This window comes from Allosphingosinicella deserti, from assembly GCF_003012735.1.
GTDB lineage: Bacteria > Pseudomonadota > Alphaproteobacteria > Sphingomonadales > Sphingomonadaceae > Allosphingosinicella > Allosphingosinicella deserti.
Genome location: NZ_PXYI01000008.1, coordinates 168,481 through 224,429, shown reverse-complemented (window position 1 = coordinate 224,429; position 55,949 = coordinate 168,481). Strand labels below are relative to the sequence as shown.

Here is a 55,949-nt window from a genome sequence, read left to right as displayed (position 1 = left end):
TTCAGGCGCTGCCCTACATCCAGCGTTACTACGGCAAATCCGTCGTGGTGAAGCTTGGCGGCGCCGCGATCGATGCCGAACTCGATCGCGCCCTCGCGCAGGACGTGCTGCTGCTGCGCAGCGTCGGCGTGCGCTGCGTGCTCGTCCATGGCGGCGGCCCGCAGGTCGACGCGATGATGCGCCGCGTCGGGAAGGAGCCGGAATTCCGCGACGGGCTCCGCGTCACCGACGAGGAGACGCTGGAGATCGTCCGCATGGTCCTGGTCGGGAAGATCAATCGCGACCTGGTCGGCACGATCAACCGCGAGTCGCTCGACGATCCGGTCGCGGTCGGAGTCTCGGGCGAGGATGGCGGCCTGCTCCAAGTCGTCGCCCGCGAATCCTCGCTCGGCTTCGTCGGCGACGTCGATCTGGTGCGCGCCTCGGTGCTTCACCGCCTGCTCGACGAGGGCTTGGTTCCGGTCGTCTCGACGATCGGGGCCGACGTCAACGGCCAGCCCTACAATATCAACGCGGACGAGGCGGCACGCGCCATCGCGGTTGCGATGGCAGCGGAGAAGATCGTTTATCTCACCGCCGCCCCCGGGCTGCTCGAGGACGTCAACGACGAAAGCTCGCTGGTCCCGCGACTGACCTCGGCCGAACTGCGCGAGCGCATGGGCCACAGCAGCGTCAGCCGCGGCATGATCCCGAAACTGCAGGCCTGCGCCGACGCGGTCGATGCCGGAGTCGGCACCGCCCACATCATCGACGGCCGTGAACCCCACGCCCTGCTCGTCGAACTGCTCACCGACGAAGGCATCGGTACGATGGTCAGCCGGGAGAAAAGCTGGTGAGGGACCTTCTGACCATTGCCGAGCTCGGCCGCGACGGGCTGCTCGAGGTGCTCGCCCTGGCCGAACGCACCGATCTCGGCACGCCGCTCGCCGGCAAGGGCGTCGCACTCGTCTTCCAGAAGCCGAGCGCCCGCACCCGCAATTCGATGGAGATGGCGGTCGTCCAGCTTGGCGGCCACCCGGTCTACATCCAAAAGGACGAAGTCGGGCTCGGCACGCGCGAAAGCGCCGAGGATGTCGCCCGCACGCTTGCCTGCTATCACCAGATCATCGCCGCGCGGGTGATGGACCATGAGGATCTGCTGCGCATGGCGGCGGCGACCGAGCGGCCCGTGCTCAACATGCTCTCGGACAAGTCGCACCCGCTCCAGGCCCTGGCCGATCTGCTCACCGTCAGGCAGCTGACCGGCAAGCTCGAAGGCGCGAAGCTCGCTTATGTCGGCGACGGCGACAACAATGTCTGCCGCTCGCTCGCCGAGGCCGCCTCGCTGGTCGGAGCCGAACTCGTCGTCGCATCGCCCGAAGGCTATGGCCTGCCCGACACGCTCGACAATGTCCGTCAGGTGGTCGATCCGGCCGAAGCGGTGGAGGGTGCTGAGATCGTCTACACCGACGTCTGGGTGTCGATGGGTCAGGACGACGAGACCGAGACCCGGCTCAAGGCCTTCGCACCCTATCAGGTCGACGAGGCGCTGATCGGCCGCTGCCCCGAAGCCTGGTTCCTTCATTGCCTGCCGGCGCGCCGCGGCGAGGAAGTCACCGACGCGGTGATGGAGTGCGGGAAGAGCGCCGTGTGGCGCCAGGCCGAGAACCGCATGCACACCGCACGCGGCGCGCTCGCATGGATGCTCGAGGGCTGAACGGGATCGCGATGACCGACGCACGCGCCAAGCGCCAGAAGGCCATCGCCGAACTGATCCGGGCCGAGCCGCTCGCCAGCCAGGAGGACGTGACCGGGCGGCTGCGTGAACACGGCTTCGCCGTGACCCAGGCGACCGTCTCCCGCGATCTCGATCGCATGGGCGCCGTCAAGGTGAAGCGCGGCGGCGTCATGACCTATGCGCTGCCCGATCAGCTTTCGGACAGCGACTGGGCAGCCTCGCGCCTGCGCAAGATCGTCTCGGAGTGGGTGCAGTCGGTCGAGAGGGCCGGCAACCTCCTCGTCCTCAAGACCCCGCCGGGATCGGCGCACCTGGTCGGTCTTGCGCTCGATCAGGCGAAGCTGCCGGAGGTGGCGGGGACGATCTGCGGCGACGATACACTCTTCGTCGCGCTGCGCGACGGCAGTGATCCTGCCGAGATGGAAAAGCGCTTCCGTGCACTTGGCGAGGCACAGCGCAGCTGACAACCGGCGGACCAAAGCCGCCACGAACGCACCAACCAACCCGCCCGTCACGAGGCGGACAGAGAAGACAGGACATGTCATGACCCTTGCACCGCCTAAGAAAGTCGTCCTCGCTTATTCCGGCGGCCTCGACACTTCGATCATCCTCAAGTGGCTGCAAACCGAATATCGCGCGGAGGTGGTCACCTTCACCGCCGATCTCGGCCAAGGCGAGGAAGTCGAGCCGGCGCGGCGCAAGGCCGAACTGCTCGGCATCAAACCCGAGAACATCTTCATCGAAGACGTGCGCGAGGAGTTCGTGCGCGACTACGTGTTCCCGATGTTCCGCGCCAACACGGTCTATGAGGGCCTGTATCTGCTCGGCACCTCGATCGCCCGGCCGCTGATCGCCAAGAAGCAGATCGAGATTGCGCGCCGGGTCGGCGCCGACGCGGTCTGTCACGGCGCCACCGGCAAGGGCAACGACCAGGTCCGCTTCGAACTGGGCTATTATGCGCTTGAGCCGGACATCCGGGTGATCGCGCCGTGGCGCGAATGGGAGTTCGGCAGCCGCGAAGCCCTGATCCGCTTCGCCGAGGATCACCAGATCCCGATTTCCAAGGACAAGCGCGGCGAAAGCCCATTCTCGATCGACGCCAACCTTCTCCACTCCTCGTCCGAGGGCAAGGTGCTCGAGGATCCGGCGGTCGAGGCGCCGGAATATGTCCACCAGCGCACGATCGCGCCCGAGGATGCGCCTGACAAGGCGACGATCATCGAAATCGGCTTCGAAGCCGGCGATCCTGTATCGATCGACGGCGAGATCCTGTCGCCGGCGGCCCTGCTCACCCGCTTGAACCAGCTCGGACACGACAACGGCATCGGCCGCCTCGACCTGGTCGAGAACCGCTTCGTCGGCATGAAGTCGCGCGGCGTCTACGAGACCCCCGGGGGCACCATCCTGCTCGCTGCCCATCGCGGCATCGAATCGATCACGCTCGATCGCGGGGCGATGCATCTCAAGGACGAGATCATGCCGCGCTACGCAAGCCTGATCTACAACGGCTTCTGGTTCTCGCCCGAGCGCGAGATGCTGCAGGCGCTGATCGACAAGAGCCAGGAGCATGTCAGCGGCAAGGTGCGGGTGAAGCTCTACAAGGGCAACACCACGGTGATCGGCCGCGAGAGCCCGCTTGCCCTCTACGACCAGGATCTGGTGACGTTCGAGGAAGGCTCGGGCAGCTACGACCAGCGCGACGCCGCCGGCTTCATCAAGCTGAACGCTCTCCGCCTTCGCATCGCGGCGAAGCGCGCCCAGCGAGGCTGACGCGTCCGTACGCGCGCTCTCGGCAGGGAGGCCTTTCGATCGGCCCGGCGGCTCTCCACCGCCGGGCCGACCTTCTTTGGGGCGCATGATTGTGACGTAGCGGATCTGTATTCACCCGGCGACGACCTGCTGGTGGGACCGTCGTGCGGGGAAGACGAAAGGAAGAGCCACCCCTTACGCCGTCCACGAAGTCGTGGATGCGATGTGATCCACGACGGACACGTCCCGCAGTGCCCGCTTGCAGCGGTGGCCGGACTGTAGTTCTATTCGGATCACCGACCCGTTCATCGTACCTGCTTGCAGGAGTGACGTGATGACGATCCGAAGCCCGATGGTGTTTATCGCCCTGACCGTGCTTGTCCTGGCGCCGGCGGCCGAGGCTCAGTTCATTCCAGGCACGTCGCCGATGGACATGAGCGTGCAGAGCCGGGCGCTGACGAGTTCCGTGATCAACCGGAATGCATTGCGCGGGACGGCGCGCTCGAGCACCGACCGGCGCTCGCAATCGACGGGACGACGCGCTGCCGGGATTCCGTCCGAAACCCTGTCGGATGCGCGCTTTCCGTTCGAGGCGAGTCCCGCGCTGCGCAAGCAGGTGATATCCGAGTTCGTCGACAGGGTGAGGAGCATGGGTCCCGAAGCCGCCAGGGCCGTCGAGACGGAGCTCAGCAGCGCGGCCTTCCACCAGTCGTTCGCGAACACGATGCGCGCCAATGGTCTTGCAGCCGACGACGCAGCCGATGTGCTGACGGTCTATCTGATCGTGGGCTGGGAGATCGTTCGCGGGACCGATGCCGATCCAACCGCCTTGCGCGCGGTGCGCCGGCAGGTCGCTGGGCAGATGGCCGGCAACGCGGCTCTACGCGATCCAACCACCCGCGCGAGGTTCGCCGAGGAGCTCAAGATCATCGCGGCGCTGCTCGGCGGCAGTGCTGAAAATGCCAAGCGCGAGGGCAATGGCACGCAATTCGTCGCCCGCGTGGCCGCGCATTACCAACGGGCGATGAACCGTGATTTCCGCGCAATGCGGCTGACCGCGCAAGGCTTTTCCGACGGCTGACCAGCGCCGCCCTAGGGCATAGCGTCTCTCGGGAGAAACAGGCGTAAACGCAACACTTAGCTGATCTGGAAAGTTTTGCTTGCCTCGCCGCGCGCGATCGGACACTTAGTCACCACGGAAACTAAGGATATCCGATGGCGCTGACGCTCTACTCGCACCCGCTCTCCTCCTGCTGCTGGAAGGTGCTGATCGCCTTGTACGAGCAAGGCACGCCGTTCGAGGCCCGGATGGTCAATCTCGGCGATCCCGACGCGCGACAGGCATTCGAAGCCTTGTGGCCGACGGCGAAGATCCCGCTGCTGGAGGATGACGGCACCGTCTATCCCGAGACCTCGATCATCATCGAGCATCTTCACACGCGCTATTCCGGCACCGGTCCGCTGCTGCCCGAAGACGACGATCTGCGCCTGCATGCGCGCCTATGGGATCGTCTGTTCGATCTCTACGTCATGACTCCGATGCAGCGCTTCATCGCAGAGCTGCTTCGTCCGGAGGCGGAGCGCCACCTGCGCACCCAGGAGGAGGCCCGCGCGGATCTCACGTCCGCCTACGCTCTGATCGAGCAGCGGCTCGGCAGCGGCCCGTGGATCGCGGGAGCGGACTTCACCATTGCCGACTGTGCGGCGGCACCGGCCTTGTTCTACGCCGCCATCGTCCAGCCCCTTCCCGCCGGGCATGCGGCATTGTCCGGCTATTTCGAGCGGTTGATGGCCCGCCCGTCGGTGCGGCGCGTGATCGGCGAGGCGCAACCCTGGTTCCAATATTTCCCCCTGTCCGGTTCGATCCCGGCGCGCTTCCTCGCCGACGATGCCTGAAGCTGGGCACGAGGCCCCGCTCGACCGGATGTTCGTCGCGCTTGCCGACGGCAGCCGCCGCGCGATGATCGATCAATTGAGCCGCGGCCCGGCCTCGGTCTCCGATCTTGCCCGCCCGCTCGGCATTGCCCTTCCGTCCGCGCTCAAGCACCTCGCGGTGCTGGAGGCCGGCGGGATCGTCCGATCGGACAAGTCCGGCCGGGTCCGCACATACCGCATCACGCCCGATGCCTTCGCCGCGCTCGAGGCGTGGATCTCGGCCCGCAAGGCCCACTGGACGCGCGAGTTCGATCGGCTCGCCGATTATCTCGACGGAGAAGAGCAATGATCGAGCGCTCGGCAACCCATGGCAGCTTCGTCCTCGAGCGGCGGTTCACCGCATCGCGCGCCCGCGTGTTCCGCGCCTGGTCCGATCCGGTCGCCAAGAAGCGCTGGTCCGATTGCCATGCGGATGGCGGCACGACCGATTACAGCATGGATTTTCGTCCCGGCGGGCGCGAGATCCACCGTGCCATCCTGCCGGGCGGTGCAGTTCAGCAGATCGAGAAGGTGTTCCTCGAGATCGTCCCCGATGCCCGGATCATCTTCGCCTATGCGATGGAAGCGGGAGGCCGCTCGCTGTCCGCCTCGTTGGTCACCACCGAATTCCACGACGACGGCAGCGAACCCTGCTGAGGCTGACCGAACAGCTCGCCTATCTCGATGGCCATGACGACATCGAGGAACGGATTCGCGGGACCGCCGACGGGCTCGACCGGCTGCTGCTCGAAGTGGAGGATCTGCCGGCGGCCTGAGCTTCAGGCGCCGGAGCCGACCGGGGCCGGAATCAGGCGTCCTGGCCGCCCGGCTCGTGGCGGTGCTCGCCCTTCACCCAACGCACGGTGCCGGTCGAGGCGCGCATCACCACGCTCTCGGTGGTGATCGCGTCGCGGCCGCGCTTCACGCCGGCGAGCAGCGAACCATCGGTGACTCCGGTCGCCGCAAAGATCACGTCGCCGCGGGCGAGATCGTGGAGATCGTAGATCCGGTCCAGTTCCTCGACGCCCCAGCGGGCGGCACGCGCGCGCTCGGCATCGTTGCGGAAGACGAGGCGGCCCTTGAACTGTCCGCCGACGCAGCGCAGCGCCGCGGCCGCGAGCACGCCCTCGGGTGCGCCGCCCTGGCCCATATAGATATCGATCGTCGTCTCGGGATTGCTGACCGCGATCACGCCGGCGACGTCGCCGTCGGGGATCAGCTGGATGCCGCAGCCGAGCGCGCGCAATTCGGAGATCAAGGCCGTGTGGCGAGGGCGATCGAGAACGCAGACGATGATGTCGGCTGGATCGACGCCCTTGGCCGCCGCGATCGCGCGGACATTCTCCGTCGGCGACCTGTCGAGATCGATGACGCCCTCGGGGTAGCCCGGTCCGACGGCGAGCTTCTCCATGTAGACGTCCGGCGCGTTGAGCAGGCAGCCCTCCTCGGCGATGGCGAGGACTGCGAGGGCATTGGGGCCGGCCTTGGCTGTGATCGTGGTGCCCTCCAGCGGATCGAGCGCAATGTCGATCTTCGGACCGCTGCCCTGCGCGGCACCGACCTTCTCGCCGATGAACAGCATCGGGGCCTCGTCGCGCTCACCCTCGCCGATCACGACGGTGCCGTCGAATTCGAGCTGGTTCAGCGCCTCGCGCATGGCTTCGACCGCCGCATGGTCCGCCGCTTTCTCGTCGCCGCGTCCGACCAGCTTGGATGCGGCCACCGCCGCGGCCTCGGTCACGCGGACCATTTCGAGCACCAGAACCCGGTCGAGAACGTGGCTTGCAGTCACCATATAATCTGTCATCCTCTTTCAGGCCCCCGGGATCGCGATAGGCGAGGCACATGACAAAGTCGAGAATGGCGCTCGTCCTGTTCGCCTTCGCATCGGTGCCCGCCTGGTCGGCGCCGCTGCCCGGCGAACTGGCAGAAATTACCGCGGAGCAGGCGATCGAGAGGCAACGCCGCCTCCTTGTTCAAGGCACAGGTATCGACTGCCGAAGCGGCGACGGTGAAGAAATCGTCGTCTGCGGGCGCCGCGGCGCGGATCGAGAGCGCGAGGCGCTCGCCGACCAGCGCGTTCCCGGGGCCCGTACGAGCCTGCTTCCCGGCGAAGCACCGTCCGGATTTGCTGCGATGGGCGCCGGCGACCAGAGCTGTGCCGAGAGCCGCCGATGCGGCGCCTATGTCGATTTCCTCAAGGCCGGCAAGCTTCTCTACAAGATCGGCGAACACCTGCTCGGGCGGGATGACTGAGATCTGACCGCTTCCACCGGGCAGGGCGAATTCGACGATGTGCGGCCGACGACATCGCGGCTGGCACCTTTGCCGAGCTCGCGTGTATTGAAGCGCAGGAGAGGACCGCAATGGCCGACAAAGACGATGCTTCCCGGACTGGCGCGCCTGGCGCTGCCCCATCGCTTCCGACGTTGGAGGAAATGCAGCAATGGACCTGGGTGATGGGCCGCGCCCAGCAGCTGATGATGGAGTTCCTCGCCCAGCAGATGCGCGAGGTGAAGCCGCCCGAGCCGCAGGCGCTTGCCCAAGCGATGCCGTGGATGAACATGTTCCCCGATCCGGCGAAGCTGGCGGAGCAGCAGGTGACGCTGTGGACGGATGGGTTGTCGTTGTGGCAGCGGGCGCTCGGCTTCGACGGCGGCAAGAGCGAGCTCGCTGAGAAAGCCGATCGCGACAAGCGTTTCAATGCGCCGCAATGGCAGGACAATCCCATCTTCGACATGATCCGGCAGAGCTATCTGCTCGTCTCCGAACGCTTGCTCGGATCGGTCGACGCGATCGAAGGGCTCGACCCCAAGCAGCGCGAGAAGGCGCGTTTCCTGACCAAGAGCTTCGTCGACGCGATGGCGCCGTCCAACTTCGCGCTGACCAATCCGCTGGTGCTCGAACGGGCGATGGAGACCAAGGGCGAGAGTCTGCTCAGGGGGCTGGAGCACATGCTCCGCGATCTTTCGAAGGGCCAGCTCACCCACACCGATCCGACGGCGTTCGAGGTCGGACGCAATATCGCAATGACGCCCGGCAAGGTGGTCAAACGCACGCCGCTCTACGAGCTCGTCCAGTTTTCCCCGACGACGGAGAGCGTCTTCGAGACGCCGCTGGTGATCTTCCCACCCTGGATCAACCGCTATTATATTCTCGACCTCAACCCGAAGAAGAGCTTCATCCGCTGGGCGGTGGAGCAAGGCCTGACCGTCTTCGTGGTCTCTTGGAAATCGGCGGACGAGACGCTCGCCGAGACCGTCCTCGACGATTATGTGCTGCGCGGCCAGATCGACGCGATCGACACGATCCGCGACCTGCTCGGCGTCGAGAGCGTCCACGCCATCGGCTATTGCGTGGCCGGCACGACGCTCGCCTGCACCCTTGCCCTGCTTGCCGCGCGCGGCGAGGCGCAGAAGGTCGCCAGTGCCACCTTCTTCACCGCCCAGATCGACTTCTCTGAAGCCGGGGATCTGAAGCTGTTCATCGCCGACGAGACCCTGGACATGATCGAGCAGATGTCCGCGGAGAAAGGCTATCTGGACGGTCGCTACATGGCGGCGACGTTCAACATGCTGCGCGGGCGCGATCTGATCTGGAACTACGTTACCAGCAATTATCTGCTCGGTGAGGATTATCCCCCGTTCGACCTGCTCCACTGGAACGGCGACACGACCAACCTCCCCGCGAAGTGGCACCATTCCTATCTTCGGGATTTCTACCGGGACAACAAGTTGGTGACCGGCGGCATTGTCGTCGACGGAGAGCCGATCGATCTCGGCAAGGTTGAGACTCCGACCTATGTCCAGGCCGGACGCGAGGACCACATCGCGCCGGCGCACAGCGTTTGGAAGATCACCCATCACTTCAAGGGACCGCTGCGCTTCGTGCTTGCGGGATCCGGGCATATTGCCGGCGTGGTCAATCCCCCGGAGGCGCAGAAATACCAATATTGGACCAACGACGCGAAGGTCTCCACGCTCGAGGAGTTCGTCGCCGGTGCCACTGAGACCAAGGGCAGCTGGTGGCCGGACTGGATCGCCTGGATCGGCGCCCGCTCCGACAAGCGGGTGGCTGCGAAAGGTGCGCGCACGCCGGGCAAGGGCAAGCTCAAGGCGATCGAGGACGCCCCGGGGAGTTACGTGCGAGGCCGCTGAGTCCCACGACAAGCCCTTGCGCCGATTAAATAAAGTTGCTTTGCTGCACCGCACAAACTGCTTGATTTGAACCGGCGAATCACCTATGTTGCGATGCAGCAAAGGTTAGGTGATTGAAATGGCTGACGAAACCAGCACGACTGAAGCTCCTTCCATTGACGCGACTTCGGCTGCGGAGGCTTCGGCCACCGCGGTGAAGGCCGATGATCAGACCTCCGCGCCTGCGCCCACCGCAGCGCCGGCGGCTCCGATCGCCAAGGCGACGAAGTCTGTTCCGGCACTTCGCGTCCGCAAGGCCGCGGCAGCCGCTCCGGCGAAGACCGCTGCTCCGGCGCCAAGGTCCGCGCCGATCGCAGCCAAGCCGGTGAAGAAGGTGAGCAAGGTCCTGTCCAAGGCGGCACCGAAGGCCTCCGTCGCGCGCAAGCCTGCGCCGGCGCAGCCCACGGTCAAAGCCCTGCCGGCGCCGACAGCCATTTCACCCAAGACCTTGAATCTGAATGAAGGGATGAGGATCATGTTCAACGACACCAATGTTGCAGAGCGTTTCCAGGCCGTTTTCGGCGATGCCAATGAGCGCGCCAAGACCGTCATCGAGCGCAACACCCGTATCGCCGAAGAGCTGACCGAGCTCGGTCGCGGCAACGTCGAGGCGGTCGTCGCTTCGTCCAAGGTTGCCGCGCGCGGCTTCGAGACGCTCGGCCAGGAAGTTGCCGAATTCGGCCGCAAGAGCTTCGAGGACGCCTCCGCGACCCTGAAGAGCCTCGCCGAAGTGAAGACGCCGGCCGACTTCTTCCGCCTGCAGAGCGAGTTCGCCCGCACCCAGTTCGACGCGCTCGTCGCCGAGAGCTCGAAGCTGAGCGAGACCGTGCTCAAGCTCGCCGGTGAAGTCGCCGAGCCGATCACGAATCGCGCGACGGTTGCCGCCGAGCGCGTTCGCACCGCCGCTGCCCTCTAAGCAGCGTCGCACCGAGATCGAGAAGGCGGCTCGTCCAGCGGACGGGCCGCCTTTTTGCTTAGGCATCGCGGCGGCCTTGGGCCTTACCGGTGCCCATCCGATGGAAATTCGCCGAGACGTGTGCGTTTATCGCTTGCGGCAGGAGCGAATCTCTTGTCCCAGGTGCGTCCGGTGCAATATTTAGTGCATGCTTATGTCATCGAATGAACTGACGATCACCGCCGCGGGCGAACGCAAGGGCGACGACGAAGGGACGGGCCTTGGGGTCGCGACCCGAACGCGGACTCGCACCAAGACGCCCTCCCCCTACAAGGTGCTGATGCTGAACGACGATTACACGCCGATGGAGTTCGTCGTGCTCGTCTTGCAGCGCTTCTTCAAGATGGGCATCGAGGACGCGACCCGAGTCATGCTCCAGGTCCACCAGCGCGGCGTGGGCGTGTGCGGGGTGTTCAGCTACGAAGTGGCGGAAACCAAGGTCTCGCAGGTCATCGACTATGCCCGCGAGAACCAGCACCCGCTCCAGTGCACGCTCGAGAAAGCCTGATAGGGTTCCACTGACGCCGCGCCCGAACGGGTGCCTGGCTTCCTTCGATGGAGAGGCGCCAGCGTGCCGGACGCTGTCGACTCTGCGACGGTCGGGCCGGACGGGTGGGCCGTAGCGCATGCCTCGTTACGGGCTCGTCGCGCCTCTTGCACGGGGCTGCCAAACCACTAAGAACCCGACATGGATCGCATCATCATCCGGGGCGGGAAGCCCCTCAACGGCCGCATTCCCATCTCGGGCGCCAAGAACGCAGCACTCACTTTGCTGCCCTGCGCCTTGCTCACCGACGAGCCGCTGACGCTGCGCAACCTGCCGCGCCTGGCCGACGTCGACAGCTTCGGCCATCTGCTCAACCAGCTGGGCGTGTCGACGATGATCGAGGGCGCACGGCCCGACGAATTCGGTCGTGTCATGACCCTGCGCGCCTCCAACATCGCCTCGACGGTCGCGCCCTACGACATCGTCCGCAAGATGCGCGCCTCGATCCTGGTGCTGGGGCCGCTGGTCGCCCGCGCCGGTGAAGCGACCGTGTCGCTGCCCGGCGGCTGCGCGATCGGCATGCGCCCGGTGGATCTCCACCTCAAGGCGCTGGAAGCGCTCGGCGCGGAAATCGAGATCGCGTCCGGCTACGTGAAGGCGACCGCGCCCGGCGGACGCCTGCAGGGCGGCACGATCCGCTTCCCCTTCGTCTCGGTGGGCGCGACCGAGAATGCGCTGATGGCGGCGGTGCTCGCCAAGGGCACGACGGTGATCGAGAATGCGGCGCGCGAGCCGGAGATCACCGATCTTGCCAAGTGCCTGATCGCGATGGGCGCCGACATCGAGGGCCTGCGTACCGACACGTTGACCATCCAGGGCAAGGACCGACTGCACGGCGCCACCTATTCGGTGATGCCCGATCGCATCGAGGCGGGCAGCTATGCCTGTGCGGCCGGGATCACCGGGGGTTCGCTCGACCTGATCGGCGCCCGCAAGGAAACGATGCCCTCGATCCTCTCCAGCCTGACCGACGCCGGGCTGATCGTGGAGGATCTCGACGACGGCATTCGCGTCCGCGCCGATGGCGGCCTGAAGCCGCTTTCGATCTCGACCGCACCCTATCCCGCGTTCCCGACCGACATGCAGGCGCAGTTCATGGCCATGCTGACCCTGGCGGATGGCACCAGTCTGCTCACCGAGACGATCTTCGAGAATCGCTACATGCACGTGCCCGAGCTGCACCGCATGGGCGCCGACATCGAAGTGCGCGGCCGCTCGGCGGTGGTGAAGGGCGTCAAGGCACTGCACGGCGCGCCCGTCATGGCCACCGATCTGCGCGCCTCGATGAGCTTGGTGCTCGCCGGCCTTGCCGCCAGCGGCGAAACCCAGGTCAACCGCGTCTACCATCTCGACCGCGGCTACGAGCGGCTCGAGGAGAAGCTCCAAGCCGTGGGCGCAGACATCGAGCGCGCCAGCGACGGGTAAGGGGGACAGCTCCTTCTCTTCAGGTGAAGGGGCGGCAGTGCCCTTCTCCACGCAATCACAGCATGCTCCAAACGTGGCTACCTCGATCCCTCCCATGACGGTTAGAGCTTCAGGAGGTCCTCCTCGCTGGGGAGAAGGGGGACCAACCGGCGGATGGAGGAAGGGTTCTAGAGGCCCGTCGTGGGCTTGATGGTCTGACGTCTCGGGACACCCTCCACCACCTTTCAGGCGGTCCCCCTCCCCGGTCCGGGGAGGATCTTGAGGTCAGGCCAGCACTTCGATCGTGTGGATCAGCAGGCCGACGAGGCCGCCGACGAGGGTGCCGTTGATGCGGATATATTGGAGGTCGCGGCCGACCGCATTTTCCAGGCGTCCGGTGATCGTGCGGGCATCCCAGCCGCGGACGGTGTCCGAGACCAGGGTAACGATGCCGCTGCCGTAGGTGGCGACGACGCCGACGACGGCGCGCCGGGCGAAGCTGTTGATCGCGCCCTTCAGCCGCGGATCCTGCTGAACAGACTCGCCGAGCTGCCGAAGCGCTTCGCCGAACTTGCCGGCGAGCACCGCATCGGGATCACGTGCCGCCTTGAGCAGAGCCGCCCGGCTATTCTCCCACAGGCCGCCGACCCATTCCGTCACCGCCTTGTTGGCGAGGATCTCGGCCTTCCAGGCTTCGACCTTCTCCTGGGTCTCCGCGTCCCACTGCATGTCCCAGGCAAGGCCGGCGAGCCCCTCCTCCGCCTTGGCCCGAAGCGGGTGCTGGGGATCGACCGCCATGTCGATGGTCAGGCGCCTGAGCCCGTCGACGATCGCGTCGGCGAGCCGCTCGTCGAGGCCGGCAAGACGCACGATCCAGCCGGCCTTCTGGTGAACCATGGCGCGGATGATGTCTTCATTCGCATCGAGCGTGCGGCCTGCCCAGGTGACGATCGAATCGAGCATCGGCACGTGCCGTTCCTCGTTGATCGCCGCTTCCAAGGTCTTGCCGAGCAGCGGCGAGACGTCGAGCGTCTTCAGCCGCGCGGCCACGGCAGCCTTGACCATGCCGCCCAGCCGTTCCTCGTCCAAGCTCTCGAGCAGGCCGGCGAACAGCCGGGAGGCGCCTTCGCGCAGCCGGCCCTCGGGCGGAGGGTTGGCGAGGAAGCGGCCGATCGCGCCGGCGATGTCGACGTTGCGCATCCGCCGCGCGACCACCGAGGGGATCAGGAAATTGTCGCGCAAGAAGGAGGCAAGCGTCTCGCCGATGCGATCCTTGTTGCGCGGGATGATCGCGGTGTGCGGGATCGGCAGGCCTAGCGGGTGGCGAAACAAGGCGGTGACCGCGAACCAGTCGGCGAGGCCGCCGACCATCGCCGCCTCGGCGAAGGCGCGAACGAAGCCCCATGCGGGGTGCAGCGGCTGGAGGCGGGTTGCGGCAATGAAGAGGATCGCCATCGCCACCAGCATGAAGGTGGCGAGCATGCGCATCGCGCGAAGTCCGCTCTGCGGCTGGCCATTGGCCAAGGCAGGGACGCGAAACGGGGCAGAACGGCCGTGAGGAGTCATCACCCCTCCAATCGCTCTGCCCCCAAATGGTTCACTCGGCAGGCTGATGCGTGGTCGGTGCCGGCCCGTGATCCTGCTCGCCCTGATAGGTGACCAGCTTGCGGGCCCAGCGTCCGAGGAACTTCTCGGCGCCGAGCGCGAGCGAGAAGGAGCCCGGCACGATCACCAGGGTCAGCACGGTCGACAGGATCAGGCCGCCGATCACGGTGATGCCCATCGGCGCGCGCCACGCGCTGTCGCCCGACAGCGAAATTGCCGTCGGCACCATGCCGGCAACCATCGCGACCGTGGTCATCACGATCGGCTGGGCACGCTTGTGGCCCGCGTCGATGATCGCCGTGGTCTTGTCGACGCCCTTGTCCATCTCCTCGAGCGCGAAGTCGATCAGCAGGATCGAGTTCTTGGCGACGATCCCGATCAGCATCAGCATGCCGATATAGACCGGCATCGAGATCGGATGCCCGGTGGCCATCAGCGCCAGTGTGCCGCCGAGCGGTGCCACCAGCAGCGAGGCCATGTTGACGAAGGGCGGCACGAACCTCTTGTAGAGCAGCACCAGCACGGCAAGCACCAGCAGGATGCCGGCGATGACGGCGATGATGAAGTTCGCGATCATTTCGCCCTGCCACTTGCTCATTCCGGTTTCGATCCGGTTCACGCCGAGCGGCAGATTGACGAGAGTGGGCAGCGCGTCGATCTTCTTCATCGCGTCGCCGGTGACCTTGCCGGGGGCGAGATCGGCACCGACGGTGACGCGGCGCACCTGATTGATCCGTTCGATCCGGGTCGGGCCGGCGCCGAAGCCGATTTCGGCGACCAGGCGGAGCGGCACGGAGCCGCCGGTGGTGGTCGGCACCGGCAGGTTCTGGATGGTCGAAAGGCGCTGGCGCGCATCCTGGTCGAGCGCCACCCGGATCGGGATCTGGCGGTCGGAGAGCGAGAAGCGGGCGCTGTTCTGATCGATGTCACCAAGCGTGGCGATGCGGATCGCGGAGCTCAATGCCCCGGTGGTGACGCCGAGATTGGCAGCGAGATCGAGGCGCGGCCGGATCGTGATCTCCGGACGTTGGAGATCCCCCTGCACCCGCGGCGCGGTCACCTCAGGCACCTTCGACAGTTCCTCGACGACCTTGTTGGCCACTTCCTGCAGCTTGGCGGGATCGTCGCTGCCAAGGGTCAGCATGATGTCGCGGCCGCCGCCGAACTGCGAGCGGAAGGAAACGCGCGCGTCGGCGATCTGGGAAAGCTGCGGCGCCACCTCCCGCTCGAGCTCGGTGCTCTCGCGCTCGCGCTGATCCTTTTCCTTGAGCTTTGCGGTAACGCTGCCGCTGCCGACATTGACTCGGGTGTAGAGGGATTCGACCTCCGGCTGCTTGCGCAGGATCGCTTCCACCTCGCGTGCGACGGCGCCGGTCTGCGGCAAGGTGGTGCCGGGCGCCATTTCGATATTGGCGGTGATGAGATCGGAATCGGTGGTCGGCTGGAAGGTCTGCGGAAGCATCATGAACGTGCCGATCGTCGCCGCGAAGGCGAGGACGCCGGACAGCACGGCGACCCAGCGATGGCGCATCGTCCAGCGCAGCACGGCCATGTAGATGTCCATCAGGAAGCCTTCGCCGTGCGAGGCATGCCCCTTCGACTTGAGGAAATAGGCGGCGATCATCGGCGTGATCATGCGCGCCACGGCAAGGCTCATCAGCACCGCGACGACGACGGTGAAGCCGAAATTCTTGAAGAACTGGCCGGCGACGCCCGGCATCAGGCCGACCGGCAGGAATACCGCCACGATCGACATCGTCGTCGCGAGCACGGCCAGACCGATCTCGTCGGCAGCGTCGATCGCAGCCTGATAGGCGGATTTGCCCATGCGCATGTGTCTGACGATATTCTCGATCTCGACGATCGCATCGTCGACGAGCACGCCGGCGACGAGGCTGAGCGCAAGCAGGGTCATGCTGTTGAGCGTGAAGCCCATCAGATCCATGAACCAGAAGGTCGGGATCGCCGACAGCGGAATGGCGAGCGCAGAGATTGCAGTTGCCCGCCAATCGCGCAGGAAGATGAAGACGACGACGACGGCGAGCAGCGCGCCTTCGAGCATCGCATCGCGCGCCGATTTATACTGTTCCTTGGTGTATTTGACCCAGTTGGTCAGCTGGACGAACTTGACGTCCGGATTGCGCTTTTCAAGCGCCTTCAGCTTCTCGTAGGCACCGTCATAGACGCTGACATCGGATTCGCCCTTGGCGCGCTGCATGCCGAAGCTCAGCACCTGCTGACCGTCCTGGGTCGCGTAGCCGCGGCGTTCGGCGTAGAGATCCTTGACCTGGGCGATCTCGGCCAGCTTCACGGTCCGGCCCCCACCGATCGCGATTTCGGTCTGGCCGAGTTCGTAGGCGTTCTTGGCGTTGCCGAGCACGCGCACCGATTGCTCGGATCCGGCGATCTCGGCGCGGCCGCCGGCCGCGTTGACGTTGACCGCGCGCAGCTGCTGGTTGACCTGGCTGGCCGTGATTCCGAGCGCCTGAAGCTTGTCGGAATCGACGATCACGCGGATCTCGCGAGAGACGCCGCCGCGGCGATCGATTCCGGCCATGCCCGGCACCGACAGCAATTCCTTCGACACGGTGTTGTCGACGTACCAGCTCAGTTCCTCCAGCGTCATCGCGGTCGAGACCACGGCGAAGCTGGCAAGATCGTTGCCGCTGGTATCCTCGCGGCGCACCTGCGGCTCGAGGATGCCTTCCGGAAGATCGCTGCGGATCTGCTGGACAGCGTCACGAATATCGTTGACCGAGCGATCGATCGGCGTGCCGATGTCGAGCTGGACGACCGTCGTGGAATTGCCCTCGCTGACATAGGAGGTGATCTCGTCGACTCCGGAGATCGAGCGCACCGCGGCTTCGACGCGCTGCGCGACCTGGGTCTCGAGTTCGGTCGGCGCGGCGCCCGGCTGCGAGATCGAGATGATCGCGACCGGGAAATCGATGTCCGGATCATTCTGCACCTCCATGCGGAGGAAGCTGACCAGGCCGGCAATGCTCAGCGCGACGAAGATGACGAGCGGTGAGACCGGATTGCGGATCGACCACGCGGAGATGTTGCGGAAGTTCATGCGTAGCGCTCCTTAACGCGCGGTCGCGCGAACCGGCTGGACCTTCTGTCCGGGATTGAGGAAGGCGCCGGCCGACTGCACGACACGCTCGTTGCCGTTCAGGCCCGACATGATCGCGACACCCTGATCGGAGACTTCGCCGGTGGTGACATCGCGGCGGACAACGGCATTGTTCTGGTCGATGAGGTAGACGAAATTGCCCTTGTCGTCGCTCTGCACGGCGCTTTCCGGAAGCAGCGGTGCATCGACCGCGCCCGCTCGGATCATCGCGCTGGCGAAACCGCCCGGACGGAGCATCTGATGATAGGGCACCGCGATCCGGGCATTGCCCTGGCGGGTCTGCGGATCGATGATCGGAGACACCTGCCACACCCGGCCCTGGAAGCTCTGGCTCGAGCCGACCGGGGTCACCGTCGCCGGGATACCCGGGGTGATCCCCGAAAGGTCTTCCTGGCTGAGCCGGGCGAGCAACTCCATCTCGCCGCCCTGGGCCATGCGGAACAAGGCGCCGGAGCCGCTGCTCACCACCTGACCGGCTTCGACGTTGCGGCCGAGAATGAGGCCGGCGGCCGGGGCACGGACGTCGAGGCGGCCGATGCGCGCCTGGGCGGCGCCGAGCTGGGCCTGGGCGACACGGACGCGCGCATTCGCGGCATCGCGGGTGGCGATCCGGCGCTCGACGTCGGCCTTGGAGATGAAACCGCGTCCGACCAGCGACTGGGCACGATCGAGCTCCTGCTGGGCAAGCCGGGCATCGGCGCGGGCGACCTCGATCGAGGCGGCGAGCTGCCGGGCTTCCTGCGTCTGCACGGCACGCTCGATGACCGCCAGCGTCTGGCCGGCGCCGACCCACTGGCCCGGCTCGACGAGAACGCGGACGACCTTGCCGCCTTCGCCGGCGACGCCGACCGGCATGTCGCGGCGGGCGGCGAGCGTCCCGGTGGCGGAAATGGTGCGGACGACCTGCTGGCGGCCGGGAACGATGACGCTGACTCGCGGCGTCTGCCCGCCCGCCCCGCCGGCAGCTTCGCCGGCCTTCGCCGCTGCGGCTGGATCGTCGCCGCTCTTGCCGCTGCCGAACACCAGCACCGCGGCGACAAGGGCGACCAGGACGACCGCGGCAGCAAGGATGATGTTGCGGCGCTTGCGCCGGCGGGCCAGCGCCGCGTCGTCAAGCGTTTCGACTTCGAGCGCGTCGCTGCTCCACTTTCCCTGCTGCACGTTCATGACTTTCATTATCCCCACACCGCATGCGGCCCGGTCAGTTCCGGCTTACTGTGTTAGCCGAATAAATCACCTGCCTCAAGTCCAAAGTGCCGCAGCTGCCCCCGCTGCAACGGAACCGGTCTGTACAGTTTTTGTTGGAGCAAGGCCATTGCGGATATATCCACGCTGGGTGCCGCGCAAAAACGGGCAAGGGAGGAACAGATGAATCTGATGGCTGATTATGGCTGGCTGTTGTGGATAGTCATCGGCGGTCTCGCGGGCGTGATCGCGAAAGCCATCGTGCCCGGCAAGGAACCGGGCGGCTGCATCGTCACCATATTGCTGGGCGTCGCGGGTGCGCTGCTCGCCGGCTTCCTCGGCAACGCGCTCGGCTGGTACCGGCCGGGCGAAGGGGCAGGCTTCATCGCGGCAGTCGTCGGCGCGATCATCATCCTCTTCATCTGGAAGCTGATTTCCGGCCGACGCGTTCGATAGAAAGCTGGATTCCGGGTTCGTTCCGAACCGGGATCATGTGGTGGACCGGCTGGGTGCGCCCCGGCCGGTCCATCTGACTTTAGCGGCGGGTGGCCGCCTTCATGTCGGCGACGAAGCCGCGCACCGCATCGGCCTCCTCGCCCGGATTGTCGGCGATCAGCCGGACAATCGCCGAACCGGAAATCACGCCGGCCGCTCCGGCATCGAGCGCCGCCGCGACATGGTCCGGCCGCGAGATGCCGAAGCCGAACACCGGCGGCGGCGCGCCGAACGCCTTCAGGGTCCCGAGCAGCTGCGAATGGCCGAAGCGCACCTCCTCGTCGGCCCCGGTGACGCCCGCGCGGGCGACGCAATAGGTGTAGCCCTCCCCTTCCGCAGCGAGGCGGCGGAGCGTCGATTCGGGCGTGTTCGGCGCCGCGATCAGCACGGGCGCGATCGCGGAGGCGCGGGACGCCGCGAGATACGGTGCGGCTTCGAACACCGGCACGTCGGCGACGAGCACGCTGTCGACGCCGGCCGACCTGGCGGCTTGGTAAAATGCCTCGCGGCCGCGCGCGACGACGATGTTCGCGTAGGTGAGCAGCCCGACGGGAATGTCGGGATGACGGCTGCGGAAGTGGGTGAGCAGGGCGAAGCAGTCGGCCGGGGTCACCCCCTTCGCCAATGCGCGCACTGACGCCGCCTGGATGACCGGGCCGTCGGCGACCGGATCGGAAAAGGGAATGCCCACTTCGAGCATGTCGGCGCCGCCTTCCACCAAGGCGTCGAGGATATCCGAGCTGGTCGCGAGATCGGGATCGCCGAGCGTCACGAAGGCGCCGAACGCGCCCTCATTGCGGGCGCCGAGGCGGCGGAACATCGCATCGTAGCGGTTCATGCCGCGTCTCCCGAAAGCAGGCGCTGGGCCTGTTCCATATCCTTGTCGCCGCGGCCGGACAGGTTGACGACCAGGACGGTGTCCTCGGTCGCCGCCTCCGCCATCTTCAGCGCATGCGACAGCGCGTGGGCGGATTCGAAGGCGCAGACGATGCCCTCGGAGCGCGCGAGCAGGGCAAAGGCATCGAGCGCCTCACGATCGGTCGCGCCGACATATTCGCCGCGGCCGCTGTCCTTGAGATGGGCATGTTCCGGACCGACGGCCGGGTAATCGAGCCCGGCCGATACCGACCAGGTGTCGGCGATCTGACCGTCGACATCCTGCAGCACATAGGTCTCGGCGCCGTGAAGGATGCCGGGGCGCCCGCGCAGCAGGGTCGCGCCATGCTCGTCCCCTTCGATGCCGCGGCCCGCCGCCTCGACACCGATCAGCCGCACAGCCTCGTCCTCGACGAAATCGGCGAACATCCCCATCGCGTTGGAGCCGCCGCCGACACAGGCGATCACCGCATCGGGAAGTCGTCCCTCTTCTTCCAGGATCTGGGCGCGCGCTTCCTTGCCGATGATCCGCTGGAATTCGCGCACCATCAGCGGGAAGGGATGCGGGCCGGCAACGGTGCCAAGCAGATAATGGGTGTCCTCGAAGCTCGCCGTCCAGTCGCGCAGCGCCTCGTTGACCGCGTCCTTCAACGTCTGGCCGCCGCTGGTCACAGGGATCACCTCGGCGCCCATCAACTGCATGCGGAAGACGTTGAGCTTCTGCCGCTCGACATCGTGCGCGCCCATGTAGATCCGGGTCTCGAGGCCGAACAGGGCGCCGGTCAGCGCGGTGGCGACGCCATGCTGGCCCGCGCCGGTCTCGGCGATGATCCGGGTCTTGCCCATACGTTTGGCGAGCAGGCCCTGAGCGAGCACCTGGTTGGTCTTGTGGGCACCGCCGTGGAGCAGATCCTCGCGCTTCAGATAGATACGCGCGCGATCGTTGCCGAGATTGCGGCAGCGGGTCAGCGGGGTCGGCCGCCCGGCATATTTGAGCAGGAGATCGCCGAGCTCCTTACGGAACGCCTCATCCTGCTGGGCATCGAGAAATGCTTTCTCGAGCATCTCCAGCGCGGGCATCAGAATCTCGGGAACATAGGCGCCGCCAAAGGCGCCGAACCGGCCGTCCATCAACACGAGGCAATTTCCTTCCTGACCGGCAGCCGCAGGCCTTCGAAGAAGGCATGGAGCTTGGCCGCATCTTTCCTTCCCGGCGCCGATTCGACGCCGGAACTCACGTCCAGGGCATAGGCACCGACCCTGGCGGCGGCGGCGGCGGTATCGGGCGAGAGGCCGCCGGCGAGAATGCCGCCGGCAAGATCCTCCCGCCCGGCGAGCAGCGACCAGTCGAAGGCGCTGCCGGTTCCGCCGGACGTCCCGTTCTTCGCCGTGTCGAACAGGGTGCGATCGGCGCCAGCGCGGGCGGCGGGCACATCGCCCTCCACCGCAGCCGCCGCCCAGATTTCGACGGCGTCGGGCAGATGGGCGCGCAGCGCGCGGATATAGGCGGCATCCTCCTGGCCGTGGAGCTGGACCGCGTGCAGCCCCAGAGCATGCGCGGCCTGGGCGACCTGGAGCAATTTCTCGTTGCGGAACACGCCGACGGCGGGAAGGCCGGAGGCGGCGGCGATCCGCTGCGCCCGCTCGACCGTGACAGCGCGCGGCGTGCCGGGGACCATGATCAGCCCGGCGAAGGACGCGCCTTCCCGCGCCGCCGCCACGGCATCGTCTTCGTCGGTGAGACCGCACACCTTGACCCGCCCGAAGGCGAGCGCGCGCGCGGCAAGGCGCGGATCGGGCGCGGACATCAGCGAGGATCCGACCAGGAAGGCGTCGGCGTGCGGGGCAAGGCGCTCGACGTCGGCGCGGCTCTCGATCCCCGATTCCGCAACGAGGATCCGATCCGCCGGCACCAGATGGGCGAGCTGCTCGGTCACCGCGAGATCGATTTCGAGCGTCTTCAACTGGCGGTTGTTGATTCCGATGATCTCTGCGCCGAGCGAAATCGCGCGGTGCACCTCCTCCTCGGTGTGAGTCTCGACCAGCGCATCCATCCCCAGCCGATGCGCCTCGGCGACGACCGCGGCGGCCTCGTCGTCCTCGAGCACCGACAGCATCACCAGCACCGCGTCTGCGCCGTGCAGCCGCGCCTCGGGAACCTGGCGCGGATCGACGACGAAATCCTTGGCCAGGATCGGGCCTTCGAACACCCCGCGCACCGCCTTGAGATCGGCATAGGAGCCGCCGAAATAGGGCGTGTCGACCAAGACGCTGATCGCATCGGCGGCCCCCGCATAGCCGCGCGCGATCTCGATCGGATCGGCGCCGGCGCGCAGCACGCCCTTGGACGGCGAGGTCCGTTTCACCTCCATGACGAAGCGCGCGCCGGGCGCACCGAGCGCCGCCTTGAGGCTGCGCCGGGTCGGCTCGGCGCGTGCGCGCAGGTCGTCGAGGCTGATCCCGGCGAGCCGTTCGGCCACGTCGATGCGCTTGCGGGCGACGATCTCGCCAAGCACGCCGCCGGGATCAATCATTTCGCGGATCCGTCATTGGTCGCCTCTACATACAGTTGGAGCCGGCGATGCGCCGCGCCCGATTGCAGCGCCTCCAGCGCCATGCCGACGCCGTCGCGGAGCGCGGTGGCGAGCCCGGCGGTGAACAGCAACGCGCCGGCGTTGAGCGCCACCACTTCGCGTTCGGCGGGTTCGCCGCACCCTTCGAGCAGCGCCTTGAAACGCGAAGCATTTTCCTCGGGATCGCCGCCGGTCAAAGCGTCGAGCGGCCGGCGCTTCAGACCGGCATCCTCAGGCCCGAAGGTGAGGTGCTCGATCTGGCGGCCGGTCACCCGCACCGCCTGGGTGCGGCCGTGCAGGGCGACCTCGTCGAGCCCGGCGCCGTGCACCACCAGAGCGCGTTCGACGCCGAGCGCGCGCAGGGTCCGCGCCACCGGCTCGATCAGCCTGGGATCGGCGACCCCGAGCAATTGCACCTTGGGTTCGGCCGGATTGAGGCACGGCCCGAGGATGTTCATGATCGTGCGCACCTTGAGCGCGCGGCGCACCGGGCCGGCATGGCGCAGCCCGGGATGATAATGCGGCGCGAACAGGAAGCAGAAGCCGGTCGCGTCGAGTGCCCGGCGCGAAACGTCCGCCGAGACGTCGATACGGGCGCCCAATTGTTCGAGCACGTCGGCCGATCCGCAGCGCGAGGTGATCGAGCGATTGCCGTGCTTGGCGACCGGCAGCCCGGCGGCGGCGGCAACGAAGGCGGCCGCGGTCGAGACGTTGATCGATCCGGAGCCGTCGCCGCCGGTGCCGCAGCTGTCGGCGAACAGATAATCGGGGCGCTCGAACGGCATGTCGGCGGCCCGCAGCGCGCGGGCGGCGCCGGTCAGCTCCTCGGCCGTCTCGCCCTTCATCTTGAGCGCGATCAGCATGGCAGCGATCGACGGGTCGCCGAGACTGCCCTCGACCAGCGCCGCGAACAGCTGCTCGGCGGCGCCTTCGGTCAGCGACTGCCCCCCATAAAGGGCGGCAAGCGACGTCTCGACACTTTGTTCGGCGGTGTCTTCGACCGGTTCTGCAAGCGAGAGCGGGGTGGGGCGAAGCATGGATTTCGTTCCTGGATCTGGCGCGTAAAAAGAAAGGCCCGCCGGGTGGGCGGGCCTTGCTTCAGGAGATTCGGACTGTCAGATCCGTTTCACCATCGATGCACGCGCGCCGCCGCCGAGGGAATATCCCACCACCAGCGCCAGGCAAAGGAGATCGTCTGCATCGACATGGTCTCCCAAGTCGCGTCTAAACGGCGTTTCGTCAATCGCCTTTTTCACCTCATGGGCCAAATGCCGGGTGCAAGGCTCCTCCGGCCGCCGACGTTCAGAAACGATGCAGGCGCAGTGTCGTTAGGGATGGTTCGGGTCCGAAACGGCGGACCGTCAATCTTTGGGAGTATGGGATGCGGCAGATGATGATGGCTTCGGCACTGGCATTCGCGACCGTCGCGACAACGGCGCCGATTGCGGCTGCCCAGGCGCAGACGATGATGCCGGTGCAGACGATCAACGGCACGAGGCTCGACGTCGTCGCCACCGGCGAGGTCACCCGCGTACCGGATATCGCCCGGATCAGCACCGGCGTGATCACCACTGCGACGACGGCGAGCGCGGCGCTGGAGCAGAATGCGGTGCAGATGCGCAAGGTCCGCGATGCGTTGCGCAGGGCGGGGATCGCCGACAACGACATCCAGACCAGCTCCATCAACCTCTATCCGGACTATCGGCAGGACGAGCGCGGTGGCGGCAATCCGCAGCTGATCGGCTATCGCGCCCAGAACGAGGTCACGGTCAAGTTCCGCGACATCGCCAACACCGGCAAGATCCTCGATGCCCTGGTCGCGCAGGGGGCGAACCAGATCAATGGCCCGATGCTGTCGATCGACAAGCCCGAGGCGGCGCTGGACGAAGCCCGGACTCGGGCGCTCGCCAATGCGCGCTCGCGCGCCGAGCTCTACGCCCGCGCCACGGGCAAGAAGGTCGGCCGGATCGTCGCGATCAGCGAGAGCGGCGGCGGCATGCCCGGCCCGGTCTATGGCCGCGCCGCGATGATGGCGGAATCGAGCAAGATCGATCCGGGCGAGCAAAGTCTGGGCGTGACGCTCAACGTCACCTTCGAACTGGAATGAGCGCGCGCGGGTGGACGTGCCGGCACGCCGCGCGTCCACCCGCAATACCGTGCAGATCTGCAGCGACATGACGCGAAGTCGTGAGGCGCCCGTTCGGGGCCGCGAGGCGCAGACGCCAAAAGGGCCGCCCGGATCGCTCCGGACGGCCCTTTTGCGTCAGCGTCGCTGCGCGTGCGCTTAGCGCAGGCTGCGACGGGTGAAGAGGTTGACGATCGCGAGCAGGATGATCGCGCCGAGAAGCGAAACGATGAACGAGGTGACGCTCAGACCGTTGTTGATGTCGCCACGGCCGAACAGCAGCCCGCCGAGGAAAGCGCCGACGATACCGACGACGACATTGAGCAGGATACCTTGCTGGGCATCGCGACGCATGATGATGCTTGCGAGCCAGCCGATCACGCCGCCGATGACGAGCCAAACGATAATTGAAATGGGATCCATGACTTCCCTCCTGATACTAGCCGGATGAACTGGGCTGTTCATCCGACGGACTGAAGCTAAGACGCTTGATTGCGCGTCTTGTTCCTACTTAATTGTTTTGGAGGCGGCACAATTTGGCACAGTTTGGCGGAGCGGCAGCCGTTTCCGTTGAGGCTCAAGGGCTTGGCGCGACGGCGCAGCCGCATCCTGTACTTCCCGGCGCCGATCCCTAGATTGAGCCTCCCTGTCCGGAGTGCCCGATGCGTCACCTTGCTTCCCTCGCGGCCGTCGCCGCCTTCCTCTGTGCTTCCGCCGGCAGCGCCGCCGACAAGAAGGTGGGCCAGCGCACCGGCGCACCCGAGCAGCTTTTCTCAGGGATCGGCGAAGGCACGTCCGATGCCGAGCTCGCGCGGGAGATCGCGGCGGCCTCGGCGCATCCGCTCGGCACGCTTGAAAATCCGGTGCGGGTCGGCGGGCCCGAAGGCGAGCGTGCCTATCTCGGCCGGCTGCGCTGCGCCGACGGCAAGGCGCCGCAGGCGTTCGACCGCAAGAGCGGCGGGATCGGCGCGTTCGGGGCGATCGTCGGCGTCTACACGCTCGATTGCGGAAGCGCGGCGCCGGGCCGGGCCCAGATTGCGATGGACATGTATCACGAGGAGCATCGCGAGGACCGCGCGCCAGCGGGCTTCACGATCGCCCGCTGAGCCTGAACGCCCCGCGCTGGCGCGACCCGCCCAAGCCCCCTCTCGCCGGAAGATCTGATCATGCGGACATTGCTGCGCCGGGCGGGAACGGCCCTGTTCTTCCTGATCGTCGCGCTCTGCCTGGCGCCGAGCGTGATCCTGCCCTTTCTCGACCGCATCTATTATCGCGGTGATCCCGGGGAGCATTTCGACGGCGCCCGCTTCTTCAATCCCGGCGCGTCCGCCGCGGCGGCGCATGCGAGCCCTGCCCGCTTCATGAACCGCTGGGTCAAGGGTCAGGACCGCGCCGGCTGGCCGGAGCGCGTGGCCGTCACTCCGGGCCGGCCGCCGGCGCGGGTGGCGGATGGCCGCATGCTGGTGACCTGGGTCGGCCATGCCAGCGTGCTCGTCCAGGCCGACGGCCTCAACATCCTCACCGATCCGGTCTGGTCCGAGCGCACCTCGCCTTTCTCGTTCGTCGGCCCGAAGCGGGTGCGCGCGCCTGGAATCCGGTTCGAGGATCTGCCGAAGATCGATCTCGTCCTGATCAGCCACAATCATTACGACCATCTCGATCTTCCGACCCTCAAGCGGCTTTGGGACCGCGACCGGCCGAGGATCGTCACCAGCCTCGGCAACGACACGATCCTGCGCGACGCCGGGATCGACTCCGTCGCCGCGGACTGGCGCGCGGCGGTGCCGGTGCGCGCCGACGTCGCGGTCGAGATCCTGCGCAATCACCATTGGAGCTCGCGCTGGGGCGTCGACCGCAACCGCGCCTTGTGGTCCGCCTTTGCCGTCAAGCTGCCCGGTGGCGCGGTCTTCTTCGCCGGCGACACCGGCTGGGGCGATGGGCGCTGGGTCGACGAGGCCGCCGCGCGCGGCCCCTACCGGCTCGCGATCATCCCGATCGGTGCCTACGCGCCGCGCGACTTCATGAAGACCAATCACATCGATCCCGGGGAAGCGGTCGCCATTTTCGACCGCCTCCGCCCCCGCCGCGCGCTCGGCATCCACTGGGGCACGTTCCAGCTCACCTTCGAGCCGATCGACGAGCCGAGACAGCGGCTGGAAGCGCTCAAGCGGGCGCGAGGGATCGCCGGGGACAGGTTCGTGGCGACCGAGGCGGGGCGAACGTTCGAGGTGCCGCCATTGTAGCGGGAGCAGCCGCTCCCCGCACCGTGCCCCTTGGGCCGGCGTTCGATTATTCCTGCGCACCGCCGATGCAGAAGGCGCAGAGTTTGTTGCCGTCGAGATCGCGGAAATAAGCGCCGTAGAAGGCGCGCTCGCCTTCGGGGGTGCGCAGGCCAGGTGCGCCTTCGTCGGTGCCGCCGAGGGACAGCGCCGCGGCATGCACGCGGTCGACCTTGGCGCGGCTGTCGACGCCGATCGCGGCCATGGTGCCGTTGCCGGGCCGGGCCTCGCCGCCGTCATAAGGGCGGCAGACCGCGAGGCCCGGCTTGCGACCGCCGGTTCCGTAGAGGGTGAAGCCGGTCTCGGGGAACTCCATCACCCGCCGTGCGCCGATCTCGGCGAGCACGGCATCGTAGAAGGCACGGGCGCGATCGAGATCGTTGGTGCCGACGGTGGCGTAGCCGAGCACCCCACTAGGCCTTGGTGCCGGCGGGGCATTCGCCGATGCGGCGGCCGCTGGTCCTGGTCTCGACCGTCATCCCTTGCGCCGGGCCGCCCACCTTCATCTTCATGTCGAGATCGTAGCGCTCCGCCGCGAAGGTGCCGTTCATCGCCATCCACACGCCCGGCTGGCCGTTCTCGCCCTTGCAGGTCATCGTGCCGCTGATCCGCCCGCCGTTCGCCTCGAAGCCTTCGGCGGTGCAATTCGGATTCTGCTTGCCGGTGAAGGTGGTCGCATCGGAATTCTTTGCCTGCTCCTCGCTGATGCAGGTCGTGACCGTCGTGTTCTGCGCCTTCGCGGCGTCGGCCGCACCCGCCGGCACGCCCGGCCCGGTGATCGCCTTGACCTCGGTGCGCATCTCCCACTGACCGGGCCGGATCTGGGTCTTGGCGGTTGCGCCGCCCGCGCCGCCCACCCCGCCTTCGCCGTCAACCGACGCCGACGCCTGCTGGTTGCCGCCGTCGCCATTGCCGCCGCAGCCGCCCAGCGTCAGCGCGCCGAGTGCCGCCAATGCGATCCGAACCCTCATCTGCCTGCTCCTCATTATGCGTTCTGTTGTACGTTGGTGGTCAAAGCGATGGCGCGAGCTGAGCGACCAGCCGGTCGATATCGTCCGCGTCGTTATAGAGGTGGGGCGTGATCCGCATCGTTTCGCCGCGCAGGCTGACATGGACGTTCGCCGCCGCCAGCCTCGCCTCAATGCCGTCGGGCATGCCGGTGCGGTAGCGCACCGACAGGAAGTGCGGTGCCCGGCCGGGCAGCGCGTCGATGCCATGATCGGCAAGGCGGGCGGCGATCGCGTCGGTGGTCGCGCCAAGCGTTTCGGCGATCGCGGCGACGCCCCATTCGCGCAATTGCGCGATCGCTGCGCCGGCGACCGGCAGCAAGGCGAAATTGGACCGCTCGCCCATGTCGAAGCGCCGCGCGCTCGGCTCGAGCTCCTGCGAATAGCCGGCCAGCGACCGGAAATCGTCCGCGCCCTTGCGGGTAATCCAGCCTTCCTCGAGCGGACGCCCGCCATGGTGGCGCGGCGCCACATAGAGGAAGCCGAGCGAATAGGGGCCGAGCAGCCACTTGTACGAGGCCGCAATCATGTAATCCGGATCGACCGCGGCGAGATCGAGCGGCAGCGCGCCCATCGACTGGGTGGTGTCGAGCACCAGAGTCGCGCCGACCGAGCGGCAGCGCCGCGCCACCGCCTCGACGTCGATCCGGGTGCCGTGGATCCAGTGCGCATGCGGCGAGACGACGAGCGCGGTCGAACCGTCGATCGCCTCCAGCAAGGCGGCGGTCCAGTCGCCGTCCGCCTCCGGCCGCGCCACGGTCACGACCCTGGCTTCATTGTCGTTCGCGAGCGCCCGCGCGGCGTAGATGCCGGACGGGAAATCGTCGGCAAGGGTGACGATCGTCTGACCCGGCGCGATCCGCACGTTGCGCATCACCGTCGCCATTCCGTAGCTGACCGACGGGATGATGGCGATGTCGTCGGCGGTCGCGCCGATCAGCCCGGCATAAGATGTGCGCACCCGCTCCGCTTCATCGAAGAAGTGGCCGGCATGGACCTCCCACGGCCGCGACTTGCGCCTGAGGCCCCTCTCCCCCGCTTCCGCGGCGGTGCGCAGCAACGGTGCCATCTTCGCGCAATCGAAATAGGCGACGTCCGCCGGAATCTCGAACAGGGCGCGCTGGCAGGGGATGAGAGGCATATCGGGGTTGGCCGTTCAGCCGGCGTTGGCGTTGGCGCTGGCGCTGGCGCTGGCGTCGGTGCTGTTGCCGTCGGCCGCTGCCGGTGCCTGGCAGGTCGGACCAGTGCGCTTGGCGAGGATCTTCTGCTTCATCGTGAAATCGCCGTCGCCGGCGAGGAAGCTCGTCGTCTCGGCGGTCGCGTCGAGCGTATCGGCGGTCGAGGTGCCTGACAGGCTGATGTTGATCGGCCCCTTGCCGTCGCGGGTGCAGTTGAGCTGCGCGTTCAAACGGCCGGACTTGATATAGCTGCCGGGCTGGTAGGTGCATTTGTAAGCGGGCCCGACCAGCACCGCCGGCTCCGGCTTGCTCTCGCTTCCCGCCGCCAGGCAGGCGCTCGACGTCGCCTTCTCGCCGACCGCAGCCTTGATCAGCGGAGTCTTGCCGTCGGTGGAACGAAAGGCGGTGGTCTCGAAGCTGGTTTCCCACTGCCCGGCGCCCATCGACGCGGCGGCGGCCGGCGCGTCGGCAGCCTTTTCCTCGGCGGCGCCGCAGCCTGCGGCCAGGCACACGGATGCGAGTATCAGAATGCGCATAGGATCCCCCCTCTTTCTCATTGTCGTCGAGGAACGGTAGCGCGGGACCGATCGAATGACCATATACAAGCCATGGGCATCATCATCAGGACCGGCCTCGACGAGCCGGAGACCGGAAGCGAATTCGTTCCCCACCGACCGCAGCGGCCGGAGAAAGCGGAAGGCGGACGGGCGTTCAAGCTCGTTTCCGAATATTCGCCGTCGGGCGACCAGCCGACCGCGATCGCCGAGCTGACCGGTGCCGCGCGCGAGGGCGAGCAGACCCAGGTGCTGCTCGGCGTCACCGGATCGGGCAAGACCTTCACCATGGCCAAGGTGATCGAGGAGTTGCAGCGGCCCGCGCTGATCCTCGCCCCCAACAAGATCCTGGCGGCGCAGCTCTATGGCGAGTTCAAGAGCTTCTTTCCCGACAATGCGGTCGAGTTCTTCGTCAGCTACTACGATTATTACCAGCCGGAAGCCTATGTGCCGCGCTCCGACACCTACATCGAGAAGGAAAGCTCGGTGAACGAGGGTATCGACCGGATGCGCCACTCGGCGACTCGGGCGCTGCTCGAGCGCGACGACGTGATCATCGTCGCATCGGTATCGTGCCTCTACGGCATCGGCTCGGTCGAGACCTATTCGGCGATGACCTTCAGCCTCAAGAAGGGCTCCACGGTCGATCAGCGCGAGGTCGTGCGCAAGCTCGTCGCGCTGCAGTACAAGCGCAACGACCAGGCCTTCGGCCGCGGCAATTTCCGCGTGCGCGGCGACAATCTCGAGATCTTCCCGTCGCATTATGAGGACATGGCCTGGCGGGTCGTGTTCTTCGGCGACGATATCGAGGAGATCGTCGAGTTCGATCCGCTGACCGGCAAGAAGATCGCTTCGCTGGAAACGGTGAAGGTCTATGCCAACAGCCACTATGTGACTCCGGGGCCGACTCTCAAGCAGGCGACCGAGGCGATCAAGCACGAGCTTGCCGAGCGGCTGAAGGAGCTCGTCGCCGAGGGCAAGTTGCTCGAGGCGCAGCGGCTGGAGCAGCGCACCAATTTCGATCTCGAGATGATCGCCGCCACCGGATCGTGCGCGGGCATCGAGAATTACAGCCGCTTCCTGACCGGCCGCCTGCCCGGCGAGCCGCCGCCGACTTTGTTCGAATATCTGCCGGAAAACGCGCTGCTGTTCGTCGACGAGAGCCACCAGACGGTTCCGCAGATCGGCGCGATGGCGCGGGGCGATCACCGCCGCAAGATCACGCTCGCCGAATATGGCTTCCGCCTGCCCTCGTGCATCGACAACCGCCCGCTGCGCTTCAACGAATGGGATGCGATGCGGCCGCAGACGGTGGCGGTGTCGGCGACTCCGGGCGGCTGGGAGATGGAGCAGACCGGCGGCGTGTTCGCCGAACAGGTCATCCGCCCGACCGGGCTGATCGACCCGCCGGTCGAGATCAAGCCGGTCGAGGACCAGGTCGACGACCTCATCCACGAGGCGAAGGAGACGGCGAAGAAGGGCTATCGCAGCCTCGTCACCACGCTCACCAAGCGCATGGCAGAGGATTTGACCGAATTCCTTCACGAAGCGGGGCTTCGGGTCCGCTATATGCATTCGGACGTCGAGACGCTCGAGCGCATCGAGCTGATCCGGGATCTTCGCCTCGGCGTCTACGACGTGCTGGTCGGCATCAACCTGCTGCGCGAGGGCCTGGACATTCCCGAGTGCGGGCTTGTCGCGATCCTCGATGCAGACAAGGAGGGCTTCCTGCGCTCCGAGACCTCGCTGATCCAGACGATCGGCCGCGCCGCCCGCAACGTCGAGGGCAAAGTGATTCTCTATGCCGACCGGATGACCGGGTCGATGGAGCGCGCGCTCAACGAGACGACCCGCCGGCGCGAGAAGCAGCAGGCCTATAATGCCGAGCACGGCATCACCCCGACGACGATCAAGCGCAACATCGCCGACATCATCGCCCACGTCTCCAGCCGCGACGGCGTCGTGGTCGACACCGGCGACGACGAGCGCCCGCACCTCGTCGGCCACAATCTCAAGGCCTATATCGCCGATCTCGAGCAGCGGATGCGCAAGGCCGCATCCGATCTCGAATTCGAGGAAGCGGGCCGCCTGCGCGACGAGATCCGCAGGCTCGAGGCCGACGAGCTCGGAATCCCCGATCACGAGAAGCGCGCGCCTCTGGTCGGCAATTCGACCGAGGGCAAGCCCGGCACGCGCAAGACTCGTTACGGCAAGCAGCAGCAGATGCGGATGAACAAGCGGGCCGGCGGGCGGCGGTAAGCGGCCGAGCCGCACCCCGCCTCGACCTGGGCGGGCACCAGCCAATATCGGTGAAATAATGGTCCACGAGCGCGCGGACCAAGACGCGTGTGCGGGACGTTCCAGCTCGCTGCAAGGAGGAATTGCGTGGCACGAATCTTCATTACCGGAAGCGCAGACGGGCTCGGGCGCGCGGCGGCGCAGACGCTGATCGCGGACGGGCATGACGTTTTCCTGCACGCCCGCTCCCGCCAGCGCGCGGCCGATCTCGGCGATCTCGGCGAGAGGGCGGCCGGCGTGGCGGTCGGCGATCTCGCCAGCGCCGCCGAGACCCGGGAAATTGCGGAGCAGGTCAATGCGCTCGGGCCGATGGACGCCATCATCCACAATGCCGGGATCTACACCGAGCCGGTGCGGGGATCGACTCCGGAGGGCCACGCCACCACCCTGGCCGTCAACAGCCTCGCCCCCTATTTGCTGACCGCGCTGATCGCGCGCCCGCACCGCCTGATCTATCTCAGCAGCGGCCTCCACCATGGCGGCGAGGGATCGCTTGATGATCTCGACTGGACTCGCCGCCGGTGGGATGCCGCGCAGGCTTATGCCGAGAGCAAGCTACACGTCGCCGCCTTGGCTGCCGCATTGGCGCGGCGCTGGCCGGACGTGATGTCCAACGCCGTCGACCCGGGCTGGGTGCGCACCCGGATGGGCGGCGCGGCGGCGCCGGTCGACCTCGACACCGGCCAGCGCACCCAGACCTGGCTCGCGACCAGCAACGATCCGGCGGCGCTGGTGTCCGGTGGCTATTGGCACGCCATGCGCCGGGCGGAACCGGCCGGAGAGGTCAAGGATGCGGCGTTTCAAGACGCGCTTCTGCAGGCGTTGGAAACGTTGACCGGCGTGGCGATTCCACAGGCCGGCTAATACCGCGGGATTGTCGGCCACGGAAGCGGCCCGGCCAGTGCGACAGCTCCCCAAAGACCGGATCGGAAACAATGTGCGGGAGCGTCAAACCTGTATTCGCGTCGATGCGGACCGCCGGCCAGAGTTCGGCGTGCGTCGCCCGGACCTTCTTGGTCACACCGCATTCTGAACGCTCCTCACGCCCGGACGCGCTGCACGATCCGTCCGGCTGCATCCGGGGCCCTGGTGAGATCGGTATCGATGGACATGTCGGGCGCCGGCATTTCTGCCATTGCCGCCTCGAAGTCGCTCCTCAGCGCGCGGAAAAGCGCGATGTCCCGGAGCTTCCCTCCGGTCCTGGACGGCGCGAGAAGCCGCCGCTCCTGCTCTTGCTCGGAGACATTCAGTCGTATGAACAAGACGGTTCCTCCGGCCTGTTGCACCGACGACTTCAGTCTTTCCGGAAGACGTCGATCGACGGTCGGCTCGGGACAGAAGGTGAAGATCAGCGATCGACCAGTTCGGGCGGCGGCTTCGATCGTCTCGGCCCAGAATGTCTCCCGAAGTCTGACGAACTCGGGTGACCCGAAAGGAAAGACCGCCAGCAGAGCATCCACGATCAGGTGGTTGTGAAACAATGCGAAGCCTGTTTGCTCCGCGACATGCTCGCTTATGGTGAGCTTCCCGGCAGCCGGCGCTCCATAGATGAACAACATCTGCATATCGGGGCCTTAGCGGCTTCGGCGATGGCTCGACAACTGCCCGGAACGTCCGGATTTCACCTCACTGTCTTTGTCGACGCGAACTCCCGCGCGGCTCCGAATGTCGGCTCTTTCGCGGCAGCCAGGTGTTCGGCACCGGTACGCTGGTTCACCCGTTCCGGGCGGCATCGCTCCCGGCGTGGCGGGCGTCCGGTGCGGCCGTTGTCGGTCTTGTCCCAGGCTGGGCTTGCGAACGTCTGGCAGCGACACGACTTGTTGACCAGCATCGCGGACGGCTTTCCTCGACTCCGCAACCGAGGCGCCGCGGCTGCACTGCAATCCGGAGAGCAACGATCTTTCACCTCTTTTTCGCGACACCGTGCCTGCTGGTCCTCGCCCGTTGGCTCTGGCCGCTTGCCATCCCGCTGTGGGGAAAAGCCGGCATCGCCTTGCTCTTTCTGGCGGCCTCGCAATATCATCTGTGGAGCAAGCTCTCGTCAGGCTCCGTTTTCGCGCCGGAATTCCCGCGGCCGATCGTGATCCTGTTCAATTGGGCCTTCGGCGCGATCCTGCTGCTCGCCGCGCTGCAGATCCTCGTCGACATCGGCGGCCTGGTGGTCGCTCTGGTGCGGCGCGCTCCGCCCGGAGTCAGCGACAACGTTCGCTACGTCATCGCGGTGGTCGCGGCACTGCTTTCCGGGATCGCCGTTGCGAACGCCCTGCGCGTGCCCCCCGTCAAGGATCTCGAGATCGGCGTGCGAGGCCTGTCGCCGCAGTTCGACGGCTATCGCGTGCTTCAGCTCACCGACCTTCACATCAGCCGCCTGTTTCCGGCCAGCTGGGCCCGCCAAGTGGTCGATCGGGCGAACGGCTTGGGCGCCGACCTGATCGTCGTCACCGGCGACTTCATCGACGGCAGCGTCGCCATGCGCCGCGCCGATGTCGAACCGCTGCGGGATCTTCGTGCACCGGACGGCGTCTACGGGGTACCGGGAAATCACGAATATTTCTTTGGCTACCAAGAATGGATGCGCCATCTCGCCGGTCTCGGCATCCGCATGCTGCCCAATGCGCATGCCCCGCTCGCACGCGGCGAGGCGCGCCTGGTTCTCGCCGGAGTCACGGACCTGTCGGCCCCCCGCCACGGCGAGGCGGGTCCCGACCTCGACGCAGCGCTCGCCGGCGCACCCGCCGGCGCGCCAGTGCTCCTGCTCGATCATCAGCCGAAGAATGCGAACCTTGCCGCCAGGCGCGGCGTTTCCCTTCAGCTCTCCGGACATACGCACGGCGGCATGATCGCCGGCCTGGATCGTGCCCTGGGCCCGCCGAACAACGGCTTCGTCACAGGACGCTACGAGGTCGGCGACATGACGCTCTACGTCAGCAACGGCACCGCTTTGTGGCCGGGCTTCGCGCTGCGCCTCGGCCGGCCGCCGGAACTGGCGCGTATCACGTTGCGCGTTGCCCCCTGATCCGAGACCTCGGATATCTCGTCACCGCTGGGGATCTTCAAAGGTCCAAGTCGCGGAAGACGGCTTCGACATTGTTGCCATCCGGATCGAAGACGAACGCCGCGTAATAGCCGCCGGTCCTCGGCCCGGGAGCGCCGTTGTCAGTTCCTCCAGCTTCCAGAGCAGCCTTGTGGAAGGAATCCACCTGTTTGCGGGTTTCCGCTCTGAAGGCGGTGTGCTGTCGCACGCCGTGGGGGTGGAAAACGTCGATCCAGAAGACCGGATAGTCCACGCCGAAGCCTACGCCGCCGAGGTTTGGGCCGTCGAGGGATGACGGGCCCATCTCGCGCGAGATGCACATGATCGGCTTTGCGCCGAGTGGCCTGAGTGCACCCTGGTAGAAGGCCAGAGACGCTTGGATGTTTGCGACGCCGATGCCGGTGTGATCAAGGAGCCAGTTCCGGATGCTTGCCATGGAGCCACGCTAACCGGGTGAACGTGCGCCTTCCACCCTGCTCCGGTCTCCCCCTGGCGCTTGTGTGGCAGCGTAGCGAGTGCTCGCCCATCGCAGTGCCGGCGGCTTTGGACCTGGGCCGCTTCGCCTGGGTCCTGCGGCAGCGCCGGGCAGCAAGTTCCGACAGTGGGGACCCTCGCTAAGGTCTGCAAGCCACGTGTACCCTCGCGCATTGCCGACGCGACCCATCGTGCACTCTTCCCCCTCATCTTCGTCGGCGACCGCCTCGGCTGCCGGACCGCCTGCTACGCCCGTCGCTGACCCTCCTGAACGGCGTCACAGGTTTGACCAAATTGGTCCATAGACAATGTCTATGCACGACTCTCCCCGGCTTGATCGTCGCGCGTTCGCGCTCGGACTCACCTCGCTCGCTTTTTCCGGTCTCGCGCTCAGCGCGTGCGCAACCTCGATGGCGCCCCGCTCCTCGGCGGCGACTGCGGGCTTTGGGCCGCTCGAGCCTGATCCGAACCAGTTGCTCGATCTGCCCCGCGGCTTTTCGTACCGGGTGATCTCCGCCTTCGGCGACCCGATGGACGACGGCTTTCGCGTGCCCGATCGCGCCGATGGGATGGGCGCATTCCGGCTCGACCAGGATCGGGTCGCCCTCGTCCGTAATCACGAATTGCAGCCCAAACATGCTGCGGACGGTCCGTTCGCGACCCCCGTCGGCAGCGGTGCCGGGTTCGACCGGGGACGCGACGGCGGCTGGATGCCGGGCGGGACGACCACGCTCGTCTACGATCAGCGCAGCGGGCGAGTCGAGCGCCAGCATCTCAGCCTGATCGGCACGATCCGCAATTGCGCGGGCGGAACCACGCCATGGGGGAGCTGGCTGACCTGCGAAGAGGATGTGTCGCGCGCCGGCGACGGCCAATCGCAGGATCATGGCTGGGTCTTCGAAGTTCCTGCATCCCACCCCGGCCGGGTGGATGCGGTGCCGCTGAGGGCGATGGGCCGCTTCAATCACGAGGCGGCCGCGGTCGATCCGCGGACCGGGATCGTCTATCTGACGGAAGATCGCGACGACAGTTTGTTCTACCGTTTTCTGCCGGCACGGCGCGGCCAGCTCGCCCAGGGCGGCCGCCTGCAGGCACTCGCCTTCGCCGACCCGGCCCTCGGCACCGACAGCCGCAACTGGAACGCCGCCACGCTGAACGTCGGCCAATGGGCGGCCGCGCGCTGGATCGATCTCGACGGTGTCGACAGTACCAACGACGATTTGCGCAAGCGCGGCAACCGGTCCGGAGCCGCCCTCTTCGCGCGTGGCGAAGGCATCCATTTCGGCGCGAACGAACTCTATTTCTGCTGCACGTCCGGCGGCGCGGCCAAGCTCAGCCAGGTGATGCGCTACCGCCCCTCCCGCAACGAAGGCCAGCCGGGCGAAGCGGACGCACCGGGCCGGCTCCAGCTCTTCGTCGAATCGACGAGCGAGGCGATGCTAAATTTCGGGGACAACATCACGGTGGCGCCGAACGGTCACCTGATCGTATGCGAGGACCAGTATACGGCGGTCGTCGACAATCACCTGCGCGGCATCACGCCCGCGGGCGATGTGTATGCGTTCGCCCGGCTTCATGCCCAGACCGAGCTTGCCGGGGCGTGCTTCTCCCCGGATGGGCGGACGATGTTCGTTAACGTCTACAGCCCCGGAAAGACGCTCGCCATCACGGGTCCGTGGATGGCGTGATCCGCAGCCGACGCGATCGCCATCGGGACGTGCCGCGAGAATCAGAAGCTCGATCGCAGCGGAGGCAGGCCTTATCCTCGCCGTTCGTCCGATGAATTTTGCGGCGATATTATCGGGTTAGGGCCTTTATTTACCCGGCGGCACGTGATGCAAACCGGCCGACAATTCCCATATCCGATCCATGCAAATTCTCCTCTTCATCCTCCTCGCCGCGGCGGCGGCGGCCACCCTGTTCGTGCTCGTGAAGGGCGTGATCGGCATGGCCAACGGCGCCACCAACCTCAATGTCGAGCGATCCCAGGCGCTCATGCAGAAGCGGGTCACTTACCAGGCCGTGGCGATCGTCTTCGCGATCCTCTTCATACTGGTCGGCCGGGCAGCCTGAGCCGGCCGCGCCCGTGACCATCGGCCGGCTAGCGCATGGCGGCCGGCCCCTGCGGAAGCGCGTGGTTCAATCGCAGCGACCTCCATCCGGCTGATCCCGGTCCGCACTCGTGCAGGGCTTTCCTCGGCGCGGAGCGTAGTTCGTCGCCCCGCCTCTGCCGCTGCTAACGCGAAGGTCCTACCGGCCGGTTGCATTGCTCTGTAATCGATGTCCGCAAGCAACTGCCGAGCCTTGGCGAAGCCCGGCGGGTGGTTCACTGTGGCCGGAGAGCTGACCGTCCAGAACCTGGTACGCCTGAACGCGTGGCCGTCGTAAAGGGGAACGCATGATCAAGCCTGTCATCAACCTGGACGAGATCGCCTTCGATGACGTCGAGGCGAACGGCCTCTACACGTCCAGCCGCGCCACGATCAGCGACCTCATCGGCGCACGCCAGCTTGGCTACAACCTTACGGTGCTTCCTCCCGGCAAGGCACAATGCCCGTTTCACTGCCATCATGGCGAGGAGGAGATGTTCTTCATCCTGGAGGGCGAAGGTGAGCTCCGCTTCGGAAATCAACGCTTCCCCATTCGCCGCCACGATGTGATCGCCTGCCCCACCGGCGGGCCCGAGGTCGCTCACCAGATCATCAACACGGGGCCCACGGAGATGCGATATCTTGCGCTGTCGACGGTGGTGGAGGTGGAGGCCTGCGAATATCCGGATTCGGCCAAGGTGCTCGTCGTCGCCGGCAAGCGTGGCGAGCGATCCCTCCGCGGCATGTTCCGGGCGACCAGCGAGGTCGATTATTATGACGGAGAGACCGGAGGCGGCTGATCCTTCTTCAGTCACGCTCCCGCGATGGCACGCGTTCCGGACAGCTCGGCGGCCGCCCACCTGGCAGCAAAGGTCGGCGGCGCGCCGCATGGCGCGTGTCGGCGGCGCAGGATCGCAAGATCGGGACCGCGCCGGCGGCATCTGCCGCCTAGACAAGGGACGAGAGCCGCGCGGTACGCAGAGGAGATCCAATGCCCGCAGATCAGACATCGACCCGCTGGACGGAGAGAATGGAAGGCGTTTCCCGGTTGATCGAGGCGGGCCGGATGGTCCTCCCTTCGTGACGGGACGCATTGCTGCGGCGTACGAAGAGCCCTCGCCCGTCATCCACCCGGTTCTGGTCGGCGCAGAAGCGACGTCGGCGGCGGATCGGGTCACCCACGTCCTCCTGCCGCCTGCGAAGCGAGGGCAGAAATGAGCCCAGTCGCTCTCCTAGCTGCGCTGCTCACGCTGCCGCAGTCCCCCGAGACCACGACCAGAGCCTTTTTCGCGGCGTTCAATGTCCGCGATCTCGCGCGGATGGAATCGCTCTACGCATCCGACGCCGTTTTGACCTCATCGGACTTTTGCGGGCCGCGCGGCAGACAGGACGTGAAGCGGACATACCGGGCCTTGTTCGAGGCGCATCCCGACGTGCAGGACATCGTAGATGTGATGGTGGCGCAGGGCGATCGGGTGGCGATCAAGTTCGACGCGGTCTCGAAAACCGGTCCCCGGCCGATGCGATTGTCATTGATGACCTTCCTGCGCTTTCGCGATGGCCTGATCGTCGAAGACCATACCCTGTTCGACACCGGCGGCAGGCCGTGCGAGCCATGATTTGCTCGATGCCGGGCGCCATTCAAAAGGCTCTCCACCCGTGACGACCCGGTCGACGCAAGACACGGGCGCGGAGCAGTTCGGAGCGTTCGCCATCAGCCGCTACGAAGGGGATGCCGCCCGCTGCGAACAAGAGCTCCTCGCCGCCTGCCAGCGCATCTTCCCCGGTTTCGATGGCGGCTATCTCGTGCCGCGGCTCCACACCGTCACCGATCCCGTGCTGTTCGTAGCGCGCGTCGGCCTGAGGCTCGCAGCCTTCAAACTCGCGTACCGACCGAGGCCGACGCTGCTTTACAGCTGGCTTGGTGGCGTCGACCCTGAATCGAAAAGAAGAGGAGTCGCGGCGCACCTGATGCGAAAGCAGCATGCGTTGACCAGACACGCCGGTTGCGCCGCGATCGAGACGCGCACGCGGGCCACCATCACGCCCATGATCATGCTCAATCTGCGACATGGCTTTGAAATCACGGGCTACGGAATCGATCATCAGGAGGCGCCCGCCGGAAGGGATGCGACGATGCGCTATGCCGCGCGGCTTGAGGAGGGTAAGTGGATCGAGACCGGTGATTTGGTCGCGCAGGGACGCACGCCGGAGCGCATGTTCGAGATGGAGCTCACCCGGATCGGCGACTGCAACTGGCCTGCGGCGCGCTGAACCAGGCAGAGCATAGCGCCGGTAATTGGGTTCGGTTACCCAGCCCCTAAACCTGATCCAGTTGATTGCTTTTGAGCCGAAGACGCTTACATGGACGGTATCGCTGACATGCATTTGCAGGCGTCGGCGGCTGAGAGAGACATGCTCCCGCCTGTTCCCCGAGGTAGAGCGGCATGTCGACTTCAGATGACGAAATCACAGCCGATCCGATCGATCCAAATCTTCTTTCAAGAGCAGGCGCGCGGGGCGTCGATTCACTCCTGCTCGAGGCGCTCGTCCACGTCCTGATCGAAAAAGGCGTCCTCACCAAGAACGATGCCCTGAGCGTCGTCGAGACCGTGGCGCAAATCGTCAAGGGGGAGGTCGACGATCGGGAAGCCGCAGATTCGCAGACCGCCGCTGCCGTCAGGATGCTCAAACGCATGTACGTGAGCTTCGAAGCTCTCGAGGATCGACCCGGCGTGGTCACCTTCGATGGAGAGAACGTGCACCGAATGCGCCGACCGGTTCACGGAGATCGTCCGAGTTTTCCGCTCGACGATTGAGCTATGATGTGCCCGCACGCCGCACTGCGGCATCGAGATGGAGGTAGCTGCGGTTGAAATCACCGGCAGTTGCCAGCTTCTTCCAGTCTCCGATCAGGATGGATTTCGACGTAACGCGCTGAATGAGGCCGTCCGCCGCAAGCGCCTGAAGCACACGATTAACATGGACGGAAGTGAGCCCGGTCGCGTCCGCCAGCTGTTCCTGGGTCATCGGAAGCTCATATTTCAGCTGGTCTCCAGGGTGGACCGCCTCCAGCTTCAGCGCAAACTCGCAAAGCAGATGCGCGACGCGCGTTTTCCCGGAGCGACGGCCGACGTTCGCGACCCACTCACGATGGATCGACCCGTCGACGAGCGTATCGAACCACAACGTGTCCTTGATGTTCGGCTCAACGTCCGTAAGCGTCTTGATCGCGGCGAGCGGAATGCGCGCCATCTCGCACTTGGTCAGCGTCTGGATCCCATGATCGGCCACTCCGAGGATCGCGTTCTGGAGATCAAGTAGATCGCCCATCATGTGGATCGACAGGATCTGCCGCCCACCGTCGCCTACGATCTTGAAGCGAACGCAGAACCCCGAAAGGATCAACCAGGCGTGCGAGACGACGTCTCCGTCGTTGACCAACGTCTGGAGGCGATCCGTGGATATGACGTGATGCGGAAGATTCAATAATGCTTCTTCCTCCCGCGCGGTCAGGTGCCTCCACAGTCGAAGCTTCCTGAGCATCGGGGTAAGAGCGTGCGATGCGATCGTCATGGAAGCTCCCCTGGCGGCGGGAGTCATCGTCTCGCGGCCACTGGAACGCCGTAAGGCCAGCGGATCACCCCTTTTAACCGCATTGTTCGCCCTACACCAGAGCTCAAGAATCATCGAATCGCCGTAATCCTCCGGCCCTTTTCGATAAAAGCTCACCTTGGTTAGGGACCGATCACCCGCTCTGGCCTAGAGCAAAGACCGTCGAAAGAGTTCGACAATCTGGCAGCTGGAAGACGTTCGTCGCGCTCCCGCTGAAAAGGAGCGCTCCAGATGTCCTACTATCGCTTCCACTTCTTCAGCCCCCGCACGCACCGGATCTTCACGTTCGAGGAATTCGATGCTTCATCCGACGAGGAGGCGCGGCGCAGAGTCGGGGCCCACGATGCGTGCCCGCGGGAACTTTGGGCCGGAAGTCGCCGTGTAGCTCGAGAGGAACCGGTGGTTACCTCGTCTTCGTACCCCGCCGCACGTGCTGAGGCTCATGCAGAGGCCCGAGGCGGCAATGCCCAGAGATTTCAGGCGAGGCGCCGTGTTCGAGCAGGCGCCGCGCGGTGCGGCGCAGGGCCGATGTGGCCCAGCGTCGGCAGTCATCCGCAAGTTCACACGTGAAAGCAACCCATCGGGCCAAGCGGAGGAGCAGAGACGAGCACCAACCCAAGGGCGGGTACCAGCAAGCTGTTTACCAGGGATCATCAGTCATGCCTCAACACGTTATCGTACGCGCGTTCGACTTGGCCCGCTCGGGTTCGTGCGCTTCGCTACCCGCTCTCAGGGCCCAGCTTCGCCTCGAGCGCTATGCCAATAATGAAGTCGAACCGCATCTCGCGGGGCCGTTGATCCAAAGGCAGCTGAAGAAGCTCATCGAGGAGGCCAACGGCCAGTCATCACTTGGCCACCCTGCCTGACGCCATATGCGCTAGTGCGCGACGTACTTAGCTGGCGAGAAGGATCGCTCGGGACTGGTTCTGCTGCGCGACTCCGCGAGTGCCAAGTTCACGACGGTTCCCGGCGGGAGGGCCCCTCCGCCCGGGCTCACGTGCTGAGCCGCACCCTGTTGAGCTGGACAGTGACAATGAGGCCCCCGTCGGACCAATCATGGTCGATGGTTCCGCCAAGTTGTCGCGAAACGCTTCGCTCCACCAGCTTGCTGCCGACGCCCGGACGCGCTCCGGAGCGTGAACCGGCGGACCGCCGCGCTCGGTCCATACCAGCGTGATATCGTCGCCGCCGGCGCGCGTGTAGGGGCCGAGCACGACGCGGGTCGCCGCGAAGGCCGCTCTCACTCGGCCCTGGTCAGCCGGGTATATGTGCGCAGAGTGCTGCTCGAACGTGACCGTCTCCTGCACGGGAAGCCCCACAGCCCGAAGCCGCGTTCGTCCATCGTGAAGCTGTCATTGTCGACGGCCACGCCCACAACCCCGCGCCGGCGGCCTCAATGGCGAGACGGAGGCGATCGGGGGTCCACGCCTGGGACTTCGCGTCGATCAGATCGGCGGTTGAAATGGCTTTTCCTTTCACTGAGGATCACGCAACCTCACGCCGCGAGCGATTCCTGCGGAAGATGCAGATAGATCGACCGGAAGTCGCCGACCTCCGCAAGGCGCGCCAGATCGTTGATCACGACGGAGCGTCTGCTGCGGGTCGTCAATCCTGCCGCATCGAGGCTCTTGAGGGTCCGGTTCACGTGGACCGGCGTGAGGCCGACCGTGTCGGCGATCTGCTCCTGAGTCATCGGTAATTCGTAATTGCACTGCTTTCCGATGCCGACGGCATCCAGCCGATAGGCGAACTCGCACAGCAGGTGCGCCACCCGGGTCAGGGAATTGCGGCGTCCGACATTGGCAATCCATTCGCGCGCGATCGAGCCTTCGACCAACGTCTCCAGCCAGAGCGCCTTCCCGACGGCCGGACGACTGAACGCAATGTCGAGGATCGCTGCGCGCGGGATGAAGGCAGCCTCCATCGCGGTGAGCGTCTGCACATTATGATCGGCCACCTTCAGCAGCGAGTTCTGAAGGTCGACCATGTCGCCCGCGACGTGCACGTTGACGATCTGCCGCGCTCCGTCGCCCATGATCTTGTGGCGAATGGCAAATCCCGAAACGACGAGGCACGAGTGCGTAGGGACATCTCCTTCTCGCACGATGTATTGGCCATGTTCGAGTTGACGCACTATACTCGGCAACGAGAGCACGGCCGCCCGATCCTCAGGACTCAGAGGGTGGATGTTCAAAAGCTTTCGCACCAGAGGCGCGAGCGGTTCCGAGGAAAATAACATAGGTTTTCCGATCGAGCGCAGCGCATGGGCAGGTAGGCTGCGCCGGGTCAATATTCGCAATACACGAATGTGATACGCATACCTACCTGAGTCTGGAACTTATTGACTCACATTTGTTAGGAAGGTTCGCGTGTCACCGGGGCGCTGTGCGGTCTGCTGCCATTATTGACTCCGGACTTGAACTGCCCCGCTGAAAGGAAGCCCCAATAGGATCGCGCCGTCCTCGTCGCGAACTTCTATGCTGCACCCAAGGCAGAGACGGCCCCGGGAGATCTCGGCGCACATGGTCGCGCGCGCCGCGGATCGCACCTGCGCGCACGGCCGCGAGACCGGGAAGCTCCGTGCCCTCCTCATCTTCGAAGAAGGCGCCGCATTCGTGCAGGTGGAAGTGATAGCCGGCCATGAAAGCCAATGCGCCCCGGCCGAGAAATTCCCGCCGAGGAACATGGGTTATGGAGTTCGGGCGCAACCATTGTGCACTGCAGCACGTTCGGTTGTTGAGTATCTCCAGGCTCGATCCTTCCGAAAGACATTCATGACCAATGCCCAGATTCGTGGCCACGGCCGCACGCCGACCTCAAAACCCAGCGCGGGTGCGCTTTGGAAATGGGGTGCCGGCGCCGCAGGTGCGGCGCTGGCGGCAGGCACTGCAGCGTACAACATGGCGCGCACGCGCCGCGCCGACGACGCGAATCCGCCGCTGGGCAGCTTCATCGAGGTCGACGGCGTGCGTCTCCACTATGTCGAGCAGGGCAGCGGCCCACTGATCGTGCTCCTGCACGGCAATGGCATGATGGTTCAGGATTGGCAGGCGTCCGGCGTGTTCGATGCCCTTGCACGGACCAACCGCGTGCTCGCCTTCGATCGCCCGGGTTTCGGCTGGAGCGAACGCCCGAGGAGCGTGATCTGGACGCCGGCGGCGCAAGCGCGCCTGATCGCGGCGGCCCTGTCGCAGCGGGGCGATCGGGACGCGACGATCGTCGGCCACAGTTTCGGGACTTTGGTCGCTCTGGAGCTTGGCTTGAACCATCCGGGGACGGCGCGTTCGCTGGTGCTGATCAGCGGCTATTATCATCCTTCCGTCCGCGCCGATGTCGCCTTTGCCGCTCCGCCGGCTATTCCCGTGCTCGGTGACGCCATCCGCTACACGGTGTCGCCGCTGCTCGGCGCAGCGATGCGGCGCGGCATGGAGACACAGATGTTCGCGCCCGGCGCGGTGACGCAGGGGTGGAAAACCGACTTCCCATTCGAGATGACGCTGCGGCCTTCGCAGATCCGCGCGGCCGCTGCCGACGCCGCGCTGATGATTCCGGCAGCGGCATCTTTCGCCTCGCGGCTCGGCAGCCTCGACCTGCCTGTCAGCCTCATTGCGGGTGACGGCGACAAGATCGTGAGCACCGCAGACCAGTCGGTACGCCTTGCGCGCGAGCTCGGCCCGGCGGAGCTTCTGATCGTCGAAGGGGCCGGGCACATGGTGCACCACACGGCTCCGGCGGAAGTGGTGGCTGCCATCCTGGCGGCGTCAACGCGTACGCCGTAACGGCTTCGCCCTTCTCGCTGAGGCCACAACGCTGGCGCCGAGCGCGGACAACGTGATCTCGGGGCTGGTTCGGAGCCGCTCCGATCGAGCGCCGGGCAACAGCCCTGAACCTTTAGCGAAGTGATCGACTGTTTCGAACCGTAACAAGCGTAATGCCCACGAAAGCCCGAACCGGCCTGCGCCCGATCCGCTGTCCCATCGGTCTTGATCGAGGGGCGTCCGTCAGCCGGCGCTGTCCTAAGGTTTTCGAGAATTGGACTGGCGTTTAGGCCGGGCTCCGCCCAAGACCTCGCTTTCGGTGCATGGCATAGGAGCCGCGACGTGTTCGCAGGAGACTCCCCGCTTCAGGTCTGGGGCCCTGATCATCTGCGGCTCGCGGTCGATGCAGCCTGCGTGTCCTTGTGGTCGTGGAACCTGGCGGACGACAGGTTTGCAATGGACGAGCGCGCTTTCGGTTTGTGGGGAATGCAATGGGCGGAGGCGGTGACCTTCGCCGACCTTTCCACGCACATCCATCCGGCCGATCGCGATCGCGTGCAGGCGGCCTTTACGGCCACACGATCCGTGCCCGGCCCGTACGAAATCGATTTTCGGATCATGGTCGGTGACGACATCCGCTGGATCTCGGCACGCGGGCAGGCCGCCGAACTGGACGCGCCGGAGGCTCCGATGTTCGGAATATTCCTGGACGTCACCGGCAGAAAGCAGGCCGAAGAGGGTAACGAATTGCTGGCGGGCGAGATGAGCCACCGGGTCAAGAACCTGCTGGCGATCGCAACCGGGCTCACCCAGATCACCTCTCGTTCGGCCGAATCCGTGGAAGAGATGACAGGGCAGCTTACCCGGCGGCTGATCTCGCTCGGGCGCGCCCATGATCTGGTCCGGCCATTGCCCGGCGAGCAGGGAAAGGCCGCTCTGCTCGGCGATCTGATGGCGGTGCTGCTGTCGCCCTACGAGGACACCGGAGCGTTTTCGGGCCGGATCCGAGTTGCCGTGCCGCGCATGGGCGTCGGTGAGGCGACCGCGACCACTCTTGCGATGGTCGTGCATGAGCTCGCCACCAATTCCGTCAAGCACGGCGCCTTGTCCGCTTCGACAGGATCGCTGGACGTCAGCGGCCGCACCGAGGACGGTGAGGTGCACGTCACATGGGCCGAGACGGGCGGCCCCGAACTCAAGCGCGAACCCGAAATGGCCGGGTTCGGCAGCAGGATGATCCAGCGGAGCGTCGCCTCGCAACTGGCGGGATCCCTGACCTACGATTGGCAGTCATCGGGCCTGGTTGCCACATTGGTGATGCGGCAAGACCGCATGGGGCGATAAGAAGCAGGTGCCGGATCGTCCCGTCACGCCATGGCCATGCGGCAAGGATTGCAAGCCGGCTTGCCTGGCCCGGCAAGAAGCCGGACGGGTTGGACGACGGATAGATGGAGCTTAGCGGTGGGCAGATGCATCATGGTGGTAGAGGACGAGCCGCTGGTGCGAATGCTGCTCGCCGACCATTTGCGGGAAGAACAGTTCGAAGTCGCCGAAGCGGCGGACGCGGACGAAGCGGTTCGCCTGTTGATGGAGTTGCCGGCGGTTGCCGCAGTCATCTCCGACGTCAGAATGCCGGGCAGCATGAACGGGTTGGAGCTTGCCGAGCGGATCGCCTCGACCTGGCCGCTCGTGAAAGTCATCCTCACATCCGGTTACCTGGCCACGGAAGACAATCGTCTGCCGGCGACGGCCACGTTCGTCCCCAAGCCCTACCAGGCGGAGCAGATTTCCGCCTTGCTCCGCAATCGGCTCGCAGACAGCCGGTGAGAACGCTTGGGGGAAGAGTCGACACGCCGGATGTGCCGCAAGTCGTTGGCGCCCCCGAGTCCACTCGCCGGTCGGTTCATCGAGCAGCCCGGCGCGGGCTAAGCTGGCTGCTGCTGCCGTTGATTCAAGAGCGTCGACAGTGCGGCGATCAGCTGCGACGACGCGAACGGTTTCTGGAGCATGATGCTGTCGGGGACCCCCTTGAGCTTATGGTCATGGGCATTGTCACCTGAAATATAAAGGATCGGGAGGGTCGGCATCCGCGCACGTGCATGGCGCGCGACGGCCCAGCCATCTGCGCCGCCGCCAAGCCTGATGTCGGTAATCAGCCCGGACAACTCGGCATGATCCGAGTCGAGCGCCGCGATCGCCTCCGCAGCGGCCAGTGCGTGGTGAACGGAAAAGCCGACCTCTTCCAGCGTGTCTTGCAGGATCATCGCAACGAGAGGCTCGTCTTCGGCCAATAAAAGTCGGTTCCGTTGATTCACGCGATGCTCCCGAAGGCTGGATTGGGAGCCGCCAAAACGATCTCTCAGCGCGGGCAAGCCTTGCAGGCGGGCGATAGAAGAGTGGTTAGCACAAATGGTAGGTGAACCCAGCATCATATCAGAAGGGACGGAGTGGTCGAAGCTCGACTCCGCGCAGAGGGTGTTTCCGTGGGCCGACAGCGGTGCGGAGTTGCAGATCCTATCTTCCTGCGCCTCGTGCGCAAATCGGATGCAACGCCACGATTGCCTTCCGTTGCGCCGACCGCGCCAGGCGGCGCAGTTACGCCGGCAAACCGGCCGACAGGCGATCCAAAATACTATGCAAAAACTACGGAGATCCCGCACTGCCAATCTCGATACCCAACGCCCTTCAAGCCTAATTGATAGCCCTCACCGCGCGCCGGCCTGTTGCAAGGCGCCGATCCGGGGGGATGTCAGATGCCTGTTGTGCGTGTTTCGTTCACTTTCCTGCTTGCCGCAATGGCCGCGCCTGCCTTCGCGCAGGGCGACGCGCCCGACGACCGGTTTGCCGTCACCGGATCGGCCGCGATCCTTTCCGATTATCGCCTGCGCGGCGTCTCTCAGACGGACAAGCAGATGGCGGTGCAGGGCGGAGTGACGCTCGCCCATGACAGCGGAATCTACGCGGGCGCCTGGGGCTCGAACCTTTCCGGCTGGGGTACGTTCGGCGGCGCCAACATGGAGTTCGATCTGATCGGCGGATACCGGCGTACGCTTGGCGCGAACGGCTCGATCGACGTCGGTGCGACCTGGTACATGTATCCGGGCGGGGCCGACGAGAGCGACTATGCCGAGCCCTATGCGAAGCTGTCGGGTACGCGCGGCCCGATCAGCCTGCTGGCCGGTATCGCCTATGCCCCGCCACAGCAGGCGCTCGGGCGCTGGTACAAGACCGGGGCATCCGCCGGTGCCGGCATGTATGACGATCCCGGCGACAAGGAAGACAATCTCTATCTCTGGGGCGACGGCACGCTGAAACTCGCCGGCACGCCGTTCATCGTCAAGGCGCATGTCGGCCGGTCCGAGGGCAATCCTGGCCTCGGCCCGAACGCGACCAGCGCCGCCCCGACAGGTACCTACTGGGACTGGTCGCTCGGGGTCGATGCGGGCTGGAAGAACCTTACGTTCACCCTCTCCTACGTCGATACCGACATCGGCCGGCGCGAGGCGGCCTTGCTCCAGCCGAGCTTCAGCCGCGATCAGGACGGGACAGGATCGATCGCCGATCCGACACTCGTCGCCTCCCTCACCGCAAACTTCTGAGGACACAATCATGGAAGATCTGTTCTGGCTCGCGGGCCTGCTTGGCCTCGCTGCGCTGACACTTGCCTACGTCCGCCTCGTCGATCAGGCCTGAGGTGACGCGATGACACTCGATCTCTGGCTTGCCGCGATCACCGCGATCGGGCTTCTCGCCTACCTGTTGGCGGTTCTCGTCCGCCCCGAACGCTTCTGAAAGGAGCGGACATCATGACCATTCAGGGCTGGATCCTGATCCTCGCCTTCACCGGCATCCTGCTGGCGCTGGCCAAGCCGATGGGGCTGTGGCTGTTCGCGCTCTACGAAGGCCGCCGCACCCCGGTCCACGCCGTTTTCGCCCCCGTCGAGCGCGGTTTCTATCGCCTGTCGGGAATCGATCCCGCGGCCGAGCAGGGGTGGCGACGCTACGCCGTTCACATGCTCGTGTTCAACATCGCCCTCGCCTTGTGCACTTATGCCTTGCTGCGCCTGCAGAACGTGCTGCCCGGCAATCCGCAGGCCTTTCGGGCGGTCGCGCCGCCTCTCGCGTTCAACACGGCGATCAGCTTCACGGCCAACACGAATTGGCAGAGCTATGCGGGGGAATCGACGATGTCGAACCTCAGCCAGATGCTTGCGCTTACGCTCCACAACTTCCTGTCGGCCGCGACGGGTATCGCCCTGGCTTTCGCGCTGTTCCGGGGCTTCGCCCGCCGCTCCGCCGGGACGATCGGCAATTTCTGGGCGGATGTCACCCGCATCACCCTCTATCTCCTGCTGCCGCTCTCCATCGCACTCGCCGTCTTCTACATGGCGAGCGGCGTGCCGCAGACGCTTGCCGGCAGCATCGACGCGGCGACACTCGAGGGCGGGCGGCAGACGATCGCCCTCGGCCCCGTCGCCTCGCAGGAGGCGATCAAGCTGCTCGGCACCAATGGCGGCGGCTTCTTCAACGCCAATTCGGCTCACCCGTTCGAAAATCCCACGGCGCTGACCAATTTCGTACAGATGGTCTCGATCCTGGTCATCGGGCTCGGGCTTGCCTTCGCATTCGGAAAGGCTGTCGGCAACACGCGGCAGGGCTGGGCGATCCTCGCCGCGATGACGATCCTGTTCCTGGCCGGTACGGGCCTCACCTATTGGGCGGAAGCGGCCGGCAATCCGATCCTCCACCAATTGGGTGTGCCGGGCGGCAACATGGAGGGCAAGGAGGTTCGCTTCGGCATTGCCGCGTCGGCGCTCTACGCCGTCGTCACCACCGCCGCCTCGTGCGGCGCGGTCAACGCGATGCACGACAGCTTCACCGCGCTCGGCGGGCTGGTGCCGTTGTTCAACATGCAACTGGGCGAGGTCGTGATCGGCGGCGTCGGCGCCGGCATATACGGCTTCCTGCTGTTCGCCATCCTGGCGGTGTTCGTCGCCGGGCTGATGGTCGGCCGCACGCCCGAATATGTCGGGAAGAAGATCGAAGCGCGGGAGGTGAAGCTGGCCGTGCTCGCGATCGCGATCCTGCCGCTGATCATCCTAAGTTTCACGGCTTTGGCGTCGGTCACCGCCGCCGGGCTCGCCGGGCCGCTCAACAAGGGCCCGCACGGCTTCTCCGAAATCCTCTACGCCTTCACCAGCGCGGTCGCCAACAACGGCTCGGCCTTCGCCGGCCTCTCCGCCAACACGCCCTTCTACAACGGCCTGCTCGGTATCGCGATGTGGATCGGGCGCTTCTTCATCATCGTGCCGATGCTAGCGATCGCCGGCAGCCTCGCGGCAAAGACATATACACCGGCCGGGGCGGGATCCTTTCCGACCACCGGCGGCCTCTGGATCGGCCTGCTGGTCGGGATCATCCTGATCCTGGGCGGCCTCACCTTCCTGCCGAGCCTCGCGCTCGGTCCCATCGCCGATCATCTCGCGATGATCCACGGCCAGCTTTCCTGAGGAGGGGCGATATGACGCGCGCCACCACGAAGTCCCTGTTCACCGCCGACCTGCTGCTTCCCGCGGTCGGCGGCGCCTTCCGCAAGCTCCATCCCCGGGCGCTGATCCGCAATCCGGTAATGTTCGTCACCGCCTGCGTCGCCTCGCTGCTCCTCGTCCTGCTCGTTGCGGGCAGCGATACGCTGGCCATCGGCTTCAAGCTCCAGCTCGTCCTGTGGCTGTGGCTGGCGGTGCTGTTCGGCACCTTTGCGGAGGCGTTGGCCGAAGGGCGCGGCAAGGCGCAGGCGGCGAGCCTGCGCGCGACCAAGGCGGAGCTCACCGCGCGCAGGATCCGCAACGGCGGCAGCGAGCAGGTCGCCGCCAGCCAGCTGCGCGCCGCCGATGTCGTGCTGGTCGGAACCGGCGAACTTATCCCCGCCGACGGCGAGGTGATCGAGGGCATCGCCAGCGTTAACGAAGCGGCGATCACCGGGGAGAGCGCGCCAGTCATACGGGAGGCCGGCGGCGATCGCTCGGCGGTCACCGCCGGCACGCGGGTGATCTCCGACGAGATCAAGGTCCGGATCACCGTCGATCCCGGCCAAGGCTTCCTCGACCGGATGATCGCGCTCGTCGAAGGCGCCGAGCGGCAGAAGACCCCGAACGAGATCGCGCTCACCATCCTGCTTGTCGGCCTGACCATCATCTTCCTGATCGCGGTCGCGACCGTTCCGGCCTTCGCCACTTATGCCGGCGGCACCATCCCGGTCGCGGTCCTTGCCGCGCTGCTGATCACCCTCATTCCAACCACGATCGCGGCCTTGCTATCGGCGATCGGGATTGCCGGCATGGACCGGCTGGTGCGCTTCAACGTCCTGGCCAAATCCGGACGTGCGGTGGAGGCGGCCGGCGATATCGACGTGCTGCTGCTCGACAAGACCGGCACGATCACCATCGGCGACCGCCAAGCGGCGGAGTTCCGCACCGTCTCCGGCATCGGCAGCGAGGAGCTGGCCGAAACCGCTTTGCTCGCCAGCCTCGCCGACGAGACTCCGGAAGGGCGCTCAATCGTCCTGCTCGCCCGCGAGCGCTTCGGGATTGCGCGGAACCGCCTGCCGGACGGCGCCGAGGTGATCCCGTTCACCGCCCAGACCCGGCTTTCGGGTGTCCGGATCGGCGATACGCTGATCCAGAAGGGGGCGGTCGATTCGGTGCTCAAGGCCAATCCGGCGGCAGCGCAAAGTGCCGCCGCGACGGAGCTGCGCCGGATCACCGTTGAGATCGCCCGCGCCGGCGGCACTCCGCTGGCGGTGGCCAAAGACGGTCGCCTGCTCGGCGCGATCCTGCTCAAGGACGTGGTCAAGGCCGGAATTCGCGAGCGGTTCGGTGCGCTGCGGGCGATGGGCATTCGCACGGTGATGATCACCGGCGACAATCCGCTCACCGCCGCCGCGATCGCGGCCGAGGCCGGGGTCGACGATTTCCTCGCCCAGGCGACGCCGGAGGACAAGCTGGCGCTGATCCGCACGGAGCAGCAGGAGGGACGGCTGGTGGCGATGTGCGGCGACGGCACCAACGATGCGCCGGCACTTGCCCAGGCCGATGTCGGGGTGGCGATGAACACCGGCACCCAGGCCGCGCGCGAGGCGGGCAACATGGTCGATCTCGACAGCGATCCGACCAAGCTGATCGAGGTCGTCGGGCTGGGCAAGCAATTGCTGATGACTCGCGGCGCACTCACCACCTTCTCGGTCGCGAACGATGTCGCCAAATATTTCGCGATCATCCCGGCGATGTTCGTCACCCTCTATCCCGGGCTCGGCCTGTTCAACGTCATGGGGCTGGCCACGCCGGAAAGCGCGATCCTCTCGGCGATCATCTTCAACGCACTGATCATTCCCTTGCTGGTGCCGCTGGCGCTGAAGGGCGTCGCCTACACGCCGATGGGCGCGGGGCCCCTGCTCGCCCGCAATCTCGCCCTCTACGGCCTCGGCGGCCTCGTCGCCCCCTTCGCCGGCATCAAGATCATCGACCTGGCCGTGAACGGCCTCGGTCTCGCCTGAGGAGCCTCCACATGGGCCAAGATTTCACCTCTTCGCTACGTCCCGCCTTCGCGATGACGATCCTGTTCGCGCTGCTGCTCGGAATCCTCTATCCGCTCGCCATGACCGGCGTAGGACAGACGATCTTTCCCGATCAGGCCAATGGCAGCCTGGTCCGCGATGCTGGCGGCCGTGTCGTCGGATCGGCCCTGATCGGCCAGGCATTTGCATCGCCCGGTTATTTCCATGGCCGGCCATCCGCGGCCGGGAAGGGATATGACGGGCTTGCATCGTCGGGCTCGAACCTCGGCCCGGCCTCGCAGGCGCTCGCGGATCGGGTTCGGGCCGATGTGGATGCGGGCCGAAGCCCGACACCGGCGGATCTCGTCACCGCCAGCGCCTCCGGCCTGGACCCGCACATCTCCCTGGAAGCGGCTCTCGTCCAGGTCGCGCGGGTCGCGGCGGCCCGCGGCATGCCCGAGGAGCAGGCGAGAGATCTGGTTGAACGCGCGGTGGAGCGCCCAATGCTCGGCTTTCTCGGTACGCCGCACGTGAACGTGCTCGCGGTCAATCGAGCGTTGGACGCCCTTCGCCCTTGAACGACCGCGAGCGCCCCGAGCCCGAAGCCTTTCTGCGCCAGGCCTATCAGGAGGGCCGGGGCCGTCTCAAGATCTTCCTCGGCGCCGCGCCCGGCGTCGGCAAGACCTACGAGATGCTGTCCGAGGGGGCGGCGCGGAAGCTTGCCGGGCTGGACGTGGTCATCGGCATCGTCGAGACTCATGGCCGTGCCGAGACCGAAGCACTAACCGGCACCATCGAGCGGCTGCCGCGCCGCCCGATCGAGTATCTGGGCCGCGTGCTCGACGAGATGGATCTCGACGCGCTGCTCGAGCGCCGCCCCGCTCTCGCTTTGATCGACGAGCTGGCGCACAGCAATGCCCCCGGAAGCCGCCACCCCAAGCGCTATCTGGATGTCGAGGAACTGCTCGCCGCCGGGATCGACGTCTACTCCACGCTCAACATTCAGCATGTCGAGAGCCTCAACGACGTCGTCGCCTCGTTCACGCGGGTGCGGGTGCGCGAAACGGTGCCGGACTCGGTGCTTGAGCAGGCCGAGATCGAAGTCGTGGACATTCCGCCGGACGAGCTGATCGAGCGGCTCCGCGACGGCAAGGTCTATCTGCCGCAAGAAGCGACTCGGGCGCTCGCGCACTTCTTCTCGAAATCGAACCTCTCCGCCTTGCGCGAACTGGCGCTGCGGCGTGCCGCACAGGCGGTCGACGCGCAGATGCTCGACCATTTGCGCGCACACGCGCTGGGTGGCACCTGGGCCGGCGGCGAGCGTATCCTCATCGCCGTCAGCGAGCTTGCCGGCGCCGAGGAACTGGTCCGCGCCGCCAAGCGCATTGCCGATTCGGTCCACGCGCCGTGGACGGCGATCCACGTCGAAACGCCGCGCACGCGCAGTCTGGCGCCGGCCGAGCATCAGCGCATTGCCGATGCGCTCAATCTTGCCGTTCGGCTTGGAGCCACTGTTGCCACGGTTCCCGCACTTTCGGTGATCGACGGCATCAAGCGCTACGCGGCCGACGAACGTGCAACCCAGATCGTCGTCGGCAAATCGGCCCGATCGCGCTGGTTCGAGCTCCGCCACGGCTCCGTCGTCGATCGCCTCGTCCGAGAGACGCCGGGGGTCGCAGTGCATGTCCTGCCAATGGAGCCGTCGCGCGATCGGCCGGCGCGCCGCATCGCGCCGGCCGGCGCTTGGGGCAGCCGCGCCGGCTATGCGTGGACCACTCTGATGATCGCGCTCGTGACCGGCGGCGCGTCGGCCCTGTTCCATATCCTCAGTCTCGGCAATGTCGCCTTGCTCTATCTGCTGCCGGTCATGGCGGCGGCGAGCCTGTTCGGACTTCGCACCGGCCTGTTTGCCGGCCTCGCATCGAGCCTTGCCTATAATTTCTTTTTCCTGCCGCCGACCGGGACGCTCACCGTCAACAATCCCGAGAATGTCGTCTCCATTTTCGTGCTGCTCGGGGTCGCCGTCCTGACCAGTCAACTGACCGCACGCGTGCGCGCCCAGGCGGATCTGGCAGCCGGCAGCGCGCGCACCAATGCGGCTCTGGCAGGGTATCTGCGTCAGCTCACCGCCCTTGCCGATGCCGAAGATCTCGCGAAGGCGGCATGCCTGGAGATCGCGCGCCTCTTCGACGCGCGGGTCGTCCTCCTCGAGCGGACCGCTGCGGGCCTGTCGGTCAAAGCCAGCAGCGCGCCTGGGGACCGGCTGGAGACGATGGAACTCGCCGCCGCGCAATGGGTGATCGACCGCGGCGAACCCGCCGGGCGCGGCACCGGAACGCTCGCGGCCTCGGACTGGCAATTCCAGCCGCTGCGCGCCGGTGACCGAGTGCTCGCGGTGATGGGGATCGCGCGTGACGACAATCGCGATCCGGTCCGTTCCGATCAATTGCCGCTGCTCGCCAGCCTGCTCGATCAAACATCGCTGGCGCTCGAACGGCTACGGCTCGAAGCCGAGATGCGCGACATCGACGCGGTGCGCGAGCGCGACCGGCTGCGGGCCGCCCTGCTGTCGTCGGTCAGCCACGATCTGCGCACTCCGCTGACCTCCATCCTCGCCGCGGCAACCGAGCTCCGCCGGCGACGAGACGATCCATTGCTTGAAACCGTGGAGAGCGAGGCGATGCGGCTGAACCGCTTCGTCGCCAATCTGCTCGACATGGCACGCGTGGAGGCCGGCGCAATCCGGTTGCGGCTGGAACCGGTGGATCTCACCGATGCCGTCGCGGGGGCAGTCCATGACGTGCGCCGATCGCTCGAGAACCATGACATCGTTCTCGATGTTCCACCGAACCTGCCGCTGGTCGAGGTCGATCCGCAGCTTTTCCACCAGATGCTCCTCAATTTGCTCGACAATGCAGGGCGCTACGCGGATCCGCGATCCCCGATCACGATCAGAGCAGCACGGCGTCACGGCACGCTCAGTCTTGCGGTCGTCGACGAGGGGCCGGGCCTGCCCGTAGGGCGCGAAGGCGAGATGTTCGAAACCTTCCGCCGGCTCCAAGGCTCGGATCGTTCGGCCGGCGGCACCGGGCTCGGCCTCGCCATCGTCAAAGGGTTCGCCGAGGCGATGGGCATGTCGGTAGAGGCCGCCAATCGCAGCGACCGCTCGGGAGCGCTGTTCAGCATCCACTTTCCCGAACGCCTGCTGGTGCGCGGATCCGATCAGGGATTGGACGAATGAGCGGACCACGAATCCTTATCGTCGATGACGAACTTCAGATCCGCCGGCTGCTCCAGGCGACCCTGGCGCGCGGAGGTTACCAAGCGCTCGAGGCGACCAATGCCGCAGAAGCGCTCGTTCAGGCGAGAACCTCCGCTCCGGACGCGGTGCTGCTCGATCTTGGGCTACCCGACAGGGACGGCCTCGAAATCGTGCCGTTGCTGCGGAAGGCGGGCAACGCACCTATCCTGGTCATTTCGGCTCGCGACGACACCGATCAGAAGGTCGCCGCGCTGGATCTCGGAGCCGTGGATTACGTGACGAAGCCGTTCGACAGCGAGGAAGTGCTGGCGCGCCTTCGCGCCGCGCTGCGGGAGCGGGTTCTGGCCCAGGGCGCGACAGCCAAGGTTCGC

At 66.2% G+C, this 55,949-nt stretch carries 56 protein-coding genes (2 of these 56 only partly in view); 36 read left to right on the top strand and 20 right to left on the bottom strand.

Annotated elements, in window-relative coordinates; all coding sequences use genetic code 11:
* From argB to C7I55_RS21905, 8 genes are all read left to right on the top strand, one after another.
* On the top strand, nt 1-836 hold the 3' portion of the coding sequence (gene argB, locus C7I55_RS21940; RefSeq protein WP_106515163.1) for an acetylglutamate kinase. 34 nt of this gene lie to the left of the window's left edge; 836 of the gene's 870 nt are visible here — the last part of the coding sequence; its start codon lies beyond the left edge, outside the window; it ends in the stop codon at nt 834-836.
* Nucleotides 833-1,696, top strand: a complete 864-nt coding sequence (gene argF / locus C7I55_RS21935) for an ornithine carbamoyltransferase (RefSeq protein ID WP_199193004.1) — start codon at nt 833-835, stop codon at nt 1,694-1,696. The genes argB and argF overlap by 4 nt, the downstream gene beginning before the upstream one ends.
* 11 nt (nt 1,697-1,707) lie before the next feature.
* Nucleotides 1,708-2,181 carry an arginine repressor gene (argR, locus tag C7I55_RS21930; protein ID WP_158266534.1) on the top strand — a complete coding sequence of 158 codons (474 nt, stop codon included), beginning with the start codon at nt 1,708-1,710 and terminating at the stop codon, nt 2,179-2,181.
* 79 nt (nt 2,182-2,260) lie between these two features.
* Nucleotides 2,261-3,487, top strand: a complete 1,227-nt coding sequence (locus C7I55_RS21925; protein ID WP_106515160.1) for an argininosuccinate synthase — start codon at nt 2,261-2,263, stop codon at nt 3,485-3,487.
* Nucleotides 3,488-3,800: 313 nt separating this feature from the next.
* Nucleotides 3,801-4,547: a DUF6683 family protein gene (locus tag C7I55_RS21920; protein WP_106515159.1), complete on the top strand. Its 747-nt coding sequence runs from the start codon at nt 3,801-3,803 to the stop codon at nt 4,545-4,547.
* A gap of 134 nt (nt 4,548-4,681) precedes the next feature.
* Nucleotides 4,682-5,362 (top strand): glutathione S-transferase family protein, encoded by a 681-nt coding sequence (locus tag C7I55_RS21915; RefSeq protein WP_106515158.1) that lies wholly within the window; start codon nt 4,682-4,684, stop codon nt 5,360-5,362.
* A complete protein-coding gene (locus tag C7I55_RS21910) occupies nt 5,355-5,690 on the top strand; it encodes an ArsR/SmtB family transcription factor (protein WP_106515157.1) in 336 nt (111 codons plus the stop codon). The genes C7I55_RS21915 and C7I55_RS21910 overlap by 8 nt, the downstream gene beginning before the upstream one ends.
* Complete coding sequence (locus C7I55_RS21905) at nt 5,687-6,037, top strand: SRPBCC domain-containing protein (RefSeq protein WP_106515156.1); 351 nt, start codon at nt 5,687-5,689, stop codon at nt 6,035-6,037. The genes C7I55_RS21910 and C7I55_RS21905 overlap by 4 nt, the downstream gene beginning before the upstream one ends.
* Nucleotides 6,038-6,188: 151 nt before the next feature.
* Here C7I55_RS21905 and glpX read toward each other — a convergent pair whose 3' ends face one another.
* A complete protein-coding gene (gene glpX / locus C7I55_RS21900) occupies nt 6,189-7,175 on the bottom strand; it encodes a class II fructose-bisphosphatase (RefSeq protein WP_106515155.1) in 987 nt (328 codons plus the stop codon).
* A 50-nt stretch (nt 7,176-7,225) separates the two neighbouring features.
* Between glpX and C7I55_RS21895 the strand changes: the two genes are divergently transcribed.
* Complete coding sequence (locus tag C7I55_RS21895) at nt 7,226-7,636, top strand: hypothetical protein (RefSeq protein ID WP_146151110.1); 411 nt, start codon at nt 7,226-7,228, stop codon at nt 7,634-7,636.
* 110 nt (nt 7,637-7,746) lie between these two features.
* On the top strand, nt 7,747-9,537 hold the full coding sequence (locus C7I55_RS21890) for a PHA/PHB synthase family protein (RefSeq protein WP_106515153.1): 1,791 nt from the start codon (nt 7,747-7,749) through the stop codon (nt 9,535-9,537).
* 207 nt (nt 9,538-9,744) lie between these two features.
* Here the strand turns inward: C7I55_RS21890 and C7I55_RS27845 are convergent, their stop codons facing one another.
* Complete coding sequence (locus C7I55_RS27845; protein WP_233222348.1) at nt 9,745-10,011, bottom strand: hypothetical protein; 267 nt, start codon at nt 10,009-10,011, stop codon at nt 9,745-9,747.
* A gap of 40 nt (nt 10,012-10,051) precedes the next feature.
* Here C7I55_RS27845 and C7I55_RS27840 point away from each other — a divergent pair, with 40 nt between their 5' ends.
* From C7I55_RS27840 to murA, 3 genes are all read left to right on the top strand, one after another.
* The gene (locus C7I55_RS27840) at nt 10,052-10,492 is read left to right on the top strand and encodes a phasin family protein (RefSeq protein ID WP_158266533.1); all 441 of its coding nucleotides are present in this window, start codon (nt 10,052-10,054) and stop codon (nt 10,490-10,492) included.
* Nucleotides 10,493-10,685: 193 nt separating this feature from the next.
* Nucleotides 10,686-11,039, top strand: coding sequence for an ATP-dependent Clp protease adapter ClpS (gene clpS / locus C7I55_RS21880; RefSeq protein WP_199193002.1), 354 nt, complete (start codon nt 10,686-10,688; stop codon nt 11,037-11,039).
* A 180-nt stretch (nt 11,040-11,219) separates the two neighbouring features.
* Nucleotides 11,220-12,503 (top strand): UDP-N-acetylglucosamine 1-carboxyvinyltransferase, encoded by a 1,284-nt coding sequence (murA, locus tag C7I55_RS21875; RefSeq protein WP_106515150.1) that lies wholly within the window; start codon nt 11,220-11,222, stop codon nt 12,501-12,503.
* Between the two features lie 264 nt (nt 12,504-12,767).
* Here the strand turns inward: murA and C7I55_RS21870 are convergent, their stop codons facing one another.
* The 3 genes from C7I55_RS21870 to C7I55_RS21860 form a co-directional block, all read right to left on the bottom strand.
* The gene (locus C7I55_RS21870) at nt 12,768-13,970 is read right to left on the bottom strand and encodes a DUF445 domain-containing protein (protein WP_106515149.1); all 1,203 of its coding nucleotides are present in this window, start codon (nt 13,968-13,970) and stop codon (nt 12,768-12,770) included.
* Between the two features lie 109 nt (nt 13,971-14,079).
* Nucleotides 14,080-17,163: an efflux RND transporter permease subunit gene (locus tag C7I55_RS21865; protein WP_106515148.1), complete on the bottom strand. Its 3,084-nt coding sequence runs from the start codon at nt 17,161-17,163 to the stop codon at nt 14,080-14,082.
* A gap of 12 nt (nt 17,164-17,175) precedes the next feature.
* A complete protein-coding gene (locus C7I55_RS21860; RefSeq protein WP_106515147.1) occupies nt 17,176-18,390 on the bottom strand; it encodes an efflux RND transporter periplasmic adaptor subunit in 1,215 nt (404 codons plus the stop codon).
* 201 nt (nt 18,391-18,591) lie between these two features.
* On the opposite strand from C7I55_RS21860, the gene C7I55_RS21855 reads away from it, so the two are divergent.
* Complete coding sequence (locus tag C7I55_RS21855) at nt 18,592-18,864, top strand: GlsB/YeaQ/YmgE family stress response membrane protein (protein ID WP_106515146.1); 273 nt, start codon at nt 18,592-18,594, stop codon at nt 18,862-18,864.
* Between the two features lie 79 nt (nt 18,865-18,943).
* Here C7I55_RS21855 and trpA read toward each other — a convergent pair whose 3' ends face one another.
* The 4 genes from trpA to trpD are packed head-to-tail and all read right to left on the bottom strand — an operon-like array spanning nt 18,944 to nt 23,389.
* A complete protein-coding gene (gene trpA / locus C7I55_RS21850) occupies nt 18,944-19,741 on the bottom strand; it encodes a tryptophan synthase subunit alpha (protein ID WP_106515145.1) in 798 nt (265 codons plus the stop codon).
* Nucleotides 19,738-20,910: a tryptophan synthase subunit beta gene (gene trpB, locus C7I55_RS21845; RefSeq protein WP_106515144.1), complete on the bottom strand. Its 1,173-nt coding sequence runs from the start codon at nt 20,908-20,910 to the stop codon at nt 19,738-19,740. The genes trpA and trpB overlap by 4 nt, the downstream gene beginning before the upstream one ends.
* A complete protein-coding gene (trpCF, locus tag C7I55_RS21840; protein ID WP_106515143.1) occupies nt 20,910-22,313 on the bottom strand; it encodes a bifunctional indole-3-glycerol-phosphate synthase TrpC/phosphoribosylanthranilate isomerase TrpF in 1,404 nt (467 codons plus the stop codon). The genes trpB and trpCF overlap by 1 nt, the downstream gene beginning before the upstream one ends.
* Nucleotides 22,310-23,389 carry an anthranilate phosphoribosyltransferase gene (trpD, locus tag C7I55_RS21835; protein WP_106515142.1) on the bottom strand — a complete coding sequence of 360 codons (1,080 nt, stop codon included), beginning with the start codon at nt 23,387-23,389 and terminating at the stop codon, nt 22,310-22,312. Before trpD ends, trpCF begins: the two co-directional genes overlap by 4 nt.
* 344 nt (nt 23,390-23,733) lie before the next feature.
* Here trpD and C7I55_RS21830 point away from each other — a divergent pair, with 344 nt between their 5' ends.
* Nucleotides 23,734-24,459, top strand: coding sequence for an SIMPL domain-containing protein (locus C7I55_RS21830; RefSeq protein ID WP_106515141.1), 726 nt, complete (start codon nt 23,734-23,736; stop codon nt 24,457-24,459).
* Between the two features lie 177 nt (nt 24,460-24,636).
* On the opposite strand, the gene C7I55_RS21825 is transcribed toward C7I55_RS21830, so the two are convergent.
* Nucleotides 24,637-24,891 carry a GlsB/YeaQ/YmgE family stress response membrane protein gene (locus C7I55_RS21825; RefSeq protein ID WP_106515205.1) on the bottom strand — a complete coding sequence of 85 codons (255 nt, stop codon included), beginning with the start codon at nt 24,889-24,891 and terminating at the stop codon, nt 24,637-24,639.
* Nucleotides 24,892-25,139: 248 nt separating this feature from the next.
* On the opposite strand from C7I55_RS21825, the gene C7I55_RS21820 reads away from it, so the two are divergent.
* Nucleotides 25,140-25,583: a hypothetical protein gene (locus C7I55_RS21820; protein WP_106515140.1), complete on the top strand. Its 444-nt coding sequence runs from the start codon at nt 25,140-25,142 to the stop codon at nt 25,581-25,583.
* Nucleotides 25,584-25,643: 60 nt separating this feature from the next.
* The gene (locus C7I55_RS21815; protein WP_106515139.1) at nt 25,644-26,720 is read left to right on the top strand and encodes an MBL fold metallo-hydrolase; all 1,077 of its coding nucleotides are present in this window, start codon (nt 25,644-25,646) and stop codon (nt 26,718-26,720) included.
* A 46-nt stretch (nt 26,721-26,766) separates the two neighbouring features.
* On the opposite strand, the gene C7I55_RS21810 is transcribed toward C7I55_RS21815, so the two are convergent.
* Genes C7I55_RS21810 through C7I55_RS21795 form a run of 4 tightly spaced genes read right to left on the bottom strand, consistent with a single transcriptional unit; the run spans nt 26,767 to nt 29,477 of the window.
* Entirely contained in the window at nt 26,767-27,165 is a 399-nt protein-coding gene (locus tag C7I55_RS21810; RefSeq protein WP_106515138.1) for a VOC family protein, read from the bottom strand.
* A 4-nt stretch (nt 27,166-27,169) separates the two neighbouring features.
* Complete coding sequence (locus C7I55_RS21805; RefSeq protein WP_158266532.1) at nt 27,170-27,727, bottom strand: DUF3617 domain-containing protein; 558 nt, start codon at nt 27,725-27,727, stop codon at nt 27,170-27,172.
* A 40-nt stretch (nt 27,728-27,767) separates the two neighbouring features.
* The gene (locus C7I55_RS21800; RefSeq protein ID WP_106515136.1) at nt 27,768-28,904 is read right to left on the bottom strand and encodes an aminotransferase class V-fold PLP-dependent enzyme; all 1,137 of its coding nucleotides are present in this window, start codon (nt 28,902-28,904) and stop codon (nt 27,768-27,770) included.
* 15 nt (nt 28,905-28,919) lie between these two features.
* Nucleotides 28,920-29,477: a DUF3617 domain-containing protein gene (locus tag C7I55_RS21795; RefSeq protein ID WP_158266531.1), complete on the bottom strand. Its 558-nt coding sequence runs from the start codon at nt 29,475-29,477 to the stop codon at nt 28,920-28,922.
* Nucleotides 29,478-29,549: 72 nt separating this feature from the next.
* Here C7I55_RS21795 and uvrB point away from each other — a divergent pair, with 72 nt between their 5' ends.
* Together uvrB and C7I55_RS21785 are read left to right on the top strand one after the other, a co-directional pair.
* Entirely contained in the window at nt 29,550-31,754 is a 2,205-nt protein-coding gene (gene uvrB / locus C7I55_RS21790) for an excinuclease ABC subunit UvrB (RefSeq protein ID WP_106515134.1), read from the top strand.
* A gap of 126 nt (nt 31,755-31,880) precedes the next feature.
* Nucleotides 31,881-32,657, top strand: coding sequence for an SDR family NAD(P)-dependent oxidoreductase (locus tag C7I55_RS21785; protein ID WP_106515133.1), 777 nt, complete (start codon nt 31,881-31,883; stop codon nt 32,655-32,657).
* Between the two features lie 176 nt (nt 32,658-32,833).
* Here the strand turns inward: C7I55_RS21785 and C7I55_RS21780 are convergent, their stop codons facing one another.
* A complete protein-coding gene (locus tag C7I55_RS21780; protein WP_106515132.1) occupies nt 32,834-33,358 on the bottom strand; it encodes a P-loop NTPase family protein in 525 nt (174 codons plus the stop codon).
* Between the two features lie 428 nt (nt 33,359-33,786).
* On the opposite strand from C7I55_RS21780, the gene C7I55_RS21775 reads away from it, so the two are divergent.
* Nucleotides 33,787-34,809, top strand: coding sequence for a metallophosphoesterase (locus C7I55_RS21775; RefSeq protein WP_233222346.1), 1,023 nt, complete (start codon nt 33,787-33,789; stop codon nt 34,807-34,809).
* 37 nt (nt 34,810-34,846) lie between these two features.
* Here C7I55_RS21775 and C7I55_RS21770 read toward each other — a convergent pair whose 3' ends face one another.
* Entirely contained in the window at nt 34,847-35,263 is a 417-nt protein-coding gene (locus tag C7I55_RS21770; protein WP_106515131.1) for a VOC family protein, read from the bottom strand.
* A 352-nt stretch (nt 35,264-35,615) separates the two neighbouring features.
* Between C7I55_RS21770 and C7I55_RS21765 the strand changes: the two genes are divergently transcribed.
* From C7I55_RS21765 to C7I55_RS21740, 6 genes are all read left to right on the top strand, one after another.
* Nucleotides 35,616-36,989 carry an alkaline phosphatase PhoX gene (locus C7I55_RS21765; RefSeq protein WP_106515130.1) on the top strand — a complete coding sequence of 458 codons (1,374 nt, stop codon included), beginning with the start codon at nt 35,616-35,618 and terminating at the stop codon, nt 36,987-36,989.
* Nucleotides 36,990-37,170: 181 nt separating this feature from the next.
* A complete protein-coding gene (locus C7I55_RS21760) occupies nt 37,171-37,374 on the top strand; it encodes an HIG1 domain-containing protein (RefSeq protein WP_106515129.1) in 204 nt (67 codons plus the stop codon).
* Nucleotides 37,375-37,699: 325 nt separating this feature from the next.
* A complete protein-coding gene (locus tag C7I55_RS21755; RefSeq protein WP_199193000.1) occupies nt 37,700-38,191 on the top strand; it encodes a cupin domain-containing protein in 492 nt (163 codons plus the stop codon).
* 414 nt (nt 38,192-38,605) lie between these two features.
* Nucleotides 38,606-39,010 (top strand): nuclear transport factor 2 family protein, encoded by a 405-nt coding sequence (locus tag C7I55_RS21750; protein WP_106515128.1) that lies wholly within the window; start codon nt 38,606-38,608, stop codon nt 39,008-39,010.
* Nucleotides 39,011-39,050: 40 nt separating this feature from the next.
* Nucleotides 39,051-39,665: a GNAT family N-acetyltransferase gene (locus C7I55_RS21745; protein ID WP_106515127.1), complete on the top strand. Its 615-nt coding sequence runs from the start codon at nt 39,051-39,053 to the stop codon at nt 39,663-39,665.
* 173 nt (nt 39,666-39,838) lie between these two features.
* The gene (locus C7I55_RS21740; RefSeq protein ID WP_106515126.1) at nt 39,839-40,210 is read left to right on the top strand and encodes a hypothetical protein; all 372 of its coding nucleotides are present in this window, start codon (nt 39,839-39,841) and stop codon (nt 40,208-40,210) included.
* A gap of 1 nt (nt 40,211) precedes the next feature.
* Here the strand turns inward: C7I55_RS21740 and C7I55_RS29045 are convergent, their stop codons facing one another.
* The 3 genes from C7I55_RS29045 to C7I55_RS29505 form a co-directional block, all read right to left on the bottom strand.
* Complete coding sequence (locus tag C7I55_RS29045) at nt 40,212-41,081, bottom strand: Crp/Fnr family transcriptional regulator (RefSeq protein ID WP_106515125.1); 870 nt, start codon at nt 41,079-41,081, stop codon at nt 40,212-40,214.
* A gap of 1,420 nt (nt 41,082-42,501) precedes the next feature.
* Nucleotides 42,502-43,245 carry a Crp/Fnr family transcriptional regulator gene (locus C7I55_RS21725; RefSeq protein ID WP_106515123.1) on the bottom strand — a complete coding sequence of 248 codons (744 nt, stop codon included), beginning with the start codon at nt 43,243-43,245 and terminating at the stop codon, nt 42,502-42,504.
* Nucleotides 43,246-43,378: 133 nt separating this feature from the next.
* Nucleotides 43,379-43,648 carry a DUF6894 family protein gene (locus C7I55_RS29505; RefSeq protein ID WP_408640624.1) on the bottom strand — a complete coding sequence of 90 codons (270 nt, stop codon included), beginning with the start codon at nt 43,646-43,648 and terminating at the stop codon, nt 43,379-43,381.
* A gap of 132 nt (nt 43,649-43,780) precedes the next feature.
* On the opposite strand from C7I55_RS29505, the gene C7I55_RS21720 reads away from it, so the two are divergent.
* From C7I55_RS21720 to C7I55_RS21710, 3 genes are all read left to right on the top strand, one after another.
* Nucleotides 43,781-44,785 (top strand): alpha/beta fold hydrolase, encoded by a 1,005-nt coding sequence (locus C7I55_RS21720; RefSeq protein ID WP_106515202.1) that lies wholly within the window; start codon nt 43,781-43,783, stop codon nt 44,783-44,785.
* A 321-nt stretch (nt 44,786-45,106) separates the two neighbouring features.
* On the top strand, nt 45,107-46,108 hold the full coding sequence (locus tag C7I55_RS21715; protein WP_233222345.1) for a sensor histidine kinase: 1,002 nt from the start codon (nt 45,107-45,109) through the stop codon (nt 46,106-46,108).
* 117 nt (nt 46,109-46,225) lie between these two features.
* On the top strand, nt 46,226-46,591 hold the full coding sequence (locus C7I55_RS21710; RefSeq protein WP_199192998.1) for a response regulator: 366 nt from the start codon (nt 46,226-46,228) through the stop codon (nt 46,589-46,591).
* A gap of 98 nt (nt 46,592-46,689) precedes the next feature.
* Here C7I55_RS21710 and C7I55_RS21705 read toward each other — a convergent pair whose 3' ends face one another.
* Nucleotides 46,690-47,079: a response regulator gene (locus C7I55_RS21705; protein ID WP_199192996.1), complete on the bottom strand. Its 390-nt coding sequence runs from the start codon at nt 47,077-47,079 to the stop codon at nt 46,690-46,692.
* 438 nt (nt 47,080-47,517) lie between these two features.
* On the opposite strand from C7I55_RS21705, the gene C7I55_RS21700 reads away from it, so the two are divergent.
* The 7 genes from C7I55_RS21700 to C7I55_RS21670 all read left to right on the top strand — a co-directional run.
* Nucleotides 47,518-48,363 (top strand): TorF family putative porin, encoded by an 846-nt coding sequence (locus C7I55_RS21700; RefSeq protein ID WP_106515122.1) that lies wholly within the window; start codon nt 47,518-47,520, stop codon nt 48,361-48,363.
* Between the two features lie 103 nt (nt 48,364-48,466).
* Nucleotides 48,467-48,556 (top strand): K(+)-transporting ATPase subunit F, encoded by a 90-nt coding sequence (kdpF, locus tag C7I55_RS21695; RefSeq protein ID WP_106515121.1) that lies wholly within the window; start codon nt 48,467-48,469, stop codon nt 48,554-48,556.
* 14 nt (nt 48,557-48,570) lie between these two features.
* Nucleotides 48,571-50,274 carry a potassium-transporting ATPase subunit KdpA gene (gene kdpA, locus C7I55_RS21690; RefSeq protein WP_106515120.1) on the top strand — a complete coding sequence of 568 codons (1,704 nt, stop codon included), beginning with the start codon at nt 48,571-48,573 and terminating at the stop codon, nt 50,272-50,274.
* An 11-nt stretch (nt 50,275-50,285) separates the two neighbouring features.
* Complete coding sequence (gene kdpB / locus C7I55_RS21685) at nt 50,286-52,316, top strand: potassium-transporting ATPase subunit KdpB (RefSeq protein ID WP_106515119.1); 2,031 nt, start codon at nt 50,286-50,288, stop codon at nt 52,314-52,316.
* Between the two features lie 11 nt (nt 52,317-52,327).
* Complete coding sequence (gene kdpC, locus C7I55_RS21680) at nt 52,328-52,894, top strand: potassium-transporting ATPase subunit KdpC (protein ID WP_106515118.1); 567 nt, start codon at nt 52,328-52,330, stop codon at nt 52,892-52,894.
* Nucleotides 52,891-55,557 (top strand): sensor histidine kinase, encoded by a 2,667-nt coding sequence (locus C7I55_RS21675; RefSeq protein WP_106515117.1) that lies wholly within the window; start codon nt 52,891-52,893, stop codon nt 55,555-55,557. Before kdpC ends, C7I55_RS21675 begins: the two co-directional genes overlap by 4 nt.
* Nucleotides 55,554-55,949, top strand: the 5' portion of a protein-coding gene (locus tag C7I55_RS21670) for a response regulator (protein ID WP_106515116.1). 294 nt of this gene lie beyond the right edge of the window; the window shows 396 of its 690 coding nt (coding positions 1-396); it begins with the start codon at nt 55,554-55,556; the stop codon falls past the right edge of the window. The genes C7I55_RS21675 and C7I55_RS21670 overlap by 4 nt, the downstream gene beginning before the upstream one ends.

Bases quoted from the DNA above. Each gene is read 5' to 3' on its own strand.
- argR (WP_158266534.1), top strand. From the start codon at position 1,708: ATGACCGACGCACGCGCCAAGCGCCAGAAGGCCATCGCCGAACTGATC.
- C7I55_RS21925 (WP_106515160.1), top strand. From the start codon at position 2,261: ATGACCCTTGCACCGCCTAAGAAAGTCGTCCTCGCTTATTCCGGCGGC.
- C7I55_RS21920 (WP_106515159.1), top strand. From the start codon at position 3,801: ATGACGATCCGAAGCCCGATGGTGTTTATCGCCCTGACCGTGCTTGTC.
- C7I55_RS21915 (WP_106515158.1), top strand. From the start codon at position 4,682: ATGGCGCTGACGCTCTACTCGCACCCGCTCTCCTCCTGCTGCTGGAAG.
- C7I55_RS21910 (WP_106515157.1), top strand. From the start codon at position 5,355: ATGCCTGAAGCTGGGCACGAGGCCCCGCTCGACCGGATGTTCGTCGCG.
- C7I55_RS21905 (WP_106515156.1), top strand. From the start codon at position 5,687: ATGATCGAGCGCTCGGCAACCCATGGCAGCTTCGTCCTCGAGCGGCGG.
- glpX (WP_106515155.1), bottom strand. From the start codon at position 7,175: ATGGTGACTGCAAGCCACGTTCTCGACCGGGTTCTGGTGCTCGAAATG.
- C7I55_RS21895 (WP_146151110.1), top strand. From the start codon at position 7,226: ATGACAAAGTCGAGAATGGCGCTCGTCCTGTTCGCCTTCGCATCGGTG.
- C7I55_RS21890 (WP_106515153.1), top strand. From the start codon at position 7,747: ATGGCCGACAAAGACGATGCTTCCCGGACTGGCGCGCCTGGCGCTGCC.
- C7I55_RS27845 (WP_233222348.1), bottom strand. From the start codon at position 10,011: ATGGCTGTCGGCGCCGGCAGGGCTTTGACCGTGGGCTGCGCCGGCGCA.
- C7I55_RS27840 (WP_158266533.1), top strand. From the start codon at position 10,052: ATGTTCAACGACACCAATGTTGCAGAGCGTTTCCAGGCCGTTTTCGGC.
- clpS (WP_199193002.1), top strand. From the start codon at position 10,686: ATGTCATCGAATGAACTGACGATCACCGCCGCGGGCGAACGCAAGGGC.
- murA (WP_106515150.1), top strand. From the start codon at position 11,220: ATGGATCGCATCATCATCCGGGGCGGGAAGCCCCTCAACGGCCGCATT.
- C7I55_RS21870 (WP_106515149.1), bottom strand. From the start codon at position 13,970: ATGCGCATGCTCGCCACCTTCATGCTGGTGGCGATGGCGATCCTCTTC.
- C7I55_RS21865 (WP_106515148.1), bottom strand. From the start codon at position 17,163: ATGAACTTCCGCAACATCTCCGCGTGGTCGATCCGCAATCCGGTCTCA.
- C7I55_RS21860 (WP_106515147.1), bottom strand. From the start codon at position 18,390: ATGAACGTGCAGCAGGGAAAGTGGAGCAGCGACGCGCTCGAAGTCGAA.
- C7I55_RS21855 (WP_106515146.1), top strand. From the start codon at position 18,592: ATGAATCTGATGGCTGATTATGGCTGGCTGTTGTGGATAGTCATCGGC.
- trpA (WP_106515145.1), bottom strand. From the start codon at position 19,741: ATGAACCGCTACGATGCGATGTTCCGCCGCCTCGGCGCCCGCAATGAG.
- trpB (WP_106515144.1), bottom strand. From the start codon at position 20,910: ATGGACGGCCGGTTCGGCGCCTTTGGCGGCGCCTATGTTCCCGAGATT.
- trpCF (WP_106515143.1), bottom strand. From the start codon at position 22,313: ATGATTGATCCCGGCGGCGTGCTTGGCGAGATCGTCGCCCGCAAGCGC.
- trpD (WP_106515142.1), bottom strand. From the start codon at position 23,389: ATGCTTCGCCCCACCCCGCTCTCGCTTGCAGAACCGGTCGAAGACACC.
- C7I55_RS21830 (WP_106515141.1), top strand. From the start codon at position 23,734: ATGCGGCAGATGATGATGGCTTCGGCACTGGCATTCGCGACCGTCGCG.
- C7I55_RS21820 (WP_106515140.1), top strand. From the start codon at position 25,140: ATGCGTCACCTTGCTTCCCTCGCGGCCGTCGCCGCCTTCCTCTGTGCT.
- C7I55_RS21815 (WP_106515139.1), top strand. From the start codon at position 25,644: ATGCGGACATTGCTGCGCCGGGCGGGAACGGCCCTGTTCTTCCTGATC.
- C7I55_RS21805 (WP_158266532.1), bottom strand. From the start codon at position 27,727: ATGAGGGTTCGGATCGCATTGGCGGCACTCGGCGCGCTGACGCTGGGC.
- C7I55_RS21800 (WP_106515136.1), bottom strand. From the start codon at position 28,904: ATGCCTCTCATCCCCTGCCAGCGCGCCCTGTTCGAGATTCCGGCGGAC.
- C7I55_RS21795 (WP_158266531.1), bottom strand. From the start codon at position 29,477: ATGCGCATTCTGATACTCGCATCCGTGTGCCTGGCCGCAGGCTGCGGC.
- uvrB (WP_106515134.1), top strand. From the start codon at position 29,550: ATGGGCATCATCATCAGGACCGGCCTCGACGAGCCGGAGACCGGAAGC.
- C7I55_RS21780 (WP_106515132.1), bottom strand. From the start codon at position 33,358: ATGCAGATGTTGTTCATCTATGGAGCGCCGGCTGCCGGGAAGCTCACC.
- C7I55_RS21770 (WP_106515131.1), bottom strand. From the start codon at position 35,263: ATGGCAAGCATCCGGAACTGGCTCCTTGATCACACCGGCATCGGCGTC.
- C7I55_RS21765 (WP_106515130.1), top strand. From the start codon at position 35,616: ATGCACGACTCTCCCCGGCTTGATCGTCGCGCGTTCGCGCTCGGACTC.
- C7I55_RS21760 (WP_106515129.1), top strand. From the start codon at position 37,171: ATGCAAATTCTCCTCTTCATCCTCCTCGCCGCGGCGGCGGCGGCCACC.
- C7I55_RS21755 (WP_199193000.1), top strand. From the start codon at position 37,700: ATGATCAAGCCTGTCATCAACCTGGACGAGATCGCCTTCGATGACGTC.
- C7I55_RS21750 (WP_106515128.1), top strand. From the start codon at position 38,606: ATGAGCCCAGTCGCTCTCCTAGCTGCGCTGCTCACGCTGCCGCAGTCC.
- C7I55_RS21740 (WP_106515126.1), top strand. From the start codon at position 39,839: ATGTCGACTTCAGATGACGAAATCACAGCCGATCCGATCGATCCAAAT.
- C7I55_RS29045 (WP_106515125.1), bottom strand. From the start codon at position 41,081: ATGATTCTTGAGCTCTGGTGTAGGGCGAACAATGCGGTTAAAAGGGGT.
- C7I55_RS21725 (WP_106515123.1), bottom strand. From the start codon at position 43,245: ATGTTATTTTCCTCGGAACCGCTCGCGCCTCTGGTGCGAAAGCTTTTG.
- C7I55_RS29505 (WP_408640624.1), bottom strand. From the start codon at position 43,648: ATGGCCGGCTATCACTTCCACCTGCACGAATGCGGCGCCTTCTTCGAA.
- C7I55_RS21720 (WP_106515202.1), top strand. From the start codon at position 43,781: ATGACCAATGCCCAGATTCGTGGCCACGGCCGCACGCCGACCTCAAAA.
- C7I55_RS21700 (WP_106515122.1), top strand. From the start codon at position 47,518: ATGCCTGTTGTGCGTGTTTCGTTCACTTTCCTGCTTGCCGCAATGGCC.
- kdpF (WP_106515121.1), top strand. From the start codon at position 48,467: ATGACACTCGATCTCTGGCTTGCCGCGATCACCGCGATCGGGCTTCTC.
- kdpA (WP_106515120.1), top strand. From the start codon at position 48,571: ATGACCATTCAGGGCTGGATCCTGATCCTCGCCTTCACCGGCATCCTG.
- kdpB (WP_106515119.1), top strand. From the start codon at position 50,286: ATGACGCGCGCCACCACGAAGTCCCTGTTCACCGCCGACCTGCTGCTT.
- kdpC (WP_106515118.1), top strand. From the start codon at position 52,328: ATGGGCCAAGATTTCACCTCTTCGCTACGTCCCGCCTTCGCGATGACG.